This window comes from Desemzia incerta, assembly GCF_900115825.1.
GTDB lineage: Bacteria > Bacillota > Bacilli > Lactobacillales > Carnobacteriaceae > Desemzia > Desemzia incerta.
Map to the genome: position 1 here is coordinate 1 of NZ_FOXW01000005.1, position 57,504 is coordinate 57,504.

A 57,504-nucleotide genomic window follows, 5' to 3' on the forward strand; every position below is an offset into this window, starting at 1 on the left:
ATATGTGTGGTGATGATGGCAAGAAGGTCACACCTGTTCCCATGCCGAACACAGAAGTTAAGCTTCTTAGCGCCGAAGGTAGTGAGGGGTTTCCCCTTGTGAGACTAGGACGTTGCCACGCATAGTTTTTATTCCGCAATAGCTCAGTTGGTAGTAGCGCGTGACTGTTAATCACGATGTCGCAGGTTCGAGTCCTGCTTGCGGAGTCTTTTTTTTTACATAAAATTACAGATCCACTTATAAAAGTGCCGCTTTAGCTCAGTCGGTAGAGCGCTTCCATGGTAAGGAAGAGGTCGCCGGTTCGAATCCGGCAAGTGGCTTTCTTAATACAAATAAGTTAAAAGTCGTGCAGACGCTGGTTTACAGTGATTTGTACGGCTTTTTTTTGTGCAAAAAGACCTTTAATGGTTGTTATTTATAAAAAAGGTTTTCTTTTTCCTTCTGATAATGCGTATTGCTTTTGACATTCTGTTTTATGTTATATGATGTTCGTATAGATATTCTCTTATAGAGATAGAAAAGTCGGCAATATAATTTGAAAGGGGCACAAATAAAATGAAAGCATCGAAATTAATGAACACAGGTATGGATTACGCGCAAGACGCATTTGAGATGGCTAAGGATCATATGCCATCCTCTCATCATTTAGCTAAGAAGAAAATGATGATGGATGCGAAGTTAGCTAAAGGTGCTACAAAAGCAATGCCAGCTAAAGTTAAACGAATGGAACTAGCAAAAATGATTGCTTTACCTCTAGCAGGTGCTTTAGTAGCGTTATTGTTTGCACCAAAATCTGGTAAAGAATTAAGAACAGATATCAAAAGCAAATTTGTGGATGTAAAAGATACTGGTATGGAAAAAACACAAGAATTAAAAGGTAAATATAGTGCTGATGAAGAAACTTCATACGACCCTTCAGATAATTATGATGAATCTGTAGAGGCTCATGGAAATGTGCATGGAACAGTTGCAGAACCCACAGGCGATGAGACGATTCCGGCAGACAAATTAGATGAAACACTTGATGATTTAGGGTATTCATCTGAAGACGAACTATTAAATGAAGATAAATAATTTTTTAGGACACTCCAGTTTGGTCAGCTGACTTGGCTAAACTGGAGTGTCTTTTTTTAGATTTTTAAACGAGTATGGTATCCGTACTACGCATTGCATTTCATCTTTATGTGTAGTAGAGTTATAAGTAATTAAATGTTTTGCAGGGGGACACAGTTGTGTTGAGAAGGTTAAAACCTGACCCTTTGAACCTGTTAGTTAACACTAACGTAGGGAGCACTGTTTACATATGAAATAAATATGTATTGAGCTCTCCATTATTATGGGGAGCTTTTCTTTTGTAAAACTTTTGATTGCGGGGGGACACAATTGTGTTGAGAAGGTTAAAACCTGACCCTTTGAACCTGTTAGTTAATACTGACGTAGGGAGCAATAGTGTTTTATGCGCTTTTTTGACCTCTACAGCTTATTGTAGGGGTCTTTTTTATGCTTCTGTCAAAAGAGGAGGATAGAGAGGAACAATAGATTACCTAGTGTAAAAAGATATTTTAAGTAAAAAAGATAAATGGAGGAGTTAAAGAATGTTATCACAGATTAAACAAGCAGCACCTTTGATTCATTGTATAACCAATTATGTTGTAGCTAACTTTTCAGCTAATGGATTACTTGCAGTAGGAGCATCCCCTATCATGGCTGATGAAATAAAAGAGGTTTCTGAAGTAGTCTCTTCTTCTGATGGGTTGTTGATTAATATCGGAACCGTAAATGACTTTACGATAGAGTCTATGTTGGTTGCTGGCAAAAAAGCAAATGAATTAAATATTCCAATTGTGCTTGATCCTGTAGGTGTAGGCGCTACAGATTACAGAAAGAGAGTGGTTCGTCGTTTGTTGAAGGAAGTCAAATTCAATTTGATTCGTTGCAACGCTGGAGAATTAGCGTCTATAGCTGGAGCAGACTGGCAAGCAAAAGGAGTCGATAGTGGGGAAGGTTTTGCGAATACCGATACGATAGCTCGGGAAGTGGCTTTAAAGTATGGGTGCATGGTAGCTGTGACTGGGAGAACTGATTTTTTAACTGATGGGCATGCTGAATACCACATTTGTGGAGGGAACGAGACAGCGACACATATTACAGGGATGGGCTGCTTACTGAGCGCTATTTGTGCAGCATCGTTAGCCAGCAGTAATAGGAAAGAAGAGTTGAAGAGTCTAGCCGCTACTTTAAAGGATTACAAAAAAGCAGCTGAACTCTCTTTAGATGAAAACGGGTCGTTTATCGCTCAATTTATAGATAATGTACAAAAAATCGCGGAGGTAAAAAAATGATTTCATTAACCATTGCAGGGTCTGATTCAGGTGGAGGAGCCGGAATTCAAGCAGATATCAAAACGTTCCAAGAACTGGGTGTATTTGGAACAACAGTCATAACTGCATTAACTGATCAAAATACAAAAGGGGTTCATGGAGTTTTTAAGGTGACGCCACAGTTTGTTCAGCAACAATTGTCATCAGTGCTGGAAGATTTTTCTATCAAATCGATCAAAACGGGTATGCTCTATTCCGCTGAGATTATTGAGGCTGCAGCTGCTGTTTTAAGAGAGCAAAAGATTCCTCTAGTACTTGATCCGGTGATGATCGCAAAAGGCGGGGAAAAGCTGTTACAGAACTCAGCTGTAGAAGCATTGATTGAACAATTATTACCCTTAACAACAATCTGTACTCCTAATATACCAGAAGCTGAAGTTCTTACTGGGATGTCTATTAAAGATTCAAAAGATATGGAAAGAGCAGCTCGTAGTATTCTACAAATGGGATCCGACTGGGTAGTAATAAAAGGGGGACACACAGGTGAAAAAGATGCTGTTGACCGAGTGTATGGTCACGACGCAGCTTTTACCATGACAACTCCTAGAAAAAAGACAGACCACACGCATGGGACTGGTTGTACTTTTTCAGCAGCGATTACAGCTAATATTGCCAAAGGATATACTATACCTGAAGCAATTATTGAAGCCAAAAAGTTTGTTCATTTAGCAATTAGTTATCCCCTTTTTATCGGGAGCGGAAAAGGACCCACCAATCATTTTGCTTTTAATCAACAAAAAGGAGTTTGCGAGGTGGTAGTGAATGAAGCGTGAAATGTTAGAGATATATTTTGTCATGGGGTCTAATAACTGCAAAAAGGATCCGCTTTTGGTACTCCGTGAAGCATTAGAAGCAGGCATAACTTGTTTTCAATTCCGAGAAAAGGGAGAAGGAGCATTAACAGGACAAGCGTATGAAAAGTTTGCTTCTGACTGCCAACAGCTGTGTGCTGCTTATCAAGTTCCTTTTATTATTAATGATGACGTAAACTTAGCATTGAAGTTAAATGCTGATGGGATTCATGTTGGTCAAAATGACTTAGCGATTTCTACTTTTCGTGAACAGGCTAAAGGTAAAATCATAGGAGTGTCGGTTCATAATGTTCATGATATGAGAGAAGCTATAGCTGATGGAGCGGATTACGTAGGAATTGGACCGATATACACGACTCAAACTAAAAAAGATGCCCAACCACCAACAGGAGTGACCGCTTTAAAAACTATACGAAAACAGTTCAATACGTTCCCTATCGTTGCTATAGGAGGTATAACGGAAGCAAATGCTAATAAAGTTCGTTCAGCAGGTGCAGATGGAGTAGCTTTAATATCAGCGATTTGTCATAGCACACAGATCAAAACGACAGTAGAAAACTTGCGTAGAACAGTCTAAAGCTGGGAATTGTTGTTTTCGAACAAATGGAGTAAAAATAAGAAAACTGGAAGGGTCCCTTGAGAAGTGTTAAAATAGAGTCAAATGATAAAAGGAGTGGTAGATACCATGGATTTCGAAAAAGGGGAAAATCGTTTTTACAAAAATGATGAAGCTGGAAATTTAATTGCTGAAATCACTTATGTACCTTCTGGAGAAGATAAAGTATTGGTTGACCATACTTTTGTAGACCCTAGCCTAAGAGGGCAAGGAGTAGCAGAACAATTAGTCGATCGTACTGTTCAAGAAATGAAAAATGAAGGTAAGAAGATTGTTCCAGTTTGTCCCTATGTGGTGACTTTATTTGAACGCAAGCCGGAAAAATACCAAGATATTATGGCAGACTAAATTTTATTAAACAATTAGAAAGCTGGAATTTATTCATTTTGCTGGAGTCTGAGGCCAGCAGAATGGACTAATTTCCAGCTTTTTTTGTTATTAAATATGCAAAAAATCAATATTAATGAATAATTATTAGAATAATATTAAAAATAACGAAAAAAGACGATCTTCTATTTACAAGAGATACAATATTTTATATAATTCTCTTTGTGCTCAACAAGCATTAGTCTTTAAGGCCCGTTGGTCAAGCGGTTAAGACACCGCCCTTTCACGGCGGTAACACGGGTTCGAATCCCGTACGGGTCATTTTAGTTTCAGGAATAATCGCGTTCGCCGGCTTAGCTCAGTTGGTAGAGCATCGCACTCGTAACGCGGGGGTCACAGGTTCAAGTCCTGCAGCCGGCATAATACGAAAAAAACAGGTTCACAAAAGGTTTTAAAAACTTTTGTGAACCTGTTTTTTTTAGGTCGATTTACGATATGTCATAGAGATGTAGGGACAAGAAAACAGAAAAATTGATTGGAATGCACAAGTAGAGTAAGGTTAAATAAGATGATTAGTATGTATTGTAGTTGGAAAACAACAGACATAGGTCTATGCAACAAAGCAACTAAAGAGGTGATGAAATGGCATTTGATTACGATCTTGATTTTGATAAAATAAACTTCCGTAAGCAACCTGAATTATACAGAGTAGGAAGAGGAGAACAAGGCGTACTGCTGGTAGAGCCTTACAAAAGTGAGATTCTTCCTCATTGGCGATTTAAGACGCCGGAAATCGCTACAGAATCGTCTGAAAAAATTTATCAAATGTATTTAAAATATAAAGAAGATCAAGATTTCGTCGGAATGGATATGGCTAGGAAATTTCTTCAAATGGGTTACACTAGATCCAGACGCTACGCAAATTATAAAGGCGGAAGAAAATATGAGGAAAATGGCGAAATTAAGGAACGAACGATTGATGAAGAAAAAGCAAAGTCAGCTGCTATTTTTGAAAAGAAATGGAAGATCGTCAGAGAAGATGAAGATTACCTCAAATTGAAAAAAGAGCATCAAAAAAAGTATGGCTGATCAAGTAAGGTGATAAAAATACTGAGGATGTTGATAAATGACAACTATTCAAGTAATGAAACCTTCTGATATTACTCTTGTTGCTAAAATGGCGCAAGAGTTGTTCAAAGAAAATGATTTTGCTGCGTTAAAAAAAGAATTCGAGTGCCTGTCGGGAAGTAAAAAAGACACTATATTAGTTGCTAAAGAAAATAAAGGCACTGCAGGTTTTATCCATATGTCTTTAAGATATGAGTACGTTGAAGGAACCACATCTACACCTGTAGCGTATATAGAAGGTATTTATGTGAAGCCCGACTATCGTCAGCGTCATGTAGCACATAAATTGATTTCGGCAGGAGAAGGATGGGCTAAAAGTAAAGGGTGCACGCAAATAGCGTCGGATGTAGAATTGTACAATACTATTAGTCAGAAAGTTCATCAGAAAACTGGATTTAAAGAAGTGAATCGTCTTGTTTGTTATGTGAAGTCTATAGAATTGTAGCCAAAATTCAGATTAGGGCTTTTAGATCACTCTTTTAAAGGGGAGATTATTCAGGATAATGAATAATAAAACAAAAAAGCATTTTCTCTCTTGACAGAATGGTGTGTTTAATTGTATTATATTCTTGTTGCTGATTTTTGATTCTATTTTCTGCAATGATTTATTGGAGGGGTAGCGAAGTGGCTAAACGCGGCGGACTGTAAATCCGCTCCTTCGGGTTCGGCAGTTCGAATCTGCCCCCCTCCACCATTTATGGGCTATAGCCAAGCGGTAAGGCAAGGGACTTTGACTCCCTCATGCGTTGGTTCGAATCCAGCTAGCCCAGTTAAATTAAACCATGTGTGGTTTTGATGGCAAGAAGGTCACACCTGTTCCCATGCCGAACACAGTAGTTAAGCTTCTTAGCGCCAAAGGTAGTGAAGGGTTTCCCTTTGTGAGATTAGGACGAAGCCATGCTGGTTTAATTTATGAGTCATTAGCTCAGTTGGTAGAGCATCTGACTTTTAATCAGAGGGTCGCAGGTTCGAATCCTGCATGACTCATTCCTAAGACTAGAAACAGAGTTCCTGTTTCTAGTCTTTTTTTTGTTCTTTTACAGCGGTTGAATGGAAGAGTTAGAAAACGATAAAAAGAGCTCTTAACGTGTCATCAAATAACGTTATTCAAACTAAACTGTGCTATAATATGGACTGAGTGACAATTTTACACTTTTGGAGGTGTCCACATGTCAATAGATTGGTCACTACTTTTTACATGGCGCTCGTTAATCAACATCATAGATGTTTTGATCGTTGCATTTTTTATCTACCAATTGATTATTGTTGTCAGAGGAACAAGAGCTGTTCAGTTATTGAAAGGGATTGCTATTATTGTTTTGATAAAGGTTGGAAGTTATTTCTTCCAGCTGCAGACAGTAGAATGGATTGTCGATTTAGTGATTCAATGGGCTGTATTAGCCTTGATCATTATTTTCCAACCAGAAATGCGCAGGGGATTAGAACATTTAGGTAGAGGTTCTTTATTTAACCGCAAGAAAAAGAAAAAGAACCCTGGAGAAGACCTTGTATCAAGTATACTAAAGTCTGTACAATATATGAGTAAACGACGCATAGGAGCATTAATTGCGATTGAAATGGAAACGGGATTAGAAGAATATGTCAACACGGGTATTTCAATGGGTGCGGATATTTCTGGAGAATTGCTGATCAATACATTTATACCCAATACTCCATTGCATGATGGAGCAGTAATCATTCAAGATTATAAAATTGCTTCAGCCGCCAGTTATTTGCCGCTTTCTGAGAGTTCGTTGATTTCTAAAGAATTGGGGACTCGGCACAGAGCTGCAATTGGTCTGAGTGAAGTATCTGATGCTTTAACCGTTGTTGTTTCCGAAGAAACTGGGGGAGTCAGTATTACCCAAAACGGTAATTTATACCGAGATCTTTCAAGAGAAGACTTTGAGGTTTTCTTGACCAAAGCATTAGTGACGGAAGAAGAAGAACAAACGGTCAACCCTATTCAAACTTTTTTCAACGGTTTCAAAAAGGGGGCTTCTAAAAAATGATGGAAAAAATAATGAATTCTCCTTGGTTTTTACGGATTGTAGCGCTAGGTTTTGCCGCATTATTATTTACTTATGTGAATAACGAAAACAGTAAACAAATCAATGCAAATAACCGTTCAGGCGGAGCAACAGTCAACAGTACGGAAATGATCACTGATTTACCGGTTTTAGTAGATATTGACCAAGAAAAATATTTTGTTACGGGGATCCCTGATTCAGTATCGATTTTGTTGGAAGGCTCGACAGCTATTTTGTTGAATACACTGACAACAGAAAGTTTTGATATTGTTACTCCTGATTTGAATGAGTTGGGTGAAGGAACGTACACCATAGAGTTGCTGCCTTCAGGCTTATCCGATGACTTGAACTATACGATCTACCCAGCTGAAGTGAAGATCACTATACAAGAACGAGTCAGCGAAAATTATGATATATCTGTGTTGTTTAACGAAGATTCATTAGCCAGAGGATATGAAGCTGGTGAACCTATTGTAGATTCAGATACTGTTCTCATAGAGGGTGCAGCAGACACGTTAGACCGAATTGCTAATGTACAAGTAAATGTTTCTGCGGAGGAAAATACGAATTCCGATATTACTCAAACTTTACCGGTCATTGTAACTGACGCAGCCGGGAACCAGCTGGATGTAGATGTAACGCCAAGTGAAGTGTCTGTTACTATCCCGGTGACATCAAACAGCAGAGACATTCCGATGTCATTGAAACAATCCGGCACTCCCGAATCTGGATACAGATATGAATTAGCATTTGCTGAGGGAGAAGACACTACAGCTAGCGTTGTAGCAGAAGAAGCGGTTCTGGACGCTTTGGAAGAAATTCAAGTGCCTGTTGATGTGACAGGTGTAACAGAAAGTTCTACAGTGGAAGTGACAGTTCCTGTACCTAATGGAGCTGCTTCAGTATTGCCTGAAACCATTGAAGTAGATATTAGAGTCTCAGAGGAAGAAACTGGGAATTCTCAGCCAGATAGGACGGATGAACCTCAACCTAGTGAATCTAGTTATGCTCCTGAGAGCAGTGAAGAAGAGAGCAGTCAAGAGTCCGAGGAACGAGAATCTTCAGAAAGCTCTAGCAGCAGCGGCAGTTCAGAATCTTCTTCTGAAAGCAGCAGCGAGAGTGCAGAAGAAAACAACGACGAATAAAAATGAATAAATAATAAATAATAAATAATAAACGAATAAGCAATCTATTCAATTACTGAAAAGGAGCTTTTTGAAAATGGGAAAATACTTTGGTACAGATGGAGTAAGAGGAGTTGCAAACTCAGAACTTACACCAGAATTAGCATTTAAATTAGGACGATTTGGTGGATATGTATTATCACAACACACTGAAGGGGACGAACAACCACGCGTATTAGTTGGTAGAGACACACGTATGTCAGGTCAATTGTTGGAATATGCATTGATCTCAGGTTTGTTGTCTGTCGGAATCGAAGTGTTAAAATTAGGCGTTATCTCTACGCCAGGGGTAGCTTACTTGACTCGAGTTCAAGGAGCAGCTGCTGGAGTTATGATTTCTGCTTCACACAATCCGGCACCAGATAACGGAATCAAGTTCTTTGGATCTGATGGATTCAAATTGTCAGATGAACAAGAAGAAGAAATTGAAGCATTATTGGACCAAGAAGATACCTTGCCTCGTCCTAGCGCAGCTGGGTTAGGAAGCGTAGAAGACTATAAAGAAGGTTCTCAAAAATACACTCAATTCTTGCAACAAACGATCTCTGGTGATTTAAGCGGACTGCAAGTTTGCTTAGATGGCGCAAATGGAGCGACAAGTCCATTGATCAATCGTCTATTCGCTGATTTAGATGCTGAATTCGACGTAATGGGTGTTTCTCCGGATGGAGTTAATATCAATGAAGGCGTTGGATCAACTCATCCAGACAAATTAGCAGAAATGGTTGTCGAACAAGGAGCTGACGCTGGTTTAGCTTTTGATGGAGATGGCGACCGTATTATAGCTGTTGACGAATTAGGAAATATCGTTGACGGAGATAAAATTATGTATATTTGCGGGAAACATTTGAAAGATAAAGGTCACTTGAAAAAAGACACGATCGTTTCTACAGTCATGAGCAACTTAGGATTCCACAAAGCCGTTGAAGCAGCAGGAATGAAAGCTTTAAAAACACAAGTGGGAGACCGCTATGTAGTGGAAGAAATGCGTAAAAATGATTACAATCTAGGTGGAGAACAATCAGGACACATGGTGTTCTTAGATTTCCATACTACGGGTGACGGACTGCTTTCAGCTGTTCAATTATTGAATGTTATGAAAGAAACAGGTAAGAAATTATCTGAATTAGCAGAAGAAGTTACAGAATATCCTCAAAAGCTAGTTAACGTAAGAGTTAGCGATAAGCACGGAGCTATGGATGTTCCTGCAATCAAAAAAGTAATTGAAGAAGTTGAAGCAGAAATGGCTGGAAATGGCCGTATTTTAGTTCGTCCTAGTGGAACTGAACCATTATTGCGTGTAATGGCTGAAGCGCCAACGGAAGAACAAGTTAACAACTATGTAGACCGTATAGTAGACGTAGTAAAAGCAGAAATTGGATTAGACTAAACAGTAGGAAAAAGGCAGAAAACTGTTTGATCAGTTTTCTGCCTTTTTTATTTACTGATAAAAGCATTAAGGAGGAATAAAAATGGATCAACAACGAAAAGTAGTCTTGTTTATTGCCTGTAGTTTGGATGGTTACATTGCAACCAAACAAGATGGATTAGAATGGTTGTTTAGTGTGGATGGTCAAGAAGAGAGTACGACTATCGTAGAAGAATTCGAACAAACGATTGATACCCTCATAATGGGAAGAAAAACGTATGATTGGGTGATGAACGAATTAGATGGGGAATATCCCTATGAAGATAAAGAAAATTATATCTTTTCAAGAACGGTTCCTCAAGTTTCGTCTAAAGGCATAACATTTACTGCCATAGATCCTACTGAATTGATCCAAGGATTGAAAAATCAAGCAGGAAAGAATATTTGGTTGATGGGCGGCGGTGAATTGATAGCAGATTTTCTGGAAGCTGATTTAATCGACAAAATGATTATTACGATTGCACCTATTCTGTTAGGAAAAGGAATTCCATTATTCAAAGAGGGCAATTATGAAATGGAATGGGAATTGACGAATGTTCGGCAGATCGTCCAATTTGCTGAACTTACTTTTGAAAGAAAATCCTTATAAGAAAAGCAGTTTTTATCAGAATGAGTCCTGATAAAAACTGCTTTTTAAAAAGTTTTAATCCTTAGTTGTTTCAAATGGAAGCCATCCTGGAGCAAGTTGGATATATTCCCACATAGCGTCAGGGATAACCAACTCTTGCTGATCAGAATATGAGATGGTTTTACGAATAGTGTCTTCTTTTCCGGAAAATACTTTATCTGCCCAATCCGGTTCTACGATCAGTTCACGTCCTAAAGCTACAATAGGAACGCCCATGTCTAAAACGGCTGCGGCATCTTCTGGCGTTTTAACAGAACCCACACCAATCAATGGAATAGAGTCGCCTATTTTTTCATGGATCAATTGCAAGACAGGAGTTTGATCGCTTTTATCGCGCATCGAACTTTGGAAAGCTGATCCTGTAGAGATATGGATGTAATCTAGTCCTGTATCTTTTAACTTGTCCAAGAATGCTAGTGTATCTTGTAAAGTGATACCTGGCTCTTCAAGTTCTTCTGGAGAAATACGATACCCGAAGATGAACGGTTTTTCAGCATAGGTTTGAATAGCTTTTTTAGCTGCTGCAATAACCTCTAATGGGAAGTTCATTCGTTTTTTAAGAGTTCCGCCCCAATGGTCTGTACGGCGATTTGAATGAGGGGAGAAGAATTGTTGGATCAAATACGTATTAGCACCGTGAAGTTCAACCCCATCAAATCCAGCTTGAATAGCTCGACGAGTGGCTTCGCCAAAAGCTTCAACCAATTCACGAACTTCTGAGTCTGGTAATTCTCTAGGTTCTTCTGCCCCTTCTCTTAGGGCAGGAACTGCACTGGCACTTACCGGTTGTACTCCTTTCAAAGAAGTACGATCTCCCATACGGCCTACCTGGAAGATTTGTAAAATGGCTTTAGAGCCTGTACTTTGGATAGAATCAGCTAATTTAGACAAACTTTCAATCCGATTATCTGATGCTGCGCTAAGTGAACCGGCAAATCGCCCGTCTTCGCGAACTTGCGCACAAGAAGTGATAACAGCACCTAGTCCTTTCGCACGTCGGTTAAAATAAGCTAATTCATCCGAAGTGACCATCCCGTTGACAAAAGAAGACTGGGTCGTCATCGGCGCCATAACAATTCGGTTCTCAATCGTAGCTCCTGAAGCAAACGTAAAAGGTTCAAATAATGATTGATAAGACTCTTTCATTCTAATTAATCCTCCTATAAGTAAAAACGTGATATGTGTGAACAATGAAAAGTATACCCAACGTACTTACAAAAGTATAGTATATTGAATTTCAGGTCATCAAAAGAGCCGAAAAAACCACATTTATCGGCTCTTTTGATGTTTATTAATTTAATGAGATTCAAACCAGTCAGAGACAGCTTTCAAACGGTCGATACGCAAGTTTGGCAAACCATTACGAGACAAACCGTGACTGGATTTAGGGAAAGTCATGAATTGAGTTTCCACTCCTTGCCGCTTCATAGCGATGTAGAATTGCTCTCCTTGCTCTTTTGGACAGCGCAGATCATCATCGCTGTGTAAGATCAAGATAGGTGTTTTAGCGTTTTTGGCATGAGCTAAAGGAGACATTTCCCATAACTTAGTAACATTGGATAAATCATTCTGCAGTTGGAACTGCACAAAGAAAGGTCCGACATCACTGGTTCCATAAAAACTGATCCAGTTTGAAATAGAACGTTGTGTGACCGCTGCTTTGAAGCGGTCTGTATGTCCTACGATCCAGTTAGTCATAAAGCCTCCGTAACTTCCTCCAGCCACATATACTGATTCAGCATCAATTTCAGGATGAGCAGCTAATACAGCATCTGTCCCCAACATCAAGTCCTGGTAATCCTTATTCCCGTAATCTCCTAAGATAGAGGCTACGAATTCTTGACCATATCCATTTCCGCCACGAGGGTTCAATAAAATGACCCCATAGCCTTTTGCTGCCAAGGATTGCATCTCATGGAAGAAGGTTTCGCCATAGCTGACTTGCGGTCCACCATGAATATATAGCACTGCAGGATGAGATGATGTTCTATCTTCAGGAGCTAAATACCACCCTTGGATATCCCAATCATCAGCGCCTTTATACCAAAACATCTCTGGTTTTGTAATGGTATATTCTTTTTCAAAGGCTTGATTAGGGTTATACAAATCGTTCAATTCACCGGTAGTCAAATCAATCACTCCTAATAAACTCGGGCGAGTAGGTGAAGAGTAAGTTACCGCAAACTGATTAGAACCAGCAAAAACGGCTCCATCGGTCAAGTGCAGAGGCTGATCAAAAATCACAGTAATATCTCCTGAACGAGTTCCTTTATACAATTTGATTTTCCCGTGTTCAGTTGTGGAGAAGACAAACTCTTCATTAGTTAGCCATATAGGATCGATGCCATTGACTTGCTGCTGGAAGTCGCCTACTAAGACATCGCCTAATTCGATATCGTGCTCTGCAGTTAAGCAAGTTAACTTTTGGGAGGCTATGTCATAGCCATAGAGTTTATTTTGAGAAACGAAAGCATATTCGAAATCATTTCCAATCAATAACAAATAGTCTTCTTCAGGAGACATAGCAGCAAAGCGAAAACTTCCTTTAGAAATAGAATCAGTCAATGAACGGCTTTCTTTAGAAGATACATCATACCAATAAACCGTTTGTCCGTACGCCCATTCATCGTCAGGAAGCAATTCATCTGCATAGATTAAATAACTTTCGTCTTTAGAGACATAATTCAAGCCGACAGGGTCTTTACGAGTCATGATGGTAGTAAGAGTTTTAGTCGCAATATCAATTTTCTTAATATGGTAATCTCGATCAGCAGGAAGGATACCTGCTCCATCTAATTTATAAGTCAATTTAGTGATAGTAGTTGCTTTAGGTAATGTGTCTGCTTTGTCAGCAGCAGTTTTTTGTGAAGAGTCATCCAGCTTTTCTTCTACAGTCAGATCGGTAGAAGTTTGATAATAAATACTGGAGCCATTTGATGTCCAATGGTAATTAGAGACTCCTTCTTTTTCATCTGTCAGCTGTATTGAAGTACCTCCATCTAATGGCATGATCATGAGCTGCATTTTTTTATCTTTTGTTCCGTTGGATAAAAAAGACAGCCATTTCTGGTTTGGAGAAATTTCAACGGCTGTATTAACCGACCCGTTATCACCCCAATCACGACGTTTTTTTGTCTTCGTATCCAAACTTTTGATTGCTGTATGATATGTATTTTCTGGTTTATCTATCTGAGTTTCTAAATAAAAAATCGTATCTTTCCATGTGACGGGCTGTGAGACATTCTTCAGTTCATATAAACTTTCGGTGGTTATTTTTTTCATTACTTTCCTCCTGAAAATAAATTTTGAATGGATTTAACTGTTTTATTAATTTGTTCTAATTTTCCACTTACTTTCTTATCATTATTATGCTTCTTATAAAGAAGTAATTCAAGTAGAAATAAAAAGAAGTTTGAGTGAGGCAAAGAGAGCTGATTTCACATTTCCAGTCATTTATTGGTACAATAAGAAGTGAGATAAACCTATTCCTAATGGATACAAATGTAAGAACAAAGAGAAAGGAAGAAATACATGCTGGTAAAATTACTTGAACCTTTAAGAGTCCCTAAAGAGTTGATTGATGAATTGGCACAACCGATTAAAGATAGAGGACATGATTTTGTTTATTATGAAGAAAAGACGACGGATACTGGTGAATTAGCTGAACGAAGCAAGGATGCAGACATTGTCATGATAGCAAATAATCCTTATCCAGAAGAGGCCATCCAAAAAGCTGATCATATGAAATTGATCAATGTCGCATTTACAGGCGTAGACCATGTAGCAGGAGATGCAGCAAAAGAAAAAGACATCAAAATCGCTAATGCAGCCGGCTATTCTGATCAATCAGTGGCAGAACTGGTTATAGGACTGACCCTTGATTTGTATCGTTCTATTTCCCAAGGAAACCAAGACATCCGTAAGAAGGATTTTCCTGGTTTGATTCAAGGAAATGAAATCAAAGGGAAGACAGTTGGAATACTAGGGACAGGCAATATTGGACTGATGACCGCACGTTTATTTAAAGCCTTTGGTGCCAACGTGATTGCATACAGTCGTACTGAAAAAGAAGCTGCAAAAGAGTTGGGAATAGAATACGTTTCTTTAGACGAACTAATGAAACAAAGCGACATCCTTTCCGTTCATCTGCCGTTGAATAAACAGACTAAGGGCTTCCTGTCAAAAGAAGAGTTGGCAAAAATGAAATCTTCTGCGATTTTGATCAATTGCGCGCGTGGTCCCATTATAGACAACGAAGCACTAGCAGAATTGCTGAATAACGGAGAAATCGCTGGAGCAGGAATCGATGTATTTGATATGGAGCCGCCTATTCCAAGTGATTACCCGTTGTTGAACGCGAAGAATGCTGTTTTGACGCCGCATGTTGCTTACTTGACAGATGAAGCTATGGTAGAAAGAGCAAAAATCGCTTTTGAGAATACGATTGCGTTCCTTGATGGGGAACCTAAAAATATCGTTCAAGAATAAGTGGTTAGTGAGTGTAGATCCCCATTGAGTTTTTCTCAGTGGGGATTTATTGGATTAGTGCTGATAAAAAACTACGCATGAGAGCGTTGACGGAGATTGAAGTATTTTTGAAAAATAAAAAATAGAGGGACTCTCGATAAAATCAAAGAGTCCCTCTATTTATACAATTATTGATTTCAACTTTTAATCGTTCCGTCTTCCTCCGCCGAATAAAAGAACTAAACGAAGAACTTGCAAGAAAGAAGCGACAGCAGCAGCTACGTAAGTTAAAGCAGCAGCACGCAGTACATGTCTGGCCTGATCTAATTCTTCAGGAGTCAAGAGTTGTTGCTGATCCAAGATAGCGATCGCGCGATTTGAAGCATCGAACTCTACCGGTAAAGTCACTAATTGGAAAACCAAAGTCAAAGAGAAAAATAGAATCCCTAAGTTGATCAATGATTGATTTCCGCCAAAAATCACACCGGCTATAATCAGTGGAAATGAAATTCCTTGACCGAAATTCGCTACAGGTACTAAGGTACTTCTTAAACGCAGTGGGAAGTAGTTCTCTTGATCTTGTATCGCATGACCGGCTTCGTGGGCAGCTACACCAATAGCCGCAACAGAAGTTGAGTTATACGTTGCATCAGATAAGCGTAAAATGTTGTTTTGAGAATCATAATGGTCGGTCAAATTTCCGGGTACTCGATCAAGAACAACATTTCTCAAACCAGAATTGTCTAAAATAGATCGTGAAACCTCCCAAGCAGTGAATCCTCTGTTATTTCTAGTGTCCGCATACTTACTGTATGTGCTACGAACATAAGTGCTTGCTATACCTGAAATCACTAATCCAATCAAAATAAAGATCATTGTTGGATCATAAAAAAAGTAAAATGGCATAATATTCTCCTTTCAGTTGTCAGTTGGCTTTATTATTCCCTTTAAGCGGCAACTTATCTTACTTTTATCATATCACGAAATGAGATAAAAAGAATTCATTAAGTCTATGACAATAGATACAAGAATAAGTATTATTGTACTTAGTGTAACAGATAAATGTGAATTTTTTGCAACTTCTAGTGATTTGTATTAACTGTTATTAAATTCATTCGATTACTATAATAGGGAGAACAAAAAAAGCTCTATAACTAAAGAAATACTTCATTAGTTACAGAACCAAATGGTTTGATTTTATTTGTTAGACATAAAATAGAATAGACAGAAACATTAATCCAGTACCGAGTAAAACAAACAAATGCCATACCACATGCATATATTTAACGTTTCGCAGGCTGTAAAAGATAGTTCCTACAATGTAAGCTGCACCGCCGGCTACCAATAAATACAACCCGTTTGTACCTAAGCCTTCGTATAGAGGTTTAAAAGTAACTGTACAAATCAAGCCCATTCCGATATAAACGATAGTGGAAACATTCGGGAATTTTTCAACAGCTACACTTTTAAAAATGATACCTGCCAGAGCGATAATCCAAATGATACTAAACATCACCCAGCCAAGCGTCCCGCCGATCGTCACCAAACAGTAAGGAGTATAAGTTCCTGCAATCAATACATAAATACTGCTGTGATCCAAAATTTTAAATAGTCTTCTCACACGTGTAAAACTCAAACTATGGTATAAGGTGGAACACAAGTAAAGAAGAATCAGACTAGTGCCATAAACAATGTAAGAGGCAAATTCTACTTTTGAACCGCTTTGAGACCCTTTCATAAGTAGTAAAACGAGTCCTGCTACACTTAATAAAACGCCGATGCCATGAGTGACTGCATTGAGTACCTCATTCCAGATCAAATATTTTTTCGTAAACGTAGGTGTTTTAACCAACCTAAATACCTCCTTTAAAGACTAAAATGGTACGGAGCACTCTAAGCTCTTTAATAAGATTATAGTAAATCTCCGATACGCGTTCAATAAATTCAGCTTAACACAGAATTTTCGTTATGTCATTACCTAGTTTCGGAAACTAGATGGAAAACTGGTTTATTTTTGAGACAGACTTTGACGGATATGTGATCAGTTCGTTAGAATACTCGAAATGAAACGTTGCTTTACGGGATATTGGTTTTCATTAGGTGGATTACATAGTACACTAAAAGAAAAGTTGACTGATTGAGCAGAAGAAAAAAATAACGGAAATACCTTTTGAACAATGAACACACTGTTCTAAAGTATTCCCGAATGTTGAAATTTGCACATGAGTTATACGCTTCTTTCTATCAGATTTTGTCTGAGCGATTGTCTCTATAAATTTATATCTAAGCAAATTTGTTTTAAAGTAATGGAGTGACCGTCATCTTTGCGAACAAAAAGCAGCTTTTGGACGTTCATAGTATACAAATCAGTTAACGTTAGATGATTTTTTCTCAAGATCATTTCAAGTGGAATATCCAATTCGTCATCAGCATTCAAAATGAAATCTTCTTGGTCGATTTTCAACTCTATTTCAGCGTCATTTTTGACTAAAACAAAAACGTATTGGACATTTAATACTTTTTCAATATGGTCCATTATAGCTCACTCCCATAATACATAAAGGTTGAATGGATATTAAAAGAACATTTTTATCATGTATTGAAATAAAGTTTATTTATAAAAAATGTCATTTATGAAAGGTGCAAAAGAGGAGGAGATTAGGATAAGTAAATTATCTGTTATCTTAAGAAGGGGTAAAAGTTCCTCTTTTGCATCTCTTCAATTCAAACGACTAGAAAAGAACGGGTAATAAAGCGTATGTTCCATACACAACAGGTGGAGCACCAGCAGTAACGAGAATACCTAAAATTGTAAAAAGATTCTTTTTGACAAATTTTTTCATAATATCACCTGACCTTTCTTTATTTATGTTTAGTGTACTACAAAAAAAATCAAAAAGTAAAATTGTGTCATATAAGAGAAAGTGAGGAAAAAGCCTATGGAACAAAAATACGGCTATGTATTGAGACGGTTGCGAGAAGAAAAAGGATACTCTTTAAGGCAAGTATCTAATGGTATTTTATCGACCTCCTTTTTATCGAAGTTTGAACGCGGGGAATCGAACATTTCTTTGAGTCATTTTATCAAAATCATTGAACGGATGAATATTTCTTTAGACGAATTTATTTTTGCAGCTAATGAATACAAACCTAGCGAATTAGATCGGTTGATGGCTGACATTGCGACAGCTTACCAGCGAAACAATACGTCAAAATTGACGCTCATAAAAAACAAAGAGTACGAAAAGTGGGAAGAGTATGGATTGAATGCCTATTTGTGTAATTCGATCATGGCGGAAGCTAAATTGTTGGACCTGCAAAAAAAAGAAATTGAGAAGAAAAAAAGAGAATACTTAGCCAACTACTTATTCAATATAGAATTATGGGGGAATTATGAGCTGGTCATTTACGCTAATTCTTTAACGATATTTCCACCATCAACGGTTATTGCATTATCTAAAGAAGTGGTGAAAAAGACATCCATGTATAAATTGGTTCATAAAAATTTTCTTCAAACATTAGCCATTTTAATCAATACAACGATTGTCTGCTTAGAAAACAACTTGCTGAATGATGCTTTATATTTTATTTTAACACTCGAAAATATGCATATGGCAGAGAATTTATTTTATGAACGAACTCTGTTGTTATTCTTAAAAGGGATTTATGAAATCAAAAAAGGCAATATTCCAGAAGGAGAATCTTTGTGTCGTAAAGCAATCGATACGATGTATACCATAGGATCTGAAGACTTAGCGATCAGTCATGAAGAATACGTTAATGAGATGATTCAATTAAAAAAAGAAGAATCTGTAATTATAGATTCCACTATATGACACAAAAACGTAAGTTATCTTTTTGATTCAGTATGAGTTGAAGTAAGAGAAAAAAATGGAATAAAGCTGCTTCAAGGAGAATAACTCAAGAAGAGCTATAAGGAGAAATAGTATGTGGTTTTTTGTAGGATTTTTATTATTAGCGATAGCAGTGCTGGTATATTTTAATGAAGGTGGACCTGCAACGATTGAAATATTCGGGATGATTGGTTTATTCATTTTCTTCATGTATCTTGAACTATGGCCGTTAAGCGCTATTGTAGTCATTATTTGGGTGTATCGAAAATATCTGAAAGCCAAGCGAAATCGATGATAAAAAGAGGTTGGGAACATTCCCAGCCTCTTTTTATTTACTCGACAGTATTTAAATAATAGACGATTTCCGTCAAAGATTGTTTTAAAGATATCGCTGGTCTTCCCATCAAGTAAGGCAGGTCCGCACTTTCGACATCTAAATCCCCTTTTCTGATAGCTCGCTGGATATCTAAAGAAAACTCAGCCATCACATCGGGAGTTCCGTTCGCAATCAATACTTCCTGATAGGTTTTGTCATCTACGTTTCGAACAATCACTCGCCTTCCCAGGATAGAGGTTAATTCCCTAGCCATATCTGCATAACTTGAAGGAATACCTGAGAGTTCGTAAATTTTATTAGTGTGTTTACCAGAAGCCAAAACGGCGGCCGCAGCTTCGGCGTAATCAACTCTTGGAACCCAACCAACTCTGCCGCTTTCAGCCGCTGTCAAAACAGGACCTCCAGCCAGAACATTCTTAATCACAGGGATCTCATTTTCTACATACCAGTTGTTGCGCAAGAAAGTATAGGGAATACCGCTTTTAATGATCGCAGCTTCTGTTTGGCGATGAACTTCAGCAACAGGTAGAGAACTAGTTTCTGCTTTGGATACGCTAGTATAAACAAGTAAGCCGACACCTGTTCGTTCGGCAGCATAAATGACGTTGGAATGTTGTCGGATGCGAGTTTCATCATCGCCTTGGGAAGATATCAGCAATAACCGATCAATTCCTGTAAAAGCTGCTTCTAATGAAGCAGGATCTTCGTAATCCGCTTGACGTATTTCAATTCTTTGCTCTTTAAATCGTTCTGCTTTAGCCAGGTCTCTGACTGATACTGCTAATTGTTCGGTTGGCACACGTTCCAATAAAGCTTGAACGACTTTTACCCCTAACATTCCTGTAGCACCAGTGATTAAAATCTTCATACTGAACCCTCCGAAAAATAGATTTTTTATACTGTCTAAATCAACCTGTTAGACCGCAAGTACAAAAAAAAGCTCAATGAACAATTCATTAAGCTCTGAACACATATAGAAAATCAATTTAATTTAACAGCTGTTCCACTGCAAGTGACCATGATCATTCCATTGTCTGCGCCCAATGTTTCATAGTCCATTTTAACGCCTACAACAGCATCTGCTCCCATTTGCGCAGCACGATTAACCATTTCGTCTAAAGCATTTTCACGAGCTTGCAGAATTTCATCTTCATATCCTTGTGAACGGCCGCCAAAAAAGTTTCTCATTCCTGCTCCAAGATCTTTCAAGAAATTGATTCCTGAAATCACTTCGCCAAATACGATTCCTTCATAAGAAGCAATTGTTCTGCCTTCTACACTTCCAGTTGTTGTTACAATCATGTCAACGCCTCCAAAAATTAGTAGTGGTATACGTGTAGAGTATACCACTACTAAAACAAAAGCAAAACTATTGGGTGAACTATCCGTTTACAACTGTACCGCCATTTACGTGGATTACTTGTCCAGTAACATAGCTGGAATCAGAGCTTGCCAAGTAAACATAAGCTGGAGCCAACTCATAAGCTTCTCCGGCTCTTTCCATTGGGACAGAAGCTCCGAATTCTTCTTTATCTGTAGATCCGGTAGTTGCTGGAATCAATGGAGTCCAAATTGGACCAGGAGCTACACCGTTGACTCGAATATTTTTATCTAAAAATTCTTGGTTTTGTGCCAACGATCTCGTAAATGTCACAATAGCCCCTTTAGTTGACGAGTAGTCTAACAAGGTAGGATTACCTTGGTAAGCAGTCACAGAGGTTGAATTGATGACGACTCCATTGTCGTTTAAATACGGAAGAGCTGCTTTTGCAAAGTAAAACATAGAGAAGATGTTGGTTCTAAAAGTACGGTGAAGCTGTTCATCAGTGATATCTAATATGGATTCTTGAGCCAATTGTTGGGCAGCATTATTTACCAAGATATCAATATTTCCAAATTCTGCTACCGTTTTTTCTACTACTTCATTTGCGAAATCAGAATCTCCGACATCGCCAGTGAACCAGAGTACGGGTCTGCTAAGTTCTTCGATACGACTTCTAACTGCAGCAGCATCTTCATGTTGTTCAACATCAACCAAAGCTAACTTAGCGCCTTCTTTAGCGTAAGCAATAGCTACAGCTGCACCAATACCGCTATCTGCACCTGTAATGATAGCAACTTTTCCTTCTAATTTCCCAGCTGCTTTATAATTAGGACTTTCGATTAACGGTTCGGGAGACATTTTTTTGTTCTTGTCTTCTTGAAGATAATTTTCTTTAGGAGCTTGAGTGTCGAGATTTTTTTCATCTGCCATTAAAATACACCATCCTTAGTAAAGTTATTTTCAAGAATAGAGTAGCAACCGGTTTTAAAAATTACAATCAATAAGGCTTCGAGTGCCGGATAATTGGTTTATAAAACTAAAAAAAGTATACTAAAGTTAGAGATTAAGTTTGTTATAGGAGGGTCTCTTTTGCCTAAAATAGAACGTAAAACACATAAAGTAGAAAATGACACAGAAGAAGATATCGAATTAAAGTCAGGTCGGTTTAGAATTTATTTCCAAAACAGGTATACGTTAATTTCTTTGTTAAATGATTCACTGGTTGGGCTTGTTTATATATTAGGAAGTATCAGTTCTCTTATAGGGTTGCCTAGCATTTATGGCACTTATTTTTACTTGGCTGGTGGGGTATTTTTGATTTTACGACCACTGATCAAGATTATTCACAATATTTATATTTACAAAGATGCGGAAGAAAGAAGAGAAGAAGAGCGAAAAGAAAAAGAGCAAGAACAAAAAGAACAAAAAGAAAATGAAGAAGGAGACCAAGAAAGTCATCAAGAAGACCAAGAGTATAATCAAGAATATTATGGGGATGAACATAATGAAGAATATGAAAAGGAGGAAAAGGCGGGTTCATAAGAGCGGTTAAGCAAGAGCTGCATTTAGCCACAGAGAGGATGGAACGAGATGAAATGGAAGCAATTTTTCAAAGGACGTATGCAGAGTTTGACTACGGCAATTAGCAGGTTTCCATTAACAGTACTGTTTTTAGTGCTGGCCGCAATTATTAACACCCTTAATATCCAAACAGAAAATGTGGAATATGTTGAATGGATGTTAGCGTGTTTTATGGGAGCTTTAGCAGCGGCAGTTGCACAAGTGAGTTATGAACATTTTTTTAGAGAAAAAGAGAAAATGTGGTATGTTCTGTTCGTTCCTGTTCTTCTTTTTGCACTCTTGTATTATTTTATGATCGATATAGAATCGGATATGTTTTCGCTAAAAGTTGTGGTCCGGACAGTCGCATTAGCATTTGCCTTATTAATGGCTTTTATTTGGATTCCAAGTATAAAGAACCGCTTATCTTTCAGTGATTCCTTTACGGCTGGTTTTAAATCCTTATTTACAACGATCATGTTCTCGATTGTTTTAGGAGCAGGAATATTGTCTATCTTGTCCGCAGTCAATGTGTTATTGATCAATGTGGACTATCGGTTATTCTTGCATGCATCAAATATAGTGGCGTCTTTATTCGCACCTCTTTTATTTTTATCGTATATCCCTGTCTACTTACAGCAAAACGAGTCCAGTTCAGAGCAAATAAACCAATCAGCTGAAGTAGATGAAGCCATCAGTGTTCCAAAAACGTTAGAAGTTTTGTTGACGTATATTGTCATTCCTTTAACGATGGTTTTCACGATTATCTTGGCTTTATATATTTTAATGAATATAGGAAGAGACTTCTGGATCAACAATCTATTGGAGCCAATGTTGGTAAGTTATGCAATTGTAGTGATTCTGGTCATGTTATTCATTGGCCGACTAGACAATAAAATGGTTGTCTATTTTAGGTTGGTTTTTCCAAAGATATTATTTTTGATCGTCCTTCTTCAAACGGTTGCTTCAGTGATCCAAATTAGCGAAAAAGGATTGACGATCGGACGCTATTACGTCATTTTATTTGGGGTATTTGCTATTATAGCTAGTATCATTTTTAGTATTTGGCCAAAACAGAAAAATGGATTAGTGGCTGCAGTATTGATTGTTTTTTCTCTTATTTCCATCACACCTCCTGTAGATGCTTTTACAGTCAGTAAAAACGGACAGATTGCTTTCTTAGAAGCTACCTTGAAAAATAATGAAATGTTGAAGGGTAATGAGCTTCAACCGCGAAGCGACTTGCCTGAAAACGAACAGCGGAAAATAATGGAGACGGTGAATGATCTGGAACAAAATGGAAATATAAAAGAGGTATCCTTCTTACCTGACGATTATCAAACTTCAACAGATTTTGAATCTGCTTTTGGATTTGATCCATACAACGATGGAACAATCATAGAGGAGTATAGTTATTATTATTTTGAATGGACAGAAGAAACGGCGGTAAATGTTTCAGATTACCAGCAATTGATAAAGGTGCAATTCGACACGTTAAATACTTCGTCCAATGAGGCGGTCCAAACCATTGAAATAGAAGGGAACACTTATCAACTAGAGACACAAGAAGCAGAGGATGATCTTATCTTACTATTAAAGGATCAAGAAAATGGAGAAATCATCCAAACCAATGTAACGAATGCGCTGGAAGAAATTGAACCTTCTTCAGATTTTAATCAAGCAGACTTAACATTTGAACAAGCTTTTATTGAAAATGAAAACAATGCTGCGATAGTAGATACCTTAGTTATGCAATTGAATGATAACAATGATCAAGGCTATTCCGGTGAATTGTTTGTATTTGTCAGTATCAAATAAAAGGAGTAGATAATCGTGTGCGGAAGATACTCTTTAGAAGTTAGTAAAGAACGTTTAACTGAACGATACAACTTGGAAAAAATACCCTCTGATTATCAGGAGAGAGAAGAAATTTTTCCTGCGACTGTTGCCCCCATCATTTTACCGGATACAGGTCTTGCCTTTTTAGAGTGGGGCTTCACTCCTCAGTTTGCTAAACGTCCGCTTATCAATGCTCGAGCAGAAACGATCTTAGAAAAGCCGACTTTTAGTAAAGCTTTTAGAACGATGCGTTGCTTAATTCCTGCGACAGCATTTTTTGAATGGGAAAAAGGAGAAGAAAAGAAAACCAAACGCAGAATAACGGTAACCAATCAAACGATTTTCTCCATAGCAGGAATATGCGACTATTTCTTAGACGAAGAAGGAAGAGAACAGTTGAAATACTCTTTGATTACGACCGAGGCAAATGATCAAATGAAACAAATCCATCATCGGATGCCGGTGATTCTTAGACCAGAAGATGAATCAGAGTATTTAAATAAAGAACAGGAACCTGAAAAAGTTCATCAACTATTAAAACCGAGTGAATTAAAACTAGTGATTATATAAAAAAGCAGAGAAATCTGCTTTTTTATTTTATTTGAATATTCAGAATGTTCTGGGATACTCACCTTGAAATCAAGGCACTATAGGTGTAAGGTTATAGAAAAGACGTTATTCGTTGAATTAAAATGAACGAGAAGGGAGAAGAAACGAGCAGGAAAAGATAGCGGATATAAATATAAGGAGCGAAGTTGTGTGAAGAAAACAGAAATCCGGAATCGTGTGATCCGGGAATCAAAAGGGAAATTCAGTGTAGCAGTCAAAAAATTGGTGAAAGATCCCATTAAGTTAGACATTCTTACAATTGCTTGGCCCGTGTTGATGGAGTTAGTATTGAGTTCAGTTTTTGGTATGATTGATATGATGATGTTAGGGAATATTCCTAACAATACTTACGCTGCAGCTGCAGTATCGTCTGTAGGGTTGACGAACCAGCCATTATTCTTAGCACTTTCCGTAGTACAAGCATTGAATGTTGGTGGAACGGCTATGATTGCTCGGTATTATGGTGCTGGAGAGAAGAAACGAATGGAAAATGTTTTAAAACATGTCATGTTGTTTGGACTCTTTTTTTCTATTCCTATTTCTGCTTTTGGGTTATTGAATGCAGAAAATATTATGTCCTTTATGGGTGGAGAAGCACATGCTATTGAAATAGGTGCTAGCTATTTTAGAGTTATTTGTATTAGTTACTTATTCCAGTCTTTTAATATTAGTATTACTGGAGCTTTAAGAGGTATCGGGCAGACACAGATTCCGATGCGCATCAATGTTTTAGTGAACTTTTTAAACGTTTTAGGAAACGCAGTCTTGATTTATGGACTGCTGGGCGCTCCTGCACTGGGCGTTGTAGGTGCAGCAACATCAACGGCAACGGCCAACTTAATCGCTAGTGTATTATTAGTCCGCTTCTTGATGAAAGGTAACAGCGAATTGCCGTTTTCTTTCAAACGCAAATTCAAATTTGATACGGGTACATTAAAAAATCTAGTTCGTATCGGTATGCCTTCTGCAATCGAGCAATTGATCTTAAGAGCAGGAGTCATTTTATTCATTCAAATCGTATCTAGTCTGGGAACGGTTATTTTTGCGGCCCATCAAATCGGTATGAACTTATTGAGTTTATCCTTTACCACTGGTCAAGCCTTTGGTATTTCCTCTTCTTCATTGGTTGGGCGTTCGCTTGGGAAGAAAGACACTCAGTTAGCTTCTGAATATGCTAAGAAAACAAGTATGATGGGAGCTATAACAGGAATCCTTGTAGGAACGGTATTATTTATTGGGTCAGAGTTTTTTGTCAGCCTCTATTCTAATGACCCGCAAATCATTCATAATGCTTCTACTGCTTTAAAAATCATCGCAGTTGTTCAACCTTTCCAAACGCATCAATTGATCGTAGCTGGATCGTTACGAGGTGCTGGGGATACTATGTTCCCGTTGATTTCTACTTTTGTTGGCGTATTAATCGTTCGAGTGATTTCTGCTTACTTTTTCGTTTTTGTACTAAATTTAGGATTAGTCGGAGCTTGGATGGGAATCGTTTTAGACCAGTTCCTGCGTTGGATTTTAGTTGGTGCTCGCTTTAAAGCGGGTAAATGGAAAAGTATCGTCATTCATTAGCAAACATTTAAAAGACAAAAAGAGCGTGAAAGCTCTTTTTGTCTTTTTTTTTATTTCCCGGAAAATAATGTAGAAGGAACCAAAATCCTACTAATGACATAACCGGTATAACCATATTCATAGCCAAACAAAAGAGAGATGAGTATAATTTAGATAAGTTCTTAAACAAAGAAAGCAGGGATAACATGAAATTGTATATACGAGCAAAACGTTTTTCTATGAGAGAAACGCTTATTGTACGAAATGAAAAAGATGATCCAATTTATGAGATCAAAAGTGAATGGTTGTCTTTTGGCCGCAAGGTACATATTTACGACCAAAATAATGAAGAAGCAGCTTCTATTGAAGAAAAAAAGTTAGGATTTAAACCGCAATATGGTATTTACCAATTGGATACTAAAGTAGCAGAAGTGAAGAAAGACGAAAAAATGATGGGATCTGATTTTGAGATCAATAAAATCAATTGGCGGATAACAGGCGATGTAGAAGACAACGAATTTAAAATAAAAGAAAATTTACGTACAATTGCTGAACTCAAGAAAAAATGGTTTTCAGTTGGCGAATCATTTGTTCTTGAAGTAGGAGAAGAAGAAAATTCTGTTGTGGCGTTGGCGATTGTGATAGCTATCTGGTGCTTAAAAGAAGACGAAGCTGAAGAAGAGAAATAACAGTATAGGTAAAAAGCCCTATTGTTATATTATAAAACAAAGAGAGGACCTCGCCTTTCATAAAAATAATATATGATTTTAAGCAATTTCATGTATTCACAACGAATTTACGTACGTATTTGAGTACCTATAATAAAAGAAACCAAAATGGGAATAACTTATGTCTATCGTAAACCCTAGTCGGCTAGAAAAGCGTTTTACCCACTACTGAAAGACGTAAACAAAACCAATGAACCCGGGTGTATCTCTGGTGAAAATAAAGAATACGAAAGATAGCAACCAGCTTTAAAAAAGTATGTTGCTATCTTTTTTGTCTAAAACGATGAGACAAGTAACTCTTAGCAAAAAAGGAGCCTCCATGCATTTTTATTTCTAAAATATAATGCTTACTATACGTTTCGTCATAATAAAACATATGGTAAGCTCATAAAGTAATGATAAAAATGAGAGCATATTCTAGAAAGAGAAGGTGATAGTAGATGGAAAAAATAAGAAAAGAATTAGCGATTGGACTTTTTATACAAGCAATAACCTTAATTACAAATTATTATTTTAATATACCTGATTTATTTTTAGGGCTTTTACAAGGAGTAGCATTAGGTTTTATGCTTCTAATTTTTTTACCCACACAGTGGTATTTACGTTTACATAAAAGCAAAAGTGTTATCTCTAAACGATAACTTAGTCAGAGCTATTTATAACTCTGTTAATCATTGAAAAATCCTCAACCAAAAAGACAAAGGTGGCGCCCCCAAAAAGTTAGATTTCACTCTAACTTTTGGGAGGCGCCACCTTAATTTAAATTAGTAGGGTGTTTTTTATTTTAATATCAAAAAGATAACTATTATGCTTTACAAGATAGCGCGAGTTTGGTATAACTAACTTGTAAAGCATAGTAGGAGGGGGAGAGAATGGATAATAAAATTAATTCTCAAATGTTGAAAGGAATTTTATCGGGTAGTATTTTGCTGTTGCTTTCTCAAGAAGAATTATATGGGTATAAATTGGGCGAAAAACTAGCAGACTTTGGTTTTACGGATATTCCTAAAGGAACGATTTATCCTCTTTTGCTCTCACTGGAAAAGAAAGGATTAATTAAAGGGGCACTGCGAGACTCTGGTACAGGACCAAAAAGAAAATACTACTCTCTGACTGAAAAAGGAATAGCAGAAAAAAACGAGTTTACCCTGCAATGGAACAATTTGAAAGACAGTGTTGATAAATTAATAGAAGGAAGTGAATGAATTGGAGAAAAGTGAATTGATTGAGATGAATGCTGTATTACAGGAGTCTTTAACAAACGAAAATGAAAAATATTATGGAAACTTATTGGTTTATATTAGAGTAATGTCTTTTTTCAGAGATGTTGAAAAAAGTGAAGAATTATTATTGGAAGTTTTAAAAGATATTTTAGACGCACAGGAACAAGGGATTTCGGCAGAAGAATATTTTGGGAAAAATCCAAAAAAAGTTGCTGATGATATTATTAAACAGCTGCCGATCAATCTTTTAGATACTGCAAAAATAGTTCTAACTGCTTTAGCAGCTTATAGCATTTTTAGCATTTTACCTAAACTTATTTTTCCGGATGAAGGTCTAGATATTGGAAGTTTACTCATCATCGGAGTCTATTGGACTGTTATGGCTGTCTTTGCTCTATGGCTATTGGGTATTAGCTTATATCGATTTAAAGACAAAATAACGAAGCTGATGTGTCTCTTGGTATTCGGACTAGCAATCTCAATTGGCTTTTTTATTAGTTTTCTTGTTACTACACCGTTCAAAGTATATCTTACTGGAAATGCAGGCATAGCCGTGATTGTTATGATAACTGGATTAGTATTCTATCTGTTTTATAAAGAAAAAGATAAAATGCTATGGGCGCCTTTTATACCAATTGTAGTTACTTCTGCTATTTTAGGAATTCTTACTCGGATAACTATTTTTTCAGAATTATTAAGTTCAACAGATGGCAAAATAGGAATAGCGGTTACTTTAGGAATTTTACTTCTCCTTCAATATGGTTTTATTTTTTTTAATAGTAAACGATTGAATAAATGATTTTCTGGCAAATCCAACTTACCTGTATTACGATGATAATTTCGATTAAATGCTTGAATTTAAGGCAGTTAACTCGATACAACAAAAATGTAAAGAGGGCAGGAAACTAGTTTTCCCTGTCCTCTTTGAAGTAGTCTTCTAGGTTGAAGTAATGAAGCAACGAACCCTTCTTGCCTTCGTTGTACCATTTGTGATAGTGCTGAAATACAGCTGAAATATCTCCATTTTCTCTATCTACCAACTCTTTGACGGCTAAATAGCTTCTCCAGTAATCATACATGATACTCGTTAAATTGCCCTCATATGATTTGCTGCCGAATTCGCTCAAGGAGTGTTTGCCATATTTATCAGCAAACGTTGTGACTAAAGCCCGTTCAATAGTGCTGATTTCATCAAATGCCAGTTCATCCAACAATAACTTTCTCGGCAGGTAAAAGCACATTCCTTCTTCAAACCAAATTTCATTTTCCCAATTTCCAGTATCGAAATCCTCCATAAATAAGTCGATATGGTGGGTTAATTCATGCGCTAAAATCTCCATCATCTGAGACTCTGTATTCCGTTCATAATAATTTCTTATAATCGGCAAATCTTGACCATCCAACTGTTTAAGAAAGATTTCTTTCCATTCATCAACAATAGGAGACATGTAAATCAAGTCTTTTCCAGTGAAAGCAGGAATCGGCGTAGTAGAAAAGATAGAGGTTGCCAATTCTTCAGGTGTCCAGATGACTGCTTTTGGACTTTCGTTCAATTCAAAGTCTTCTCGCAGGATCAATTGGTAATGCACCAATTTTTGAAAGAGAGCATGAGCAAAATCTTTATGAGGTGCAGCTTGGTCTAAATCTTCAAAAGCAAAAATTTCTTTCATACAACGGCTCCTTTTTAAACCTGTTTTTTAAAGTTAGTCTTGCATCTCGTTTTTTACTTTATCTTGAATCATCACAACTTTTGTTTTTAGAAGATGTTCTCCATAACTGGGATCAATACACTCGCTCCAATAAGCTAAGTGTTTTTGATCAACATGGGAATCTGAAAATACGACATCGCTAGCTGCCATTCCTTGATAAGAAACCCAATACAAATACATCGTTTCATCGACGACTTCTTCAAAAATCGATTCTACATACATTTTTTCTCCAGGTAATGTTTGGAGCACTTCTTCTAAATGATCGTTCAAAAAATTCATCCATTCTTGAGCTACTGCTTCTTTTCCTTTTTTGACCCTAAAACGTTCTAATTCTACTTGCAATTGTGCCATGACTTCCTCCTTATACGGAATATTTGATTGAATTCAGTATAACAAATAAACAAAAATCTCTATAGATTTTTAATCAGAAAACAAATTTTAAATATTTAGTAAACTTTACTTGTTTTTGTTTACTAGATAGAATAAACTATAACCATAAAATGAAAACGTTTTAAAAAGGAGGAGAATGAATAATGGAATTAACGACTTTAAAAGAAACTTTTGAAAAATTGTATGGTAAAAAAGAGGTACAAACGTACTTTGCTCCAGGGAGAATCAATCTGATTGGGGAGCACACAGATTACAATGGAGGTAATGTATTTCCTTGTGCGATTACTTTAGGTACATATGGGCTGATTGGTAAAAGAGAAGACACTACAGTTAACTTGTATTCTGAAAATTTTCCGAATATTGGAGTGATCTCATTTGATATAAGAGAACTGCAGTATAAAAAAGAAGATAACTGGGCAAATTACCCTAAAGGTGTTATCAAATACTTAACTGAAGCAGGACACACAATTGACAGCGGATTTGATATGGTGATCTATGGAAATATTCCGAATGGAGCAGGACTATCTTCATCTGCATCGATCGAGTTATTGATGGGAGTAGCCTTAGAAGAATTGTTTGGATTAACGGTAGAACGCTTAGATTTGATTCAAATTGGTAAAAAAGTAGAAAACGAATTTATTGGAGTCAATTCAGGAATCATGGATCAATTTGCTGTAGGAATGGGTCAAAAAGATAAAGCAATTTTACTAGACACCAACACATTAGATTATGAGTTGGTACCTATAAAGCTGACCAATCATGTTATTGTCATTATGAATTCAAACAAACGACGTGAATTAGCGGATTCTAAATATAATGAACGACGCAGCGAGTGTGAGAAAGCATTAAGCGAGTTGCAAAAGGAACTCGAAATAAAATCGTTAGGTGACCTTGATGAAGCGACATTTGATGCGCATACTCATCTGATCTCTAATGAAGTGTTAGTAAAACGTGCTAAGCATGCCGTATACGAAAACCAACGGACATTAAAAGCGACAAAAGCTTTAAAAGAAGGTGACTTAGAGACGTTTGGTCAATTGATGAATGAGTCTCACTTGTCTACTCAGGACGATTATGAAGTTACAGGGATGGAATTAGATACATTAGTGCATACTGCATGGGAGCAACCAGGAGTAATAGGAGCCAGAATGACAGGTGCTGGATTCGGCGGTTGCGCAATAGCTATCGTGGCAAAAGATCAAACAGAAACATTTATTCAACAAGTTGGAGCCGCGTATGCAGACAAAGTTGGGTATAACGCTGAATTTTATATTGCTGAGATCAGCGATGGGGCAAAAAGACTGGAAAAATAAACGACAGATAAGAAAGGAGTGCTCAAGTGATTGATCAAGCCATAACGGATTTTATTGAGATCGGCATTCGTAAGCAAACGATAGACCCTTTGGACCGAAATTATAAAATCAATCAATTGTTAGCTATATTGCACAAAAGTGAATTTGATCCGACCATTTTACATAGTACACCATTACCAAACGTATTGGATGTACTGGATAAGTTGGTGGACTATGCTGTTGGAGGGAAAGTTATTGAGGATCTGCCTTCACAAAGAGATATTATGGAAGCAAAAATCATGGATTTAGTGACCCCACTGCCTTCTAAGGTAAATGAAGTTTTTTGGGAATTGTATCAAGAGAATCCAAAAGAAGCAACGGATTATTTTTACAGATTAAGCCAATCTAATGATTATATTAAAACGAGAAGTATTGCCAAAAATAGTCATTTTCTAAAAAAGACAGCATACGGAGACTTAGAGATCACGATTAATTTGTCTAAGCCTGAAAAAGATGTGAAAGAAATAGCTCAAGCTAAAAATACAATCAGTTCCAGCTACCCATCCTGCTTATTGTGTATCGAGAATGAAGGATATGAGGGACATCTACTGCATCCGGGCAGAACAAATCATCGTCTAATTCGAATGTCTATTCGTCATGAAACATGGGGATTCCAATACTCTCCTTATTCGTATTATAACGAGCATGCCATTTTCTTGTCTCAAGAACATCGACCGATGTTTGTTAAGGAAGAAGCGTATCGAAAACTACTGAATATTGTAGAAATTTTGCCTCATTACTTTGTTGGATCTAATGCAGGGTTGCCAATCGTAGGGGGATCGATTCTGACTCATGACCATTACCAAGGTGGACGACATACATTTCCTATGGAAAAAGCAGAAGTTATTGCACCTTTTACGATGGAAGGGTATCCTGAAGTAGAAGCAGGAATCGTAAAGTGGCCTATGTCCGTGATTCGTTTACGGAGTAAAGAGACTGAAAAGTTGGTCGAAGCAGGTTCTTATATTTTGAATAAGTGGGAACAATATAGTGATGAGTCAGTAGATATTTTGTCTCATACAGGTGAAACACCGCATAACGCTATTACACCCATTGCCAGACAAAAAGACGGTATCTATGAATTGGATTTGGTGCTGAGAAACAATCGAACATCGAAAGAATTTCCAGATGGGATATTCCACCCTCATCCAGATGTGCAGCACATCAAAAAAGAAAATATCGGATTGATTGAAGTGATGGGATTGGCGATTCTTCCGCCAAGATTGAAACCAGAATTAAAAGAAGTCCAACAATATTTACTGGATGAACCTCATTCAATAGCGAGTTACCACAAAGAATGGGCTGATCGGTTGAAAACAACTACTAAGATTACTCCTGAAAATGTAGAAGCAGTGATTCAAGAAGGTGTGGGTTCTGTCTTTTTACGAGTACTGGAAGATGCGGGAGTATATAAAGCAACACCAGAAGGACAATCAGGGTTTAAACGATTTATTGAAACGTTGTAAGTCAGAATTACAGGGGGAATGAGTATGGAATTTGAAAAGAAAATATTCGGTGATTTATCTGGGGAAACAATCTATGAATACACCCTGACAAATAGTCAAGGAGTATCTTTATCTGCATTAAACCTGGGGGGAGTAGTGACCTCTATCAAAACTCCAGATAAAGCTGGACAATTTTCCAACATCACTTTAGGATTTGACAATGTGGAAGATTACCTGACTTATCGGCCTTTTTATGGAGCTTTAGTTGGAAGAGTTGCGGGCAGAATAGCTGAGGGTCGATTTAATTTGGAAGGTAAGGAGTACCAACTGCAAGTAAATGAAGGGGAAAATCACCATCACGGAGGCAACCCTGCTTTTGAGTCTCATATTTGGGACGTTTCTATAGAAGAAGGAGAAGCTTCAACCCATTTGATATTCAAGTATTTTAGTCCAGCTGGAGAAAACGGCTATCCAGGTAATTTAGTGGTGACCATCACGTATACTCTTTCTGAAGCCAATGAATGGAAAATCTCTTATCACGCTGAAACGGATGAGCCTACTTTATTCAATCCTACGAATCATGTGTATTTTAATTTAAGCGGAGATCACACAAAAACGATCAAAGAGCACACTCTGCTAGTCAATAGTGATCTCGTTGGAGAATTGAAGGAAGATGGTATTCCAACCGGGAAATTCCTTCCTGTGAATGATACAGACTTTGATTTGAGAGAACCGGTCAAATTAAGTAAAGGAATTACTAGTCAACATCCTCAGTTAGCCGATAAAAAAGGGTTTGATCATCCTTATTTCTTAGCCCATAGAGGTTCTGAACCGGATGCTGTTTTGTGTGACTCGGAATCTGGAAGAAAAGTGATTGTGACAACGGATTGTGATGCATTAGTTGTGTATACCCATAATGGTGTGAGCGGAGAATATGAGATTAATGGCAATAGAGTCGAACCTTATGCAGGAGTAGCGTTAGAAACTCAAACTATGCCGGATGCGATCAATCAAGATAACTTCGGGAATATTATTTTGTATCCGGGAGAAACATTTCATTCTGAAACCATTTATCAGTTTGAACAAGTGAAAGGTTGTTTAGAATAAAGAAAGAAAAGTGGTGATAAAATGGCGACGATTAAGGAAATCGCTGAAAAAGCAGGCGTATCCAGTGCGACAGTCTCACGTGTATTGAATTATGATGAAACGTTATCGGTCAGCGAGGAAACTAAAAAGCGCATTTTTGAAACAGCAGAAAAACTGAATTATTCTAAATTTCAAAAAAATAAAAAAGCTAAGCAAGGAAAAATTGCTATTGTTCAATGGTATACCGAAAAAGAAGAGCTGAATGATTTGTATTACTTATCCATTCGGTTAGGGGTAGAAAAAAAAGCCGAAGAAGAAGGGTATGAAATCGTTCGTTTGTTTCAAGATTCAAAAGCAAAATTGACGGCAGAGATAGAAGGGATTATCGCTATCGGAAAGTTTAGTGAACGAGAAGTCGCTAAGCTGAGCGAATGGACAAAGAATATCTGTTTTGTGGATTCCAATCAATTGGCTCATAAGCTGGATTCAGTAGAAGTTGATTTTGAGCAGGCTGTAACAGAAGTGGTCAACTATTTTATTCAGCAACAACATGAAAAAATAGGTTTTATTGGTGGGCAAGAAAGTTATGCTGACCATTCTGCAAAGATTACGGATAAACGACAGATCATTTTTGAGCAGTTGCTGAAAGAAAAAGGCTTGTATCATGAGGAGTATATTTTTCTGGCAGATTCTTATCATGTTAGTTCTGGTGAGAAAATCATGCAAGAAGCTATTGATCAGTTGAAAGAAAACCTTCCGACAGCTTTTTTTGTAGCCAATGACGCATTAGCGATAGGCAGTCTAAGAACCTTACAAGGCAACGGGATTTCTGTTCCTAATGATGTATGTATTATGGGGTTTAATGATGCGAGTGTAGCGAAATATGTGTTTCCTGCATTGAGTACTGTCAGAGTTGAGACAGAATTGATGGGAGAGACCGCTTTTGAATTATTGATGGATCGAATGGCGACTGAGCGAACGGTAGCTAAGAAAGTGACTCTTTCCACAGATCTGATTATTCGAGAAAGTACTATTAGGCAATAAACAGCTAAAACTCCGACCGCATGATTGAGTGGTCGGAGTTTATTTTTTATGAAGCGTACGTCGATCTAACCGCCTCACTCCACGCTCTCTTATTTGATGAGGCCTGCTTTTTTGAAGGCGTCGTCTTTTGGTTGGTAGCCTATTGCTACTCTGGCTTGATCGATGTCTAATCGTGGGAAGGAGTTGTTGGAGATTCCGTTCACTACTAGAGCGGGTTCTTTTAGTTCTGCATTTAAACAGCAGTCGATTAAGTGGCACATATCGTCATTTGATAAATACATAGCTAAGCCATTCCAGTCTGTATCTGGATCGAATTCACTGTCATCGCCTTTGTAATCTCCAATACGCAATCCAATAGATTCTACTCCTTTTTCAAAAGCAAAATAAGAGGCTAAAGCTTCTGCGTATACTTTTGATACTCCATATAAATCAGCAGGTCTTGGAACGTCTGAAACTTTTACCTGAACATTTTTAGGATAACCGTCAGACGCATGGATAGAGCTGGCATAAATGACGCGTTTTAATGTATCGCTTTTAGAAGCAGCTTCAAATAAGTTATAAGGAAGTTTATAGTTTAAATCCAACAGGCTTTCATAGAATCCGGCTGTTGCATCAGCTTGGCCAGCTAGCTGAATAATGTAGTCTACGCCGTCCAATAAACCCTCCCAACTATCTTGCTCTACTAAATCCAATTCTCTGACATCTGTTCCTTCTAACAAAGATGGATCTGAATCATCAAATGTACGATTGACTAAAATCAAATCGTGATTGGGCTTCAAATGCTTAACTAAATTTTCACCGATATTTCCTGTAGCTCCAGTAATTAGAATTTTTGACATCCTCTATACCTCCTATTATTCATTGATTTGTTCTTCCATTCAAAAAAGGCAGACTAAAAAGTTGCTTTTAGCCTTGCCTTTTTTGAAGGTTTTGTCAGAAAAAAACTTTAACGTCTGTCGTCTTTACGATCCAAGTCGTCTTTAAATTCTCCGACTTTTTTCTTAACGTCCCCTTTAGCTTTTTGAGTTTTACCTTCTGCTTGTTTTGACTTGTCGTCTGTCATATCTCCGTAAGTATCTTTCGCTTCACCTACAGCTTTATCCTTTAAACCTTCTGCTTTGTCTTTCCATCCATCTTTTTTGTCTGCCATGCTATTTCCTCCTCTTAGTTAATAATAAAAACTAGTTGAAGCTAGTGTGAAAAACTAAAAATGAATATCTCTTATACACTAAAAGCATAGCTTTTGAAGAGATTAAACGCAACTAAAAAGCCTTATGTCATCTTTAAGATAGAAAATGGACAGTTGCTTAATATTCCAGTGTATTTGTGCTAAAATAATTTCATAGAGATGACGGAAATGAGGAAAATAAATTCATGAAAATATTGGCCATTGATACCTCTAATCAAGCAATGAGCATTGCTGTTTTAGAAAACGAAAAAATACTGGGTGAGTTAACGACTAATATAAAGAGGAACCATAGTGAAAGTCTAATGCCGGCTATAGACGGATTAATGAACGACTTGAAGATAGAGATTCAAGAAATTGACCGTGTAGTGGCAGCTAAAGGCCCAGGATCGTATACGGGGCTGAGAATCGGAGTGACCACTGCAAAAACATTAGCTTGGACATTGCAAAAAGAGTTAGTGGGAGTATCCAGTTTAAAAGTATTGGCAGCAAATGCAACCTCACCTGATCGGTACATCATTCCAGTCATGGACGCACGAAGAGGGAATATTTATACTGGAATGTACCGGTTCATTGATGGCAAATTGACCGCGGTCGAATCCGATACTCACATTTCAGCAGAAAAATGGGCTGAATATTTGAGTAAAAAAGATGGTGAGTTTTTACTCATTGGTGAAGATCAACAGAAACATATAGAAACATTCAAATCACAATTAAATCATCGTGTCAGCTCGGCGTTGCCTTATCAGCATCTTCCAAGAGCCAGTGTACTGGGGATATTAGGTCTATATAGTGAAGTTGAAGAGGTTCATACATTTACACCGGATTATTTAAAATTAGCTGAAGCAGAAGAAAATTGGCGTAAGGAGCATCCTGATTTAGTGGGGGAAAGTTATGTTGAAAAAATTTAGAGATTGGTTAACTAGTGGATCAACTACCATACCTGTTTTAGAAAATGGACAACAATTAAAGCTTTCACAACGTACCAAACTGAGCCAGTCTCATTTTGTACTGGACGATGGAAATGTTTTGGAACCGATAGTGGGAAGTGACAAAGATGTAGAAGCGTTGCTAGCCGTTCAAAAGGCTTGCTACAATGGAGAAACGCCTTGGAACGCAGCAGCCTTGCACCACGAACTCAAGCGTAATACAAATGCGCTGTACATTGTGATCAGACGATTTTCAGAACCCGTTGGATTTATAGGAGCATGGCTAGTTGAAAAAGAGGCGCATATTACTAATGTGGCAGTGATCCCTTCTTTTCAGAAAAAAGGAGTTGCTTCATGGATGATTCGAGAATTGGAAAGAATCTCCGTTCATGAAGGAATGGATATTTTAAGTTTAGAAGTCCGGATGTCAAATGTAAAAGCGCAACGGTTATATCGAGAGTTAGGCTTTAAGGACGGAAAAATAAAAAAATTTTACTATTCCAGCGATCATGAAGACGCTCTTGAAATGAGTAAAAAGCTAGTGAGAAATGAGGGAGCTAGATTTGAATCAGTCTAGTGATAATCAGCAGCTAGGTAAGGTACGGTTTTCTTTTGAATCGGAAGAAGGAGTGGGACCGGCTGAACTGTTTAGCTTAGCAGATGAAAGTTATCTTACAAGTTCTCCATGGAGTATCGGTGGATTTGCTGAAGATATGAAATCAGAACATGCTTATTACGGATTGGCTATGAATGATACAGGCTGCATCGGTTATATGGGGTATCATCTCTTATTTGACGAGGCAGAGATCACTAATTTCGTAATTAAAAAAAACTTTCAACAACAAGGTATAGCTACTCGATTGCTTCAGGCTGGATTGAATGAGTTAAAGAAAAAAGAATGTAAAAAAATTTTTCTGGAAGTCAGAGAAAGTAATCAACCAGCTATTCGGTTATATGAAAATAACGGGTTTGTTCGATTGGGTATACGAAAAAATTATTACCATGAACCAGAAGAGAACGCCATAATCATGCAATTGACTTTGTAACCTAGATGTTTGAATAGAAAAGAGTGAATGGAATCAAAATGGAAAAAAATTGGATTTTAGCTATTGAATCAAGCTGTGATGAAACAAGTGCAGCGGTAATCGAAAATGGAGAGGTCATTTTATCTAATATTGTAGCCTCTCAAATAAAAAGTCATATGCGTTTTGGAGGTGTAGTGCCCGAAATCGCAAGTCGGCATCATGTAGAACAGATTACATTGATTATTGAAGAAGCAATGGAAGAGGCTAACGTCACTTATGAGGATCTGTCTGCCGTAGCAGTCACAGAAGGCCCTGGTTTAGTTGGTGCATTACTGATTGGAGTAAACGCAGCTAAAGCTGTTGCATTTGCTCATAACTTACCGTTGATTGCCGTAAACCACATGGCCGGACATATTTATTCGAATAAATTTGTTCATTCAATGAAGTTTCCTTTACTAGCTTTAGTAGTTAGTGGAGGGCATACGGAACTGGTTTACATGGCGGAAGATGGTTCTTACGAAATCATTGGAGAGACACGAGATGATGCTGCTGGGGAAGCTTACGATAAAATAGGGCGCGTTTTGGGACTGCCGTATCCTGGAGGTAAAATCATTGATGAAATGGCTCATAAGGGAAAAGATGTATACAATTTTCCGCGTGCTATGCTAAAAGAAGACAACTATGATTTTAGTTTTAGTGGATTGAAAAGTTCGTTTATCAATAAAGTGCACAATGCGGAACAAAAAGGTGAAGAATTGAATGCAAATGATTTAGCAGCCAGTTTCCAAGCTAGTGTTATAGAAGTGTTGGTCACAAAAACACTTAGAGCTGTGAAAGAATATGACGTAAACCAATTGCTGTTAGCTGGCGGCGTTGCTGCCAATAAAGGATTGAGAGAAGCTCTTTCTGATGTAATGGCTAAAGAAGCTCCAGAAGTTGAATTGGTTATTCCACCATTGTCTTTATGTGGAGATAATGCAGCTATGATAGGGGCAGCAGGATTTGTGGAGTTTAATAAACAACAGTTTGCCGGATATGATTTGAATGCCAAACCGGGTCTGTTGTTAGGCTAATAAAATAAGGAATTGAAAAGCGAAAGATACTAACGGAGAATCCCAGTTATCTTTCGCTTTTTTTACTGTTTTTAGCGGGACTGCATAACAACAACTGGACAAAAACAGGGTAAACACGAACGATAGATTAATTTTTGATTAAAACTGTAAGTTTTTTAGTTTTATTCGGCTTATGTTGAAGTATGATGAGATTAATAAAGAAACCAATACATTATTCGACATGGAGGAATAAAACAGTGGAAAAAGTTAGAACTAAGGGATTAGCCATATTAAGTTTAGTGACTGGGTTGGTATTGTCAGCTTGTGGAGATACAACAGAAGCTACAGATAATGCGTCAACTGATTCTGAAAAGACGAACGATTACTCTATAGTAATGGTCACTGACAATGGAGGCGTTGATGATGGATCATTCAACCAAGCTGCTTGGGAAGGGATGGTAGAGTGGGGAAAAGAACACGACGGAATTGAAGGAGAAGACTACACTTATATTGCATCTGACGGAGATTCTGAATACATACCTAACTTAAATCAAGCTATCATGAATGATTTTGACATTGTTTTTGGCGTTGGTTTCAAATTGAAACAATCAATGATGGAAATTGCTGATGACAATCCAGATCAACAATTTGTGATTATAGATGATAGTATTGAAGGGAACGACAATGTAGCTTCTGTTCTTTTTAAAGACCAGGAGAATGCTTTTCTAGCAGGCGTTGCAGCAGCGTTGTCAACTGAAACAGGCAAAATCGGATTTGTAGCTGGACAGCAAAGCGAAGTGTTAGATCGATTTGAAGCTGGGTTCTTAATGGGAGCTTACACGGCAAATCCAGATGTTGAAGTGATTGTAGAATATGTTGAATCTTTTTCAGACACTTCAAAGGCGAGACAAATCGCTGCGGGAATGTACTCTAATGGAGTCGACATTGTTTATCAAGGAGCAGGAGATGCAGGAAATGGCGTTTTCTCTGAAGCTCGAGACCGGATGAACGCAGACCCAGATGAAAAGATATGGGTCATCGGAAGCGATAGCGACCAAACCGAAGAAGGAGAATACAACGAGGGGAATTTAACGTTAACTTCAAGCATTAAGGGATTGGGTCAAGCCATCAAGTCTGTTGCTAACCAGACCATGCAAGGAGATTTTCCAGGAGGAGAAATAACCAAGTTGGGATTGAAAGAGGAAGCCATCTATATGACCAGAGGCCAATTGAGTGAAGAGACTTGGACAGCAATGGAAGAGTACAAAAAACAAATCATTAATGGAGAAATCGATATTCCGATCAATCCAGATGAAGTAACAGCACCCTAATCAAAAACAGCAGCTCTCTTATCTATTAATTATATAGATAAGAGAGCTGCTGTTTTTTGATTTTAGATCAGATAAAGAAAGTATATCAGCTTATAGATTTTCCAATTCAAGAGTGCTGGATTCCCATTCTTCCATCAGTTCTTCATATTGATTAGTTAGGAGTTGCAATTGATCGTTTATTTCTTGAACTTTTATGTGATCTTCATAAACATCCGGTTTGGTAAGTTCAGATTCCAATTCTTCAATAGCCTGTTCCAATTCAGCTGTTTCATTTTCAATAGCTTCTATCCTGCGAGTCAATTGACGGATCAATTTTTGATTTTCTTTATTGATCACGCGGTTTTCTGCCGGTTTATTTGGATTGGTTTCTTCACTTTGTAACGGTTGTTTCATTTGAGCATCTTCTTGAGCCAGGCGTTTCAATTCTTCTTGTTCAGCTTTTTTCTCCAAATAATAATCGTAGTCGCCTAAATAAACAGTACTGCCTTCTGGAGAAAGTTCGATAACCTTAGTAGCTATCCGGTTGATAAAGTAGCGGTCATGGGAAACAAACAAGAGAGTTCCGTCAAAATCAATCAGCGCATTTTCTAACACTTCTTTACTATCGATGTCTAAGTGGTTTGTAGGCTCATCAAGAATCAAAAAATTATCTTTTTCCATAGACAACTTAGCTAAAGCCAATCGAGCTTTTTCTCCTCCGCTTAAAGAAGAAACGGATTTTTCGACATCTTCTCCAGAGAACAAAAAGCTTCCCAAAATAGAACGAATATCTTTTTCAGGAGTCGTTGGATGATCATCCCACAGTTCAGCTAGAACAGATTTGGTAGAATGCAATTCAGCTTGCTCCTGGTCGTAATAACCCACTTCTACATTCGTGCCAAATTTAGTTTCGCCTTTGATCAACGGAAGTTCATTTAACAGGGATTTCAAAAGAGTTGATTTTCCTACTCCGTTAGGCCCTACTAAAGCAATAGAGTCATATTTGCGAACGTCCATATTGATCGGTTCAGATAAGATAGTGTCTTCATACCCAATTGCTCCATTTTCGACTGTCATGACAACATTTCCACTCTCAATAGAAGGTTGGAATCTGAACGTAGCTGACTTTTCGTCTCCTTGAGGCTTATCTAGACGATCAATCTTTTCTAACTGCTTACGACGACTTTGAGCTCGTTTAGTCGTAGAAGCTCGTACCAAATTACGATTGACGAAGTCTTCCAATTTAGCGATTTCTTTTTGTTGTTTCTCAAACTCTTTCCATTCTTTTTCTAATTGAGCAGCTTTCAAGTCGAGGAACTTACTATAGTTTCCTTTGTAATGAGTGATTTTTTGACGACTTAGATCATATACTTCGTTGACAACTTTATCTAAGAAGTAACGGTCATGAGATACAATCAGCAAAGCTCCTGTATAGGTCTGTAAATAATTTTCCAACCAGTTCAACGTTTCGATATCTAAATGATTGGTCGGCTCATCTAAAATCAACAGGTCTTTTTTCTGCAGCAATAGTTTGGCCAAAGCTAAACGCGTTTTTTGCCCTCCAGAAAGTTGATTGATGGACTTAGGATAATCAGCTTCAAAAAAACTGAACCCGTGTAAGACAGAGCGAATCTCAGCTTCATATCCATACCCGTTTTGTTCTTTAAAGTCATGTTGCATTTGATCGTATTGTTTTAGCGTCTCTTGATAACGGTCTTCATCTGCCAATAAATCGGCATCACCTAACAGTTGCTCTATATGGCGCATTTTTTTCTCTAATTGGATCACGCTGTGGAACACATCCAGCATTTCGTCCCAAATAGACTGAGTAGAGTCTAATCCGGTATTTTGAGCTAAATAGCCTATAGTGACTTGTTTGCCTTTTGAGATTTTTCCAGCATCTGGCTGCTCAATATCAGCAATCATTTTTAACAAAGTGGACTTACCGGCTCCGTTTCGACCAACAAGTGCAACGCGTGAGTGGTCTTGTATTTCTAAATAGATGTTTTCAAATAACACGTCTGCTCCAAAATAACGAGCTACATGCTGAGCTTGTAATAGAATCATTTTGTAGTCCTCATTTCTTATCTCTGTCCTTAGTTTAGCATATTCTTCCTGTAAGCGGGAGAGGAACAAACACACCTAAGCAAGTTTTAAATAGAATGTAAAAGAATCTTTTTTAGCAGATAAATTAAAGACGTTATGTTTTACAGATGTTGAATTCACAAGGATGCTTGTGAATTTTGCCGAGACTAAAAAAATGATCAACAAAATTAGTCATTTAAGATGCTTAAAAAGGCTAGTATTTTAACAAAAAAATGTTATAATCTTATTATGTGAAACTCTGAAATTTGTGAAATAGATAATTTGTTTCTGGATATTGTGAATTTTTGAATCTTAGAAAGTGAGTGGACTGAATATGAATTCAACGAACAAAATACCTAAAGCTACGGCAAAAAGGTTGCCTATTTATTATAGATACTTGAGATATTTACACGAAGACGGAAAAGACCGTGTTTCTTCAACTGAATTAAGTGAAGCTGTTAAAGTGGATAGTGCAACTATTCGCCGTGATTTTTCTTATTTTGGTGCTCTAGGAAAAAGAGGATATGGATATGATGTTGAAGACTTGATGCATTTCTTCAGCAAGACATTGAAACAAGACCGTTTGACCAACGTAGCATTGATTGGGGTAGGGAATTTAGGCCATGCCTTATTAAACTACAATTTCCACCAAAACAACAATATGCGTATCAGTGCGGCTTTTGATATCAACAAAGAAATTGTTGGAACAATCCAATCTGGAGTTCCAGTGTATCCTATGGAAGACATGGTACAACAATTGAAAATGCAGCAAATTGATGTAGTGATGCTGACCGTTCCAACTTCTGCAGCTCAAGAAGCAGCAAACAACTTGGTGAAAGCTGAAGTTAAAGGAATATTGAACTTCACGCCTATTCGTATCTCCGTGCCTGATCACGTACGAGTGCAGAATGTAGATTTAGCTAATGAATTACAAACATTGATTTACTTCATAGATCATTACAAAACAGATGATAAAGACAGCTTACTGCCTTTAGACTAAATAAAAAGGCAACAAACCTGATTAAGGTTTGTTGCCTTTTTTTAATTTCAAATAAATTTGCAAGATGCGAGTTGCACGTACAAAATCTCGTGTAGCAAACAAAACAAATATTATGGAGAAGAATCCCCATCCGAATTCCCCAACATAATCAACTGCGAACCAAGTGAAGACAACAGCGAGGATGTAGTTGAATAGTATCTGGAACATAAAATCACTTTTTTTCATTAAAATCAAAAATTCCTTTCTAAAAATACCCTAATAGAGTAACAAGTTGGCTACTGTAACGGTAGCGTTCATTAAAGCATGTGCAATGATTGGCGCAGCAATCGACTTTGTTTTCCAGTATAGATAACAAAAAACAAATCCCATTACAGAATAAAGCAAGTAATGACCGTCAAAGTGAATGAAAGCAAAAATCAGCGAACTAATAACGGCTGCTCCAATTCCTCCAGTTATATCAAATAAGTAACCGAAGATCACTTTACGAAAAACGAATTCTTCCATAATAGGACCGAAAATCGCTATTAAAAGCAGGAATAAAGGATAATTATTAACGATATCGACTAATCCAGCAGTATTTTGAGAACCAATAGGAATGTTCAGCAGGAAAGTCTCAATGAAAATTGCTAAGTATTGCCCAATATAAGCTAAAAACATTCCTGCAATTCCCCATAAAATAATGTTCTTTTTGGGAACAGGGGGAGTATTCTCTAAGCTGTTATTGAATGTTGATCGATGATTGACAATAAACATCCATATCGATCCAACGACAAAGGCGATGATTTGGCTGTAGATAGCAGCATCAAAAATGGCGTTCTCTGGAACGAAGAATAGTAAAAATACTGGGAAAAACTGTGCTAAAACGTAAATAAGAATGATTTTGACATAAGGTGATTTCACTAAATTATTCATAATATAAAAACCTTCTTTAACCGAGTTATTTACAGAAGAGTGGAGATGTAAGGTATTATAAAATATATTATCTCTTATTTCTGCTGCATAAGTGTGCTGTTTTCTTTTAACGAATAAAAGTTGATCAATAAATAGTATAACATAAGAATAATGACTCTAAAGGACTTTTTGACTCCTTTTGAAGGAATAGTGTGTTTTCTGGCATAAATACAATTTCAAAAGAAAAAATACTTGCAAAATTTAAAGAGTTTGATATGATGAAGAAGTGAGTTAGCACTCTTTGAGATAGAGTGCTAAACAATCGAAACTACAATTGGAGGGATTTACGTGTTAAGACCTTTAGGAGATCGTGTCATCATTGAAGTAAAACAAGAGGAAGAAACAACAGCTAGTGGAATCGTTTTAGCTGGAACAGCAAAAGAAAAACCACAAACAGGAACAGTTGTAGCTGTTGGAGCTGGCCGAGTACTGGATAACGGAACAAAAGCTGAGCTTTCTGTAGCTGTTGGAGATACAGTGTTTTTCGAAAAATACGCTGGCTCAGAAGTAAAATATGATGGTACAGAGTATTTAGTGATCAAAGAGAGCGATATTATCGCAATCGTAGACTAATCATAAAGACATTTACACGACAAAAAAATCAATCTGATGAGGTGAAGGAATAATGGCTAAAGATATTAAATTTTCTGAAGACGCACGTGCAGCATTGTTGCGTGGGGTAGATAAGTTAGCAGATACTGTTAAAGTAACACTTGGACCTAAAGGAAGAAATGTTGTTTTAGACAAATCTTACGGTTCACCATTAATCACAAACGATGGAGTAACCATCGCTAAAGAAATCGAATTAGAAGACCGTTTCGAAAACATGGGAGCGCAATTAGTTTCTGAAGTTGCTTCAAAAACAAACGATACAGCAGGTGACGGTACTACTACAGCGACTGTTTTAACACAAGCAATCGTTCGTGAAGGATTAAAAAACGTTACAGCTGGAGCTAACCCAGTAGGAATTCGTACGGGTATTGAATTGGCAACTAAAGTAGCCGTTAAAGAATTATTGGCGAATTCTCGTAAAGTAGAAACAAAAGAATCGATTTCACAAATTGCTGCCATTTCTTCTGGGGATGCAGAAATCGGAAAATTATTGGCAGATGCTATGGAAAAAGTAGGTAACGACGGTGTTATCACTATTGAAGAATCTAAAGGTATTGAAACGGAATTAGATGTCGTTGAAGGTATGCAATTTGACCGTGGTTACTTGTCACAATACATGGTAACTGACAATGATAAAATGGAAGCTAACTTAGAAAATCCATACATCTTGATCACAGACAAAAAAATCTCTAATATTCAAGATATTCTTCCATTATTGGAACAAATCTTGCAACAAGGTCGTCCATTGTTGATTATTGCTGAAGATGTAGACGGCGAAGCATTGCCAACTCTAGTATTGAACAAATTACGCGGTACATTTAATGTAGCTGCAGTAAAAGCTCCTGGATTCGGAGATCGTCGTAAAGCTATGTTAGAAGATATTGCTATCTTAACTGGCGGTACAGTGATTACAGAAGATTTAGGATTTGAACTAAAAGATACTACAGTTGACCAATTAGGTCACGCAAGCAAAGTAGCTATCACTAAAGACACGACAACTATTGTTGAAGGTGCTGGATCAACTGAAACAATCAGTCAACGTGTTGCTTTATTGAGAGCACAGGCTGAAGAAACAACTTCAGAGTTTGACAAAGAAAAATTACAAGAACGTATTGCTAAATTAGCTGGTGGAGTTGCAGTAATCCGTGTGGGTGCTGCTACAGAAACTGAGTTGAAAGAGCGTAAATTGCGTATTGAAGATGCTTTGAATGCTGCTCGTGCAGCTGTTGAAGAAGGGATTATTGCAGGTGGTGGTACTGCATACATCAACGTTCAAAGCAAAGTAGCAGAAATCGAAGCTACTGGAGACGTTGCTACAGGTGTGAAAATCGTGGTGCGTGCTTTAGAAGAACCAATTCGTCAAATCGCTGCAAACGCTGGTCTTGAAGGATCAGTAATTGTTGAAAAAATGAAGACCGCTGAACCAGGTGTTGGATACAACGCTGCAACAGATGAATGGGTAAACATGATTGAGGCTGGAATCACAGACCCAACGAAAGTTACTCGTTCAGCTCTTCAAAATGCTGCAAGTGTTGCTGCCTTGTTATTGACTACAGAAGCAGTAGTAGCAACTCATCCAGAACCAGCTGCTCCAGCTGGCCCAGGAATGGACCCAAGCATGGGCATGATGTAATTTCATTAAAGAACGAAAAAAGCATGAGACAAAAATGTCTCATGCTTTTTTGTTTGACTATTCTAGGGACTAATGTCTGTTGTCGTTTCTTGAAAGCAGTCCAAAGAATTTAAGGCAATAGATTGCACACAGACCAACGATGATATAAACGATCTTAGATAAAAGTGCATCTTGTCCGCCAAAAAGAGTGGCAACTAAATCAAATTCAAAGAGACCAACCAAGAGCCAGTTCAAACCACCAACAATCAGAAGCGCTAATGCAACACTGTCTAGAGCTTTCATCCTGTATCCCTCCTTATGATTTAACATAGTTGAATCACCCTAAAAATAACAAGGATTTGGAAGAATGTCTAATAATAAGTCTGCTGAGGATAAGAAAAAAGTAAATTAGATTTGTCGAACTATATGTCTCATGGTTCTTTAAAACGCTTTACTCCACGCTCTCTAGACGAGCTTCACAAACCAGTCTTTCTGCAGTTTCATACCTCTCTTTTATCGGGAAAAACGCCCGATTAAAGAGCGGCATTGAACCTCACGAAAGCCTAAACGGTTTGTTCCGCTCTCTTTTTTAAAACGCGTTGCGTTCGGCAGCTCGTCTATCGCTTTCAAAAAAAGAAACTGGGGGGAAAACCGCCCTTAGTTTCTTTTTTGTGAAGCGTACGCCGAGCTAGACGCCTCACTACACGCTCTCTATAATCATTGCGATGCCTATTCCTCCGCCTACGCATAGGGTGGCTAGGCCTCGTTTTTTTTGATTTTTCTTCATTGCGTGCAGTAGAGTGACCAGGATGCGGGAGCCTGATGCTCCTATTGGGTGACCTAGAGCAATCGCACCGCCGTTGATATTTACTTTTTCAACAGGTAATTCTAAGTCTCGAACTAAGGCAATACTTTGGGATGCAAAAGCTTCGTTGAATTCAAAAAGATCAATGTCATCTTTGGTGAAGTTCGTTTTTTTAAATACTTTTTGTACTGCACCGTACGGAGCATAGCCCATGATTTCAGGATCGCTGCCTACTTCTGCGTAACCTTTGATAGTTGCTAAATAAGGAATTTGACGTTTTTCAGCTTCGCTTTTAGACATTAATAGGACTGCTGCAGCTCCATCGTTGATTCCGGAAGCATTCCCAGCAGTTACAGAGCCGTTAGGTTTAAAAGCTGGGCGCAGTTTTTGTAATTTTTCGATGGTAGTTTCTTTTCGAATGTATTCGTCTTGAGTTACTACTTGAGATTGACGTTTAACCTGAATAGTGACAGGGACGATCTCTTCATCAAATAAGCCGTTTTCTTGAGCTGTTGTTGCTTTCATTTGAGAGTGAAAAGCAAATTCATCTTGTTCTTCTCGACTCACATGATATCTTTCGGCCACATTTTCAGCGGTTACTCCCATGTGATGATGATTAAAAGCATCTGTTAAACCATCATGAACTAAGCTGTCTATAGCTTGGATATCGCCCATTTTACTGCCAAATCGTTGATCTTTTAATAAATAAGGAGCTTGAGACATGTTTTCTGTTCCACCGGCTAAAACCACTTTTGCATCCCCAACTTGAATAGCTTGGCTGGCAAGGATAACCGATTTTAGACCCGAGCCGCAGACCTCATTGATCGTCATAGCAGGAACAGTATTGGGAATTCCTGTATGGATGGAAATTTGACGAGCTGGATTTTGTCCTAAGCCGGCTTGAAGGACATTCCCAAAGATAACTGTATCGACTTCTTCGGGTTGGATAAGTGAACGATTCAATACCTCAGTAGCAGCTATAGTGCCTAATTCTACTGCAGATGTATTTTTATAAACGCCTCCTAAAGAACCAATGGGAGTGCGTACTGTACTCACGATAACAACTTCTTCCATGATTGATTTCCTCCATATCTACGTATTTATCTTTCCTTAATACTTGAAAATAAGTTATGATTAATTCTATTCTACGATAAATTCGATAAGATACTGTATAAGTTTTTGTTAAAAATGCTTTCTTACTAAAAATTAAAGTTATTATTAAGTTTATAGGCTGTCAGTTGTGTTTTTATTTAAGATGATTTATGGTTGAAATGGATTTAAAGTACGGAAATTGATATGACATGACGAATAAAGGAGAAATCAACTTGAATATAGGGATAGATAAAATTGGTTTTTACACACCTCATACATTTATTGATATGGTTAAGCTAGCTGAAGCTAGAGGAGTGGATCCAGCAAAATACACAATTGGTATTGGACAAGAAAAGATGGCTGTCTCTCCTGTAACTCAAGATGCAGTGACGTTGGCAGCTAATGCAGCACTGAGAATATTAGATGAAGAAGATTTGGAAAAAATCGATTTAGTCGTTTTTGGAACAGAATCAGGAATAGACAGCTCTAAAGCAGCTGCAGTTTATGTTCATGACTTATTGGGCATACAATCGCGCGCGCGTTCTATTGAAATCAAACAAGCCTGCTACGGAGCGACTGCCGGGATTCAGTTAGCTAAAGGACATATTGCGTTGCATCCAGAGAGCCGAGTATTGGTCTTGGGATCAGACATTTCCAGATATGGACTGAACACTCCTGGAGAAGTGACTCAAGGAGCTGGTGCTGTGGCAATGGTCATTAGTGCTGATCCGCGTATTTTAAGTTTAGGAGATCAAAGTGCTTATTTAACCAATGATGTTATGGATTTTTGGAGACCGACTTATTCGGATACGGCTTATGTAGACGGAAAGTTTTCTAATGAACAATACATCTCTTTTTTCCTGAATACATGGAAACAATTCAAGTCGCAAACCGATTTGTCCATAAAAGATTTTGAAGCTATGTGCTTCCATTTGCCATATACAAAAATGGGAATGAAAGCTATGCGTGAAATCTTTGTGGAAGGAACTTCAGAAGATGAAGAGCGTTTAACCAGACATTATAAAAACAGTACGTTGTATAATAAAACAGTGGGGAACATTTACACTGGGTCGTTATATTTAAGCTTAATATCGTTGTTGGAACAGGATGAAACGTTAAAACCAGGCGATAGAATAGGATTGTTCAGCTACGGTTCTGGAGCAGTTGGGGAGTTTTTCACTGGAATACTTCAGCCAGAGTACAAAGAAGCATTAGCTGAGGCTGAGCACGCGAAATTATTCGCAGAAAGAGAAGAAGTCTCTATCGAAGAATACGAAGAAATATTCAGCGAAGTCTTACCAGTTGATGGTTCAAATCTTCAATTAACTATCGAAAATGACCCAGCAATGATATGCGTGGCTGGGATTGAAGAACATAAGAGAATATATGTAAATAAAAATAGATAATCAACAGAAAAAAGGCTATCTCACTCCAAAAGTGAGATAGCCTTTTTTGCATTTATCTTACATAACATTCATGTAAATAAACCCGAGACCGTGGTTAACAATAGATACTGAATTTAAATCTTTTTTAAAAAGGACTTTATCCCCAATAGTAAAATTATCTCTTTCATCATCTTTCAATATTGGGATAAGGTCTTGCAATTCTCGACAATCAATAGTGTACACTTCCATAAAATAATCATTATACGCAATATCTATTTCGACTCTATGATCATCCATGTATGAAGCCTCCTGTTTTATCTATTGTCTGTATTCTTCCAGAAGTTTTTCAGCAGTCGCTAAATTCATATTGTCAGCTTGCTTCAGTTGGTCGGACAACCAATCGATTTCTTCACCAACTGCACCTGCGCTGATAGCTAAAGAACGAGACTGCAAGCCCATGTGGCCTTTTTGAATACCTTCTGTCACAAGAGCTTTAATGGCTGCGAGGTTCTGAGCCAAACCAACGGATACAATGATGGATTCCAGTTCAGCTGCATTCTCATAATGTAAAATAGTTTTGGTCATTTTTGCTGCAGGATGGAATGAGATAGAGCCTCCAACTGCGCCAACGGGTAATGGTATGGTTAAACTGCCAAGCAAATCGCCGTTGTCTGCTTTCTCCCAAGTAGACAACGAGCGATATTGACCACTTTTAGACGCATAAGCATGAATCCCAGCTGAGACAGCACGCCAGTCGTTTCCAGAAGCCATAACGACGCTGTCGATTCCATTCATGATGCCTTTGTTGTGAGTCACTGCTCGATAAGGATCTACATAAGCGAATTGATAGGCATCGATAATGCGATCACGAACTTCTTCCCCGCTCAAATCTCCTTTTCGCAATAGTTTAGCGGGTATACGACAAGTCGCAGTAGCCAAACATTCTGTGGCGTAATTAGATAAAATCCCCATTAAGGCAGGAGCTTGGATCAATTCTTCCACATACGGCAAAATACCTTCCATCATAGTGTTCAAAATGTTGGCGCCCATAGCTTCCAAAGTATGAACATGCACATGAAGAATCAAAAATTCCGGCATTTTTTCAACTGGATCAGCTTCAATGTGACGAACATCTAGTCGAATAGCACCGCCTCCGCGTTTGACAATAGAAGGATGTGCTTCATTAGCTTTTTGTAAAATAGCGTGTTCATATTGATGCAACTTTTCCATCATTGAAGCAGCGTTAGGAGGATTTTTGATAGCTATTTGACCAATCATGACTCGGTCAGTGACAGCAGTTTGAAATCCACCTGCTTGTTTGACGATTTTTGCAGCTGAACTTGCAGCAGCAATCACAGAAGGTTCTTCTATTGCCATAGGAACAGCATAATCTTTTCCATCAATTAAGAAATTCAACGCTGCTCCATAAGGCAGTTCGTAAGCAGATAATTGGTTTTCGATCATATTATCCGCCATGTCATCGGTCAAATGCAAACCAGTAATCAGCATCTCCTTATCGTTTGCAGATAAGATACCGGCTTTTTCTAAGGCGTCGATTCTCTCGACTCGGCTTTTAGTGTAAAATTTTGATAGATATGAGTGGTCCATATAAGTCTCCTTTTGCACATTCATTCTTCATTACCAACGGAGATTATTGAGGGTGTATAACAATAACTCCAGTTGAGCAGGTTCTAAACCCCAGTCGGTTATTTCTTGCTTGATATCCGATAAACTGGCGCGCTCTCTGACAAAACCATTCAAACGAGCAGCGATAGTAGAGTGGAGGAACGATTTTTCATCTGGAAACAATTCACGAACAGCTCCGCGAGCTTTTTTGAATCGCCGTAAAAAATATTTTTGATGATGATCTTCAGCCGGATAAAACACATCGTATTCTTGTAATTCCGTTTGAAGTTCTTTTCCATCTCTTTTTTCTACTTCAGCTTTGACTTTTTGAGCAACGGAAAGTTGTTTTTCGTTACGGTAAAATAGAATGGAAATGTATTGTCTTTCTTTATAAAAACGGTCTTTCGTGGCGTCATGATTTTCCCAGAACAATCGAACTAACTCTTCATAAGAGATCAAGTCTGGATCAAATAGGATCTCTATTGTTTCAGAATGATCACCGATGGCGCGATATGTAGGCTGCTCGGTGGTTCCGCCCGCATACCCCACTTCTGTTTGAATCACTCCTGGAAGACTTCCGAACAAAGTATCCGGTCCCCAAAAACACCCCATACTAAAGGTAGCTTTTTCACTAATCGAAGCGTGTTTATTAAAGTTATTCATTTTCTGCACCTCAAATCTTGTCTTACTGATACAAAGTTAATTGGATTCAATTACGTGTTGTACACGACCAACTTGATCTCCTTCTTGAAGCATGACTTTGATGCCATGAGGATGATTCTGACTATTGGTCAATATGCGTTTGACATGCCCGCGAGTTAATTTGCCTGTACGTTGGTCTTTCTTTAATACAATATCTACTTCAGCACCAATTTGTATGTTGCTGCGTTTTTTTCCATCCATTATTTCTCATTCTCCTTTATACCAGCTTTTACATTACATTATACATGAATTTCAAGTTTTAAGTCTTATTTCAAAAAATCAAAATACCTATTCCGTAAAATATATGGTAATATTGGCGATGAAAATACCCTTCTAACAAGAGAACTAAGGTAAGGTGTGGAAAAATGGTAACCATTAATGATATTGCTCAAAAAGCAGGAGTAGCAAAGAGTACAGTGTCTAGATACTTAAACGGGGGATCCGTAAGTCAAAAGACAAGAGATAAGATAGATAAAATAGTGAACGAAACCGGCTATTCGCCAAATACATTTGCACAAAGTTTAAAAGCTAAGAATACTAAAATGATTGGAATTATTGTTCCTAGGCTGGATTCTTATTCTGCCAATGAAGTGTTGAGCAGTGTAGACAGAACTTTGAGAGAGAAAGAATATCAACTATTGATCACTAACACAGATCAAAGCAGCGAAAGAGAGATTGAGAATATTTATACACTGGCTAAACAAAAGGTAGCTGGTATCATCTTAATGGCCACAGTGGTCACAGAAGAGCATAAGAAAGTGATCTCAGAAATTGATGTACCAGTATTATTGTTGGGACAGCAAGCTGAAGGGCTGCATTCGATAGGACATCAAGAATTTGAAGCGGGATACGCAATGGGAAGACATGCGGGTAGTTTAGGTCATAAAAACTTTTTGTATTTTTCAGTTTTTAAAGAAGATATCGCTGTAGGACAACACAGAGCAAATGGCGTATTAACGGCTTTAAACGAAGAAACAGATGTCAATGTCGACATCATCGAGACGAGCTTTTCGTTTACAAAAGCTTACGAACTAGCTTTGGAAATCTTACCTAAAACAAATGCAACATATATCTTATGTGCAACAGACAATATTGCGATGGCTGTTTTGAAAGCAGCCCATACATTGCAGTTAAGAATTCCAGATGATTTTTCATTATCAGGATTCGGCGGATATGAAGTAACGTCTATCGTTTCCCCTTCTATAACTACCGTCAAATATGGGTACAAAGAGTTAGGTGAAACAGCAGTAGAAAAATTGTTCCAATTAATCAAAGGAGAATCGATAGAAGAAAACACCTTAATACCAAACTATTTGTTAAAGAGAGAGTCTACGGTTTCAAATGTGAAAAAAGTTGAGTAATTTACTTGACATTTCCTTTTGAAACCGATATCATTCTATTCAAATAGAACCGGTTCCAATTTCAAAAAATTAGGAGGGAAAAACATGGCAACGAATAAAGAAATAGCTTCAGATGTCATCAAAGCATTAGGTGGTAAAGAGAATATTCAGTCGGTCACTCACTGTGCAACAAGATTGAGAGTTATTGTACACGACAAAGACAAAATCAATGAAGAAGCAGTGGAAGGGATTGAAAAAGCAAAAGGTGCATTTTTCAACTCTGGACAATATCAAATTATTTTCGGTACAGGTACAGTGAATAAAATTTATGAAGAAGTCACCAACTTAGGAATTGCTGAACAGTCGTCACAAGAAACAAAAGAACAAAAAAATGAAGGAAAGAATGGGTTCCAAAGAGCTATTCGGACTTTTGGAGATGTATTTGTTCCTATCATTCCAGTTTTAGTAGCAACAGGGTTGTTTATGGGACTACGCGGTTTGTTGACACAAGAACAAGTTTTAGCTGTATTTGGTTTAGTTCCAGAAGATATCAGCGCTAATTTCTTATTGTACACTCAAGTGTTAACGGATACAGCGTTTGCTTTCTTGCCTGCTTTAGTAGCATGGTCTTCATTTAAAGTTTTTGGAGGCTCACCAGTTATTGGGATTGTTTTAGGATTGATGTTAGTCAACCCGGCACTTCCAAATGCATATGAAGTTGCTGCAGGTACAGTTGACCCTATCACTATGTTTGGATTTATTCCGGTCGTTGGATATCAAGGTACAGTATTGCCAGCATTTATTGCAGGATTTATTGGCGCTAAATTTGAACGTATCATTCGTAAACGTGTTCCAGAGTATTTAGATTTATTGATCACACCATTTGCAACACTGTTAGTAATGAGTATCTTGTCATTATTTGTTATTGGACCTGTTTTCCATTCATTAGAGACAGTTGTTTTAGATGCTACAATCTGGTTATTGCAATTGCCATTTGGTATCGCAGGATTAGTAATCGGCGGATTGAACCAGTTGATCGTTGTCACAGGAGTACATCATATTTTCAACTTCTTAGAAGTGCAATTGTTAGCGAATACAGGAGTAAATCCTTACAATGCCATTATCACATCTAGTGTTGCTGCTCAAGGTGGAGCTACATTAGCAGTCGGTATGAAAACAAAATCGAAAAAACTAAAAGCTTTGGCTTTCCCATCTACACTGTCTGCTTTCTTAGGAATTACAGAACCGGCTATTTTCGGGGTAAACTTGCGCTACGTTAAGCCATTCCTATTTGGTTTAGTCGGTGGTGGAGTCGGAGGAATGTTAGCTGACCTATTGAATTTAGAAGGATCAGGTATGTCAGTAACTGTTATTCCAGGGACATTATTGTACTTGAACGAACAAATTATCTGGTATATTCTTGTTAATGCCGTTGCAATCGCAGTAGCATTTGTTTTAACTTATATGTTTGGATTCTCAGATAAAGAAATTGCAAAGGATCAATAAATGAAAGGAAGAAATCACTTGTCGAGTCAGTCAGAAGCCAAAAAACATCAATTGTCTTATCATATAGTACCACCAAAGGGATTATTGAATGACCCGAATGGACTCATTCAGTATAAAGGCGTCTACCATGTATTCTTTCAGTGGAATCAGCATGGCACGGTACACCAATCAAAAAGTTGGGGCCATGTGACATCTACAGATTTGGTCCACTGGGAGTATCATGAAGCAGCTTTAGAACCCAATGATTGGTACGATAAAGACGGCGTTTATTCCGGAAGTGCGGTAACGAAAGATGATACTTTGTATCTATTTTATACAGGTAATGTTCGAGGAGTAAATGATAGTCGAGAAAGCTACCAATGTCTGGCTGTTTCAAAAGATGGATTCCATTTTGAAAAGGAAGGTCCGCTATTTGAACATCCTAAAGGGTACACCAGACATGTTCGAGACCCCAAAGTCTGGCAAGGCGAGAACGGTCTGTGGTACATGATTTTAGGAGCTCAAAGGGAAGACCTGACTGGAGATACTATACTTTATACCTCTGAAGATCTTTTAGACTGGACGTTTAAAGGTTCATTGCTGGAAAAGAAACTTCCGTTAGGGTATATGTGGGAGTGTCCTGACGTCTTACAATTTAAAGAAAAAGATTTGTTTGTCTTTTCTCCACAAGGGTTGGAGCCAGAAGGAAACAAGTTTCAAAACATTTACCAAACGGGTTATCTGACTGGTCAATTAACACCAACTGGTCAATTTGTTTCTGAGAATGAAGAGTTTGTTGAATTAGATAGAGGGTTTGAATTTTATGCGCCGCAAAGTTTTACCGATCAAAAAAATCGTGTCATTTCTTTTGGTTGGGTAGGAGTAATGGAGCCGGAAGTAGAAGCTGCTGTTCCAACAATAAAAGATGGATGGGTACATGCATTAACTATCCCAAGAGAACTAACTTACCAAAATGGAGTATTGAAACAACAACCTGTGGAAGAATTGGCAGCAATGAGAACAGGTACTCCGCAAAAAGTAGAGGCTGAAGATTCGATTGTAGAGCTTACTTCGCTGCAACAAGAAGTCATAATCAATTGGAAAGAGGATCCAAAAGCATTCTCAATGGGTATTCGAGATAATGTGGAGATCAGTTATGACCAAGAAACAAGAACCGTAACAGTCAGTCGGATCAATTGGTTGACGAATGAGCGTGAGAAAAGAGCCGTTCAGTTGAAAAAGGAACTAAAAAACATGCGCTTATTCTTGGAAAGCTCTTTAATCGAGTTGTTTGTGAATGATGGTGAAGAAGTGTTTACCTTACGCTACTTTGCAGAAGATAAAGACGATCAGCTTTCTTTCTCTCTTGCGGATAAGAACGAACAAAGAGAAATTTCCGTATATGAATTGACTGTTCAATAGAACAAAAAGTGCAAAAAGAAATGAATCGGAAGCATTGTCCCGATTCATTTCTTTTTGTCTTTTTAGTTGATTATAAGTCAACGGTTTCGTTCGAATTTTCTCCTGGTTTGACAGAATCTTTATTTCCAACAGCTTTTTTAAAGAAGTTGGCAACAGATTTAGTTGTATTTCCCGTTTCCCAATATTCAGCTTTATCTGCTTCGACTTTGATTAAAATCAACATTGGGTCATCATAACTGACATCGAACATTTTTTCATAAATTTTGTTCCAGAATTCTTTTTTACGTTCTATATCATCTACAAATACGGCTTTACCACTGATTGAAGCGTAAGAATCTCCAACGACTGTTACGTTGACGTTTGGATTGGCAGAAATCTCTTTGTATTTAGTCGTATCTTTACGAGTAATGAACCATAAGTCTTCATCAAATTCTACCTCTTGAGTTTGCATGGGACGAGAGACAATATTGCCATCTTCTGAAATCGTAGTCAGCATAACGACATCTGTGTCTTTTAAAATATCTTTTAATACAGACCGTGCTTTTTCATTTTGTGTTGAATCATTGTTTGACATATTCTTTACCTCTCCTTTTTGGTAAACACAGTATAACAAAAATGAAAACGTTCTTAAAACAATAAGATTATCCTTGTTTTTCTATAAAAAGTTTTAGCACTCTGTTGACTAGAGTGCTAAAACTTTTTATAATAGAAGTGTAGTAAAAGAGATTACTACAAGAATCAAATCAAAAGAAAGAGGGAGTTTATTATGAATAGTTTATTTCCATCTAGACGTGATTTTATGAACCTCAACCGTAACTTTTTTGGTGAT

At 37.7% G+C, this 57,504-nt stretch carries 58 protein-coding genes, 7 tRNA genes, 2 rRNA genes, 3 pseudogenes and 2 riboswitches (1 of these 72 only partly in view); of the genes and pseudogenes, 48 read left to right on the forward strand and 22 right to left on the reverse strand.

Features of this window, described 5'->3' with window-relative positions:
- Nucleotides 1-5: 5 nt before the first annotated feature.
- From rrf (BM137_RS07065) to BM137_RS07160, 20 genes are all read left to right on the forward strand, one after another.
- Nucleotides 6-121 (forward strand): 5S ribosomal RNA (rrf, locus tag BM137_RS07065).
- Between the two features lie 11 nt (nt 122-132).
- Nucleotides 133-206, forward strand: a tRNA-Asn gene (locus tag BM137_RS07070).
- A 41-nt stretch (nt 207-247) separates the two neighbouring features.
- A tRNA-Thr gene (locus tag BM137_RS07075) sits at nt 248-320 on the forward strand.
- 235 nt (nt 321-555) lie between these two features.
- Complete coding sequence (locus tag BM137_RS07080) at nt 556-1,074, forward strand: YtxH domain-containing protein (RefSeq protein WP_092480475.1); 519 nt, start codon at nt 556-558, stop codon at nt 1,072-1,074.
- A 134-nt stretch (nt 1,075-1,208) separates the two neighbouring features.
- Nucleotides 1,209-1,307: riboswitch (TPP riboswitch) on the forward strand.
- A gap of 54 nt (nt 1,308-1,361) precedes the next feature.
- Nucleotides 1,362-1,460, forward strand: a riboswitch (TPP riboswitch).
- Between the two features lie 135 nt (nt 1,461-1,595).
- Nucleotides 1,596-2,342: a hydroxyethylthiazole kinase gene (thiM, locus tag BM137_RS07085; protein ID WP_092480476.1), complete on the forward strand. Its 747-nt coding sequence runs from the start codon at nt 1,596-1,598 to the stop codon at nt 2,340-2,342.
- Nucleotides 2,339-3,154 (forward strand): bifunctional hydroxymethylpyrimidine kinase/phosphomethylpyrimidine kinase, encoded by an 816-nt coding sequence (gene thiD, locus BM137_RS07090; RefSeq protein WP_092480477.1) that lies wholly within the window; start codon nt 2,339-2,341, stop codon nt 3,152-3,154. The genes thiM and thiD overlap by 4 nt, the downstream gene beginning before the upstream one ends.
- Nucleotides 3,144-3,770, forward strand: a complete 627-nt coding sequence (thiE, locus tag BM137_RS07095) for a thiamine phosphate synthase (protein WP_092480478.1) — start codon at nt 3,144-3,146, stop codon at nt 3,768-3,770. Before thiD ends, thiE begins: the two co-directional genes overlap by 11 nt.
- A 108-nt stretch (nt 3,771-3,878) precedes the next feature.
- Nucleotides 3,879-4,157, forward strand: a complete 279-nt coding sequence (locus tag BM137_RS07100) for a GNAT family N-acetyltransferase (RefSeq protein ID WP_092480479.1) — start codon at nt 3,879-3,881, stop codon at nt 4,155-4,157.
- Between the two features lie 228 nt (nt 4,158-4,385).
- Nucleotides 4,386-4,457: transfer RNA gene (locus BM137_RS07105), tRNA-Glu, on the forward strand.
- Between the two features lie 26 nt (nt 4,458-4,483).
- Nucleotides 4,484-4,556 (forward strand) — tRNA-Thr (locus BM137_RS07110).
- 222 nt (nt 4,557-4,778) lie between these two features.
- The gene (locus BM137_RS07115) at nt 4,779-5,225 is read left to right on the forward strand and encodes a DUF4385 domain-containing protein (protein WP_092480480.1); all 447 of its coding nucleotides are present in this window, start codon (nt 4,779-4,781) and stop codon (nt 5,223-5,225) included.
- A 37-nt stretch (nt 5,226-5,262) separates the two neighbouring features.
- Nucleotides 5,263-5,709 carry an aminoglycoside 6'-N-acetyltransferase gene (gene aac(6'), locus BM137_RS07120; protein WP_218147497.1) on the forward strand — a complete coding sequence of 149 codons (447 nt, stop codon included), beginning with the start codon at nt 5,263-5,265 and terminating at the stop codon, nt 5,707-5,709.
- A gap of 165 nt (nt 5,710-5,874) precedes the next feature.
- A tRNA-Tyr gene (locus BM137_RS07125) sits at nt 5,875-5,958 on the forward strand.
- A 4-nt stretch (nt 5,959-5,962) separates the two neighbouring features.
- Nucleotides 5,963-6,034, forward strand: a tRNA-Gln gene (locus BM137_RS07130).
- A 15-nt stretch (nt 6,035-6,049) separates the two neighbouring features.
- Nucleotides 6,050-6,165, forward strand: a 5S ribosomal RNA gene (gene rrf, locus BM137_RS07135).
- Between the two features lie 13 nt (nt 6,166-6,178).
- Nucleotides 6,179-6,251: transfer RNA gene (locus BM137_RS07140), tRNA-Lys, on the forward strand.
- A 182-nt stretch (nt 6,252-6,433) separates the two neighbouring features.
- A complete protein-coding gene (cdaA, locus tag BM137_RS07145; RefSeq protein ID WP_092480481.1) occupies nt 6,434-7,276 on the forward strand; it encodes a diadenylate cyclase CdaA in 843 nt (280 codons plus the stop codon).
- Nucleotides 7,273-8,439, forward strand: a complete 1,167-nt coding sequence (locus tag BM137_RS07150; RefSeq protein WP_092480482.1) for a CdaR family protein — start codon at nt 7,273-7,275, stop codon at nt 8,437-8,439. Before cdaA ends, BM137_RS07150 begins: the two co-directional genes overlap by 4 nt.
- Nucleotides 8,440-8,515: 76 nt before the next feature.
- Complete coding sequence (gene glmM / locus BM137_RS07155; RefSeq protein ID WP_092480483.1) at nt 8,516-9,868, forward strand: phosphoglucosamine mutase; 1,353 nt, start codon at nt 8,516-8,518, stop codon at nt 9,866-9,868.
- A gap of 82 nt (nt 9,869-9,950) precedes the next feature.
- Nucleotides 9,951-10,496, forward strand: coding sequence for a dihydrofolate reductase family protein (locus BM137_RS07160; protein WP_092480484.1), 546 nt, complete (start codon nt 9,951-9,953; stop codon nt 10,494-10,496).
- Between the two features lie 54 nt (nt 10,497-10,550).
- On the opposite strand, the gene BM137_RS07165 is transcribed toward BM137_RS07160, so the two are convergent.
- Both BM137_RS07165 and BM137_RS07170 read right to left on the reverse strand, forming a co-directional pair.
- Nucleotides 10,551-11,681: an NADH-dependent flavin oxidoreductase gene (locus BM137_RS07165; RefSeq protein WP_092480485.1), complete on the reverse strand. Its 1,131-nt coding sequence runs from the start codon at nt 11,679-11,681 to the stop codon at nt 10,551-10,553.
- Nucleotides 11,682-11,831: 150 nt separating this feature from the next.
- Nucleotides 11,832-13,817 carry an alpha/beta hydrolase family protein gene (locus BM137_RS07170; RefSeq protein ID WP_092480486.1) on the reverse strand — a complete coding sequence of 662 codons (1,986 nt, stop codon included), beginning with the start codon at nt 13,815-13,817 and terminating at the stop codon, nt 11,832-11,834.
- A 249-nt stretch (nt 13,818-14,066) separates the two neighbouring features.
- Here BM137_RS07170 and BM137_RS07175 point away from each other — a divergent pair, with 249 nt between their 5' ends.
- Nucleotides 14,067-15,023 carry a 2-hydroxyacid dehydrogenase gene (locus tag BM137_RS07175; protein ID WP_092480487.1) on the forward strand — a complete coding sequence of 319 codons (957 nt, stop codon included), beginning with the start codon at nt 14,067-14,069 and terminating at the stop codon, nt 15,021-15,023.
- 183 nt (nt 15,024-15,206) lie between these two features.
- Here the strand turns inward: BM137_RS07175 and BM137_RS07180 are convergent, their stop codons facing one another.
- From BM137_RS07180 to BM137_RS07190, 3 genes are all read right to left on the reverse strand, one after another.
- Nucleotides 15,207-15,908, reverse strand: a complete 702-nt coding sequence (locus BM137_RS07180; protein ID WP_092480488.1) for a zinc metallopeptidase — start codon at nt 15,906-15,908, stop codon at nt 15,207-15,209.
- Nucleotides 15,909-16,206: 298 nt separating this feature from the next.
- Nucleotides 16,207-16,854 carry a PAQR family membrane homeostasis protein TrhA gene (gene trhA, locus BM137_RS07185; protein WP_092480489.1) on the reverse strand — a complete coding sequence of 216 codons (648 nt, stop codon included), beginning with the start codon at nt 16,852-16,854 and terminating at the stop codon, nt 16,207-16,209.
- 417 nt (nt 16,855-17,271) lie between these two features.
- On the reverse strand, nt 17,272-17,538 hold the full coding sequence (locus BM137_RS07190) for a hypothetical protein (RefSeq protein ID WP_092480490.1): 267 nt from the start codon (nt 17,536-17,538) through the stop codon (nt 17,272-17,274).
- A gap of 403 nt (nt 17,539-17,941) precedes the next feature.
- On the opposite strand from BM137_RS07190, the gene BM137_RS07195 reads away from it, so the two are divergent.
- Nucleotides 17,942-18,838 (forward strand): helix-turn-helix domain-containing protein, encoded by an 897-nt coding sequence (locus BM137_RS07195; RefSeq protein ID WP_092480491.1) that lies wholly within the window; start codon nt 17,942-17,944, stop codon nt 18,836-18,838.
- 112 nt (nt 18,839-18,950) lie between these two features.
- A complete protein-coding gene (locus BM137_RS07200; protein WP_092480492.1) occupies nt 18,951-19,151 on the forward strand; it encodes a hypothetical protein in 201 nt (66 codons plus the stop codon).
- 37 nt (nt 19,152-19,188) lie between these two features.
- Here BM137_RS07200 and BM137_RS07205 read toward each other — a convergent pair whose 3' ends face one another.
- From BM137_RS07205 to BM137_RS07215, 3 genes are all read right to left on the reverse strand, one after another.
- Complete coding sequence (locus BM137_RS07205; RefSeq protein ID WP_092480493.1) at nt 19,189-20,061, reverse strand: SDR family oxidoreductase; 873 nt, start codon at nt 20,059-20,061, stop codon at nt 19,189-19,191.
- A 113-nt stretch (nt 20,062-20,174) separates the two neighbouring features.
- Nucleotides 20,175-20,495 carry a putative heavy metal-binding protein gene (locus tag BM137_RS07210; protein WP_092480494.1) on the reverse strand — a complete coding sequence of 107 codons (321 nt, stop codon included), beginning with the start codon at nt 20,493-20,495 and terminating at the stop codon, nt 20,175-20,177.
- Nucleotides 20,496-20,574: 79 nt separating this feature from the next.
- A complete protein-coding gene (locus BM137_RS07215; RefSeq protein WP_092480495.1) occupies nt 20,575-21,447 on the reverse strand; it encodes a glucose 1-dehydrogenase in 873 nt (290 codons plus the stop codon).
- A 159-nt stretch (nt 21,448-21,606) separates the two neighbouring features.
- On the opposite strand from BM137_RS07215, the pseudogene BM137_RS07220 reads away from it, so the two are divergent.
- From BM137_RS07220 to BM137_RS07255, 8 genes and pseudogenes are all read left to right on the forward strand, one after another.
- Nucleotides 21,607-21,930, forward strand: a pseudogene (locus BM137_RS07220) (YrhK family protein); the annotation flags it as partial.
- 177 nt (nt 21,931-22,107) lie between these two features.
- Nucleotides 22,108-23,895 carry a DUF4153 domain-containing protein gene (locus tag BM137_RS07225; protein WP_092480497.1) on the forward strand — a complete coding sequence of 596 codons (1,788 nt, stop codon included), beginning with the start codon at nt 22,108-22,110 and terminating at the stop codon, nt 23,893-23,895.
- A 15-nt stretch (nt 23,896-23,910) separates the two neighbouring features.
- Nucleotides 23,911-24,486 (forward strand): SOS response-associated peptidase, encoded by a 576-nt coding sequence (locus BM137_RS07230; RefSeq protein WP_177192525.1) that lies wholly within the window; start codon nt 23,911-23,913, stop codon nt 24,484-24,486.
- Between the two features lie 189 nt (nt 24,487-24,675).
- On the forward strand, nt 24,676-26,100 hold the full coding sequence (locus tag BM137_RS07235) for an MATE family efflux transporter (RefSeq protein ID WP_244887667.1): 1,425 nt from the start codon (nt 24,676-24,678) through the stop codon (nt 26,098-26,100).
- A gap of 185 nt (nt 26,101-26,285) precedes the next feature.
- Entirely contained in the window at nt 26,286-26,768 is a 483-nt protein-coding gene (locus tag BM137_RS07240) for an LURP-one-related/scramblase family protein (RefSeq protein WP_092480499.1), read from the forward strand.
- A gap of 479 nt (nt 26,769-27,247) precedes the next feature.
- Complete coding sequence (locus tag BM137_RS07245) at nt 27,248-27,448, forward strand: hypothetical protein (RefSeq protein WP_092480500.1); 201 nt, start codon at nt 27,248-27,250, stop codon at nt 27,446-27,448.
- A 231-nt stretch (nt 27,449-27,679) separates the two neighbouring features.
- Nucleotides 27,680-28,012: a PadR family transcriptional regulator gene (locus tag BM137_RS07250; protein ID WP_177192526.1), complete on the forward strand. Its 333-nt coding sequence runs from the start codon at nt 27,680-27,682 to the stop codon at nt 28,010-28,012.
- Complete coding sequence (locus BM137_RS07255) at nt 28,005-28,829, forward strand: DUF1129 domain-containing protein (protein ID WP_244887668.1); 825 nt, start codon at nt 28,005-28,007, stop codon at nt 28,827-28,829. The genes BM137_RS07250 and BM137_RS07255 overlap by 8 nt, the downstream gene beginning before the upstream one ends.
- Nucleotides 28,830-28,935: 106 nt before the next feature.
- On the opposite strand, the gene BM137_RS07260 is transcribed toward BM137_RS07255, so the two are convergent.
- Together BM137_RS07260 and BM137_RS07265 are read right to left on the reverse strand one after the other, a co-directional pair.
- Nucleotides 28,936-29,700, reverse strand: coding sequence for a hypothetical protein (locus BM137_RS07260; RefSeq protein WP_092480502.1), 765 nt, complete (start codon nt 29,698-29,700; stop codon nt 28,936-28,938).
- 33 nt (nt 29,701-29,733) lie between these two features.
- Nucleotides 29,734-30,090, reverse strand: coding sequence for a DUF6176 family protein (locus BM137_RS07265; RefSeq protein ID WP_218147498.1), 357 nt, complete (start codon nt 30,088-30,090; stop codon nt 29,734-29,736).
- 182 nt (nt 30,091-30,272) lie between these two features.
- Here BM137_RS07265 and BM137_RS07270 point away from each other — a divergent pair, with 182 nt between their 5' ends.
- From BM137_RS07270 to BM137_RS07285, 4 genes are read left to right on the forward strand one after another with little or no spacing between them, the layout of a single operon-like run.
- A complete protein-coding gene (locus BM137_RS07270) occupies nt 30,273-31,442 on the forward strand; it encodes a galactokinase (RefSeq protein WP_092480503.1) in 1,170 nt (389 codons plus the stop codon).
- Nucleotides 31,443-31,468: 26 nt separating this feature from the next.
- Nucleotides 31,469-32,947, forward strand: coding sequence for a UDP-glucose--hexose-1-phosphate uridylyltransferase (galT, locus tag BM137_RS07275; RefSeq protein WP_092480504.1), 1,479 nt, complete (start codon nt 31,469-31,471; stop codon nt 32,945-32,947).
- A gap of 24 nt (nt 32,948-32,971) precedes the next feature.
- A complete protein-coding gene (locus BM137_RS07280; RefSeq protein ID WP_092480505.1) occupies nt 32,972-34,033 on the forward strand; it encodes an aldose epimerase family protein in 1,062 nt (353 codons plus the stop codon).
- A 21-nt stretch (nt 34,034-34,054) separates the two neighbouring features.
- Entirely contained in the window at nt 34,055-35,056 is a 1,002-nt protein-coding gene (locus BM137_RS07285; RefSeq protein ID WP_092480506.1) for a LacI family DNA-binding transcriptional regulator, read from the forward strand.
- A gap of 89 nt (nt 35,057-35,145) precedes the next feature.
- Here the strand turns inward: BM137_RS07285 and BM137_RS07290 are convergent, their stop codons facing one another.
- Entirely contained in the window at nt 35,146-35,895 is a 750-nt protein-coding gene (locus tag BM137_RS07290) for an NAD-dependent epimerase/dehydratase family protein (RefSeq protein ID WP_092480507.1), read from the reverse strand.
- 107 nt (nt 35,896-36,002) lie between these two features.
- A complete protein-coding gene (locus BM137_RS07295; RefSeq protein WP_092480508.1) occupies nt 36,003-36,206 on the reverse strand; it encodes a CsbD family protein in 204 nt (67 codons plus the stop codon).
- 224 nt (nt 36,207-36,430) lie between these two features.
- Between BM137_RS07295 and tsaB the strand changes: the two genes are divergently transcribed.
- The 5 genes from tsaB to BM137_RS07320 all read left to right on the forward strand — a co-directional run bounded on the left by tsaB (nt 36,431) and on the right by BM137_RS07320 (nt 40,579).
- Nucleotides 36,431-37,153, forward strand: coding sequence for a tRNA (adenosine(37)-N6)-threonylcarbamoyltransferase complex dimerization subunit type 1 TsaB (tsaB, locus tag BM137_RS07300; protein WP_092480509.1), 723 nt, complete (start codon nt 36,431-36,433; stop codon nt 37,151-37,153).
- Nucleotides 37,137-37,748, forward strand: a complete 612-nt coding sequence (gene rimI, locus BM137_RS07305) for a ribosomal protein S18-alanine N-acetyltransferase (RefSeq protein WP_092480510.1) — start codon at nt 37,137-37,139, stop codon at nt 37,746-37,748. The genes tsaB and rimI (BM137_RS07305) overlap by 17 nt, the downstream gene beginning before the upstream one ends.
- The gene (gene rimI / locus BM137_RS07310; protein WP_177192527.1) at nt 37,735-38,217 is read left to right on the forward strand and encodes a ribosomal protein S18-alanine N-acetyltransferase; all 483 of its coding nucleotides are present in this window, start codon (nt 37,735-37,737) and stop codon (nt 38,215-38,217) included. Before rimI (BM137_RS07305) ends, rimI (BM137_RS07310) begins: the two co-directional genes overlap by 14 nt.
- A gap of 38 nt (nt 38,218-38,255) precedes the next feature.
- Nucleotides 38,256-39,269, forward strand: coding sequence for a tRNA (adenosine(37)-N6)-threonylcarbamoyltransferase complex transferase subunit TsaD (tsaD, locus tag BM137_RS07315; RefSeq protein WP_177192528.1), 1,014 nt, complete (start codon nt 38,256-38,258; stop codon nt 39,267-39,269).
- A 236-nt stretch (nt 39,270-39,505) separates the two neighbouring features.
- Nucleotides 39,506-40,579 (forward strand): BMP family lipoprotein, encoded by a 1,074-nt coding sequence (locus tag BM137_RS07320; protein ID WP_230524430.1) that lies wholly within the window; start codon nt 39,506-39,508, stop codon nt 40,577-40,579.
- Between the two features lie 90 nt (nt 40,580-40,669).
- On the opposite strand, the gene BM137_RS07325 is transcribed toward BM137_RS07320, so the two are convergent.
- Nucleotides 40,670-42,625, reverse strand: coding sequence for an ABC-F family ATP-binding cassette domain-containing protein (locus BM137_RS07325; RefSeq protein ID WP_092480513.1), 1,956 nt, complete (start codon nt 42,623-42,625; stop codon nt 40,670-40,672).
- 352 nt (nt 42,626-42,977) lie between these two features.
- Between BM137_RS07325 and BM137_RS07330 the strand changes: the two genes are divergently transcribed.
- Complete coding sequence (locus BM137_RS07330; RefSeq protein ID WP_092480514.1) at nt 42,978-43,643, forward strand: redox-sensing transcriptional repressor Rex; 666 nt, start codon at nt 42,978-42,980, stop codon at nt 43,641-43,643.
- A gap of 21 nt (nt 43,644-43,664) precedes the next feature.
- Here BM137_RS07330 and BM137_RS07335 read toward each other — a convergent pair whose 3' ends face one another.
- Together BM137_RS07335 and BM137_RS07340 are read right to left on the reverse strand one after the other, a co-directional pair.
- Nucleotides 43,665-43,868, reverse strand: coding sequence for a YdiK family protein (locus BM137_RS07335; protein WP_092480515.1), 204 nt, complete (start codon nt 43,866-43,868; stop codon nt 43,665-43,667).
- A 30-nt stretch (nt 43,869-43,898) separates the two neighbouring features.
- The gene (locus BM137_RS07340) at nt 43,899-44,555 is read right to left on the reverse strand and encodes a CPBP family intramembrane glutamic endopeptidase (protein WP_092480516.1); all 657 of its coding nucleotides are present in this window, start codon (nt 44,553-44,555) and stop codon (nt 43,899-43,901) included.
- A 327-nt stretch (nt 44,556-44,882) separates the two neighbouring features.
- Here BM137_RS07340 and groES point away from each other — a divergent pair, with 327 nt between their 5' ends.
- Complete coding sequence (groES, locus tag BM137_RS07345) at nt 44,883-45,167, forward strand: co-chaperone GroES (protein WP_092480517.1); 285 nt, start codon at nt 44,883-44,885, stop codon at nt 45,165-45,167.
- A gap of 52 nt (nt 45,168-45,219) precedes the next feature.
- Entirely contained in the window at nt 45,220-46,839 is a 1,620-nt protein-coding gene (groL, locus tag BM137_RS07350; RefSeq protein ID WP_092480518.1) for a chaperonin GroEL, read from the forward strand.
- Nucleotides 46,840-46,908: 69 nt separating this feature from the next.
- Here the strand turns inward: groL and BM137_RS07355 are convergent, their stop codons facing one another.
- Both BM137_RS07355 and BM137_RS07360 read right to left on the reverse strand, forming a co-directional pair.
- The gene (locus BM137_RS07355) at nt 46,909-47,121 is read right to left on the reverse strand and encodes a DUF378 domain-containing protein (RefSeq protein ID WP_092480519.1); all 213 of its coding nucleotides are present in this window, start codon (nt 47,119-47,121) and stop codon (nt 46,909-46,911) included.
- A gap of 397 nt (nt 47,122-47,518) precedes the next feature.
- The gene (locus BM137_RS07360; protein ID WP_092480520.1) at nt 47,519-48,697 is read right to left on the reverse strand and encodes an acetyl-CoA C-acetyltransferase; all 1,179 of its coding nucleotides are present in this window, start codon (nt 48,695-48,697) and stop codon (nt 47,519-47,521) included.
- Nucleotides 48,698-48,948: 251 nt separating this feature from the next.
- Here BM137_RS07360 and BM137_RS07365 point away from each other — a divergent pair, with 251 nt between their 5' ends.
- A complete protein-coding gene (locus tag BM137_RS07365; RefSeq protein ID WP_092480521.1) occupies nt 48,949-50,121 on the forward strand; it encodes a hydroxymethylglutaryl-CoA synthase in 1,173 nt (390 codons plus the stop codon).
- 57 nt (nt 50,122-50,178) lie between these two features.
- Here the strand turns inward: BM137_RS07365 and BM137_RS07370 are convergent, their stop codons facing one another.
- From BM137_RS07370 to BM137_RS07385, 4 genes are read right to left on the reverse strand one after another with little or no spacing between them, the layout of a single operon-like run.
- Entirely contained in the window at nt 50,179-50,397 is a 219-nt protein-coding gene (locus tag BM137_RS07370; RefSeq protein WP_092480522.1) for a hypothetical protein, read from the reverse strand.
- Between the two features lie 21 nt (nt 50,398-50,418).
- A complete protein-coding gene (locus BM137_RS07375; RefSeq protein WP_092480523.1) occupies nt 50,419-51,708 on the reverse strand; it encodes a hydroxymethylglutaryl-CoA reductase, degradative in 1,290 nt (429 codons plus the stop codon).
- 30 nt (nt 51,709-51,738) lie between these two features.
- On the reverse strand, nt 51,739-52,389 hold the full coding sequence (gene msrA, locus BM137_RS07380) for a peptide-methionine (S)-S-oxide reductase MsrA (protein ID WP_092480524.1): 651 nt from the start codon (nt 52,387-52,389) through the stop codon (nt 51,739-51,741).
- Nucleotides 52,390-52,425: 36 nt separating this feature from the next.
- Entirely contained in the window at nt 52,426-52,629 is a 204-nt protein-coding gene (locus tag BM137_RS07385; protein ID WP_092480525.1) for a YwbE family protein, read from the reverse strand.
- A gap of 161 nt (nt 52,630-52,790) precedes the next feature.
- Here BM137_RS07385 and BM137_RS07390 point away from each other — a divergent pair.
- The 3 genes and pseudogenes from BM137_RS07390 to BM137_RS07400 all read left to right on the forward strand — a co-directional run.
- A pseudogene (locus BM137_RS07390) lies at nt 52,791-53,789 on the forward strand (LacI family DNA-binding transcriptional regulator); the annotation flags it as partial.
- A gap of 84 nt (nt 53,790-53,873) precedes the next feature.
- A pseudogene (locus BM137_RS07395) lies at nt 53,874-55,256 on the forward strand (sucrose-specific PTS transporter subunit IIBC); the annotation flags it as partial.
- 36 nt (nt 55,257-55,292) lie between these two features.
- Nucleotides 55,293-56,675: a glycoside hydrolase family 32 protein gene (locus BM137_RS07400; protein ID WP_218147499.1), complete on the forward strand. Its 1,383-nt coding sequence runs from the start codon at nt 55,293-55,295 to the stop codon at nt 56,673-56,675.
- A gap of 70 nt (nt 56,676-56,745) precedes the next feature.
- Here BM137_RS07400 and BM137_RS07405 read toward each other — a convergent pair whose 3' ends face one another.
- Nucleotides 56,746-57,249 carry a pyridoxamine 5'-phosphate oxidase family protein gene (locus BM137_RS07405; RefSeq protein ID WP_092480529.1) on the reverse strand — a complete coding sequence of 168 codons (504 nt, stop codon included), beginning with the start codon at nt 57,247-57,249 and terminating at the stop codon, nt 56,746-56,748.
- A 192-nt stretch (nt 57,250-57,441) separates the two neighbouring features.
- On the opposite strand from BM137_RS07405, the gene BM137_RS07410 reads away from it, so the two are divergent.
- Nucleotides 57,442-57,504, forward strand: the 5' portion of a protein-coding gene (locus tag BM137_RS07410) for an Hsp20/alpha crystallin family protein (RefSeq protein ID WP_092480530.1). Its footprint extends 357 nt past the window's final position; 63 of the gene's 420 nt are visible here — the first part of the coding sequence; its start codon is at nt 57,442-57,444; its stop codon lies off the right edge, out of view.

Coding starts and splice junctions, on each gene's coding strand:
- BM137_RS07325 (WP_092480513.1), bottom strand. CDS start 42,625: ATGATTCTATTACAAGCTCAGCATGTAGCTCGTTATTTTGGAGCAGAC.
- BM137_RS07405 (WP_092480529.1), bottom strand. CDS start 57,249: ATGTCAAACAATGATTCAACACAAAATGAAAAAGCACGGTCTGTATTA.
- tsaB (WP_092480509.1), top strand. CDS start 36,431: ATGAAAATATTGGCCATTGATACCTCTAATCAAGCAATGAGCATTGCT.
- BM137_RS07175 (WP_092480487.1), top strand. CDS start 14,067: ATGCTGGTAAAATTACTTGAACCTTTAAGAGTCCCTAAAGAGTTGATT.
- BM137_RS07355 (WP_092480519.1), bottom strand. CDS start 47,121: ATGAAAGCTCTAGACAGTGTTGCATTAGCGCTTCTGATTGTTGGTGGT.
- BM137_RS07150 (WP_092480482.1), top strand. CDS start 7,273: ATGATGGAAAAAATAATGAATTCTCCTTGGTTTTTACGGATTGTAGCG.
- BM137_RS07260 (WP_092480502.1), bottom strand. CDS start 29,700: ATGAAAGAAATTTTTGCTTTTGAAGATTTAGACCAAGCTGCACCTCAT.
- BM137_RS07375 (WP_092480523.1), bottom strand. CDS start 51,708: ATGGACCACTCATATCTATCAAAATTTTACACTAAAAGCCGAGTCGAG.
- tsaD (WP_177192528.1), top strand. CDS start 38,256: ATGGAAAAAAATTGGATTTTAGCTATTGAATCAAGCTGTGATGAAACA.
- BM137_RS07180 (WP_092480488.1), bottom strand. CDS start 15,908: ATGCCATTTTACTTTTTTTATGATCCAACAATGATCTTTATTTTGATT.
- BM137_RS07285 (WP_092480506.1), top strand. CDS start 34,055: ATGGCGACGATTAAGGAAATCGCTGAAAAAGCAGGCGTATCCAGTGCG.
- thiM (WP_092480476.1), top strand. CDS start 1,596: ATGTTATCACAGATTAAACAAGCAGCACCTTTGATTCATTGTATAACC.
- cdaA (WP_092480481.1), top strand. CDS start 6,434: ATGTCAATAGATTGGTCACTACTTTTTACATGGCGCTCGTTAATCAAC.
- BM137_RS07240 (WP_092480499.1), top strand. CDS start 26,286: ATGAAATTGTATATACGAGCAAAACGTTTTTCTATGAGAGAAACGCTT.
- BM137_RS07165 (WP_092480485.1), bottom strand. CDS start 11,681: ATGAAAGAGTCTTATCAATCATTATTTGAACCTTTTACGTTTGCTTCA.
- BM137_RS07225 (WP_092480497.1), top strand. CDS start 22,108: ATGAAATGGAAGCAATTTTTCAAAGGACGTATGCAGAGTTTGACTACG.
- msrA (WP_092480524.1), bottom strand. CDS start 52,389: ATGAATAACTTTAATAAACACGCTTCGATTAGTGAAAAAGCTACCTTT.
- BM137_RS07295 (WP_092480508.1), bottom strand. CDS start 36,206: ATGGCAGACAAAAAAGATGGATGGAAAGACAAAGCAGAAGGTTTAAAG.
- rimI (WP_092480510.1), top strand. CDS start 37,137: ATGTTGAAAAAATTTAGAGATTGGTTAACTAGTGGATCAACTACCATA.
- glmM (WP_092480483.1), top strand. CDS start 8,516: ATGGGAAAATACTTTGGTACAGATGGAGTAAGAGGAGTTGCAAACTCA.
- BM137_RS07335 (WP_092480515.1), bottom strand. CDS start 43,868: ATGAAAAAAAGTGATTTTATGTTCCAGATACTATTCAACTACATCCTC.
- BM137_RS07290 (WP_092480507.1), bottom strand. CDS start 35,895: ATGTCAAAAATTCTAATTACTGGAGCTACAGGAAATATCGGTGAAAAT.
- BM137_RS07340 (WP_092480516.1), bottom strand. CDS start 44,555: ATGAATAATTTAGTGAAATCACCTTATGTCAAAATCATTCTTATTTAC.
- BM137_RS07280 (WP_092480505.1), top strand. CDS start 32,972: ATGGAATTTGAAAAGAAAATATTCGGTGATTTATCTGGGGAAACAATC.
- BM137_RS07200 (WP_092480492.1), top strand. CDS start 18,951: ATGTGGTTTTTTGTAGGATTTTTATTATTAGCGATAGCAGTGCTGGTA.
- BM137_RS07115 (WP_092480480.1), top strand. CDS start 4,779: ATGGCATTTGATTACGATCTTGATTTTGATAAAATAAACTTCCGTAAG.
- BM137_RS07360 (WP_092480520.1), bottom strand. CDS start 48,697: ATGGAAGAAGTTGTTATCGTGAGTACAGTACGCACTCCCATTGGTTCT.
- thiE (WP_092480478.1), top strand. CDS start 3,144: ATGAAGCGTGAAATGTTAGAGATATATTTTGTCATGGGGTCTAATAAC.
- BM137_RS07160 (WP_092480484.1), top strand. CDS start 9,951: ATGGATCAACAACGAAAAGTAGTCTTGTTTATTGCCTGTAGTTTGGAT.
- BM137_RS07195 (WP_092480491.1), top strand. CDS start 17,942: ATGGAACAAAAATACGGCTATGTATTGAGACGGTTGCGAGAAGAAAAA.
- BM137_RS07080 (WP_092480475.1), top strand. CDS start 556: ATGAAAGCATCGAAATTAATGAACACAGGTATGGATTACGCGCAAGAC.
- BM137_RS07100 (WP_092480479.1), top strand. CDS start 3,879: ATGGATTTCGAAAAAGGGGAAAATCGTTTTTACAAAAATGATGAAGCT.
- BM137_RS07250 (WP_177192526.1), top strand. CDS start 27,680: ATGGATAATAAAATTAATTCTCAAATGTTGAAAGGAATTTTATCGGGT.
- thiD (WP_092480477.1), top strand. CDS start 2,339: ATGATTTCATTAACCATTGCAGGGTCTGATTCAGGTGGAGGAGCCGGA.
- BM137_RS07330 (WP_092480514.1), top strand. CDS start 42,978: ATGAATTCAACGAACAAAATACCTAAAGCTACGGCAAAAAGGTTGCCT.
- BM137_RS07205 (WP_092480493.1), bottom strand. CDS start 20,061: ATGAAGATTTTAATCACTGGTGCTACAGGAATGTTAGGGGTAAAAGTC.
- BM137_RS07210 (WP_092480494.1), bottom strand. CDS start 20,495: ATGATTGTAACAACAACTGGAAGTGTAGAAGGCAGAACAATTGCTTCT.
- BM137_RS07190 (WP_092480490.1), bottom strand. CDS start 17,538: ATGGACCATATTGAAAAAGTATTAAATGTCCAATACGTTTTTGTTTTA.
- BM137_RS07270 (WP_092480503.1), top strand. CDS start 30,273: ATGGAATTAACGACTTTAAAAGAAACTTTTGAAAAATTGTATGGTAAA.
- BM137_RS07265 (WP_218147498.1), bottom strand. CDS start 30,090: ATGGCACAATTGCAAGTAGAATTAGAACGTTTTAGGGTCAAAAAAGGA.
- BM137_RS07370 (WP_092480522.1), bottom strand. CDS start 50,397: ATGGATGATCATAGAGTCGAAATAGATATTGCGTATAATGATTATTTT.
- groL (WP_092480518.1), top strand. CDS start 45,220: ATGGCTAAAGATATTAAATTTTCTGAAGACGCACGTGCAGCATTGTTG.
- BM137_RS07215 (WP_092480495.1), bottom strand. CDS start 21,447: ATGGCAGATGAAAAAAATCTCGACACTCAAGCTCCTAAAGAAAATTAT.
- BM137_RS07385 (WP_092480525.1), bottom strand. CDS start 52,629: ATGGATGGAAAAAAACGCAGCAACATACAAATTGGTGCTGAAGTAGAT.
- BM137_RS07245 (WP_092480500.1), top strand. CDS start 27,248: ATGGAAAAAATAAGAAAAGAATTAGCGATTGGACTTTTTATACAAGCA.
- BM137_RS07170 (WP_092480486.1), bottom strand. CDS start 13,817: ATGAAAAAAATAACCACCGAAAGTTTATATGAACTGAAGAATGTCTCA.